The organism is Sporosarcina sp. Y352 (assembly GCF_056786535.1).
The window spans coordinates 346,029-403,699 of sequence record NZ_JBXCJE010000003.1 but is presented as its reverse complement, the minus strand read 5'-3'; the positions used below and the strand labels follow the sequence as shown (position 1 = coordinate 403,699).

The window sequence follows — 57,671 nt, the reverse complement described above, 5'->3', positions numbered from 1 at the left end:
TTTTGGATTATTCCCTATATTAGAGGAGAGGAAAGACCAATTAGGTGGAACGATGTCCGGCGGGCAGCAGCAGATGCTTGCTATTGCACGAGGTGTTATGTCGGAGCCTGAATTACTACTTCTTGATGAGCCTACGCTAGGATTGGCCCCGCTTATTGCGAAAGATGTGCTTGAACTCGTTCGGGATTTACGTGCTGAATTCGGCACGACCATATTATTAATAGAACAGAATGTTACGGCCTCTTTAAAAATTGCCGACCGTGGTTATGTAATTTCACACGGAGGGATTGTAAATAGCGGGAGCTCTAAAGAATTGTTAAATGACCCTGAAGTAAAAGAAGCATACCTAGGTCAAACAGTACACTAAAATGGGGGATAAAAAATGAGAAAGTTATTTTTAACATCGCTATTGACTATAATGACTGTATTGATCCTTGCGGCATGTAGCGAGGGGTCAGACAATGAAGAAAGCTCTGGCGAAGTCAGTGAGTATAAAATTGGAGCTATTTACTCGAAAACTGGACCGAATAGTCCACTTGGCGAGCCAGAATGGAATGCAACTAAATTAATTGAAGACAAGATTAATAGTGAAGGCGGTATCAATGGAGTACCGTTGAAAATTATTTTAGCTGACGATGAATCTAGCCAGGAGAAGGCAACACAGGAAGCGAATCGTTTGGTCAATGATGAAAAGGTTCTTGTGCTTCTAGGTTCATCTGGAAGCGGTGAAAGTCTGGCGATTAAAGGGATTGCGATGCAGCAACAAGTACCGATGATTTCAGCTGCAGCAAGTACACATATCGTTGAGCCAGTCGAAGAAGCAAAGTGGGTGTTCAAAACGCCACAATCTGACAGACATGCGGTTGAGCGCGTTTATATGTATTTAAAAGAGCAGGGAATCAGTAAGGTTGGAACTATTATTGACTCAAATGCATTTGGTTCAAGTGGACTCGAACAGATGGAAGCACTAGCAAAGGAATATGACGTTGATATTGTTGCAAAAGAAAGTTACAACACTCAAGATCCAGATATGAGTGCACAACTCACAAAAATTAACAGTGCGAAAGCAGAAGCAATTGTCGTATGGGGAACAAACCCAGGTCCGGCAGTTGTCGCTAAAAACACACGTGACTTAGGTATTGATTTACCGATTATAGGAAGTCATGGGATCGCCAACCAAAACTTTATCACACTAGCTGAAGACGCGGCTGAAGGGGTTGTTATTCCAACAGGTAAGTTACTCTTCCCGGATCAGATTGCGGAGGATGATATCCAATTTGACGTGATTTCTACTTTTTATAAAGATTACTTAGATAAGTTTAGCAGTGAGCCAACAAACTTCGGTTCTTACGGCTATGATAACTTAATGCTTGTCATCGAGGCGTTGAAAAATGGAGCTACGGATCGCGAATCGATTCGTGATTATTTGGAAAATGACGTTACGAAATGGATTGGTACAACTGGCATTTACAACCTAACTGCTAAAGATCATAACGGTTTAACAGCAGATAGCTTAGTTATGGCTGTTGTTAAGGATGGTAAGTGGACGCTACTTAACTAATAATTAGGATCTTAGAATCAAAATACACCTATATCTATGACATATCCTCTTAATAGAAAACACCCCCCGCATCGATTAAAACCGATGCGGGGGGTGTTTTGTCTTTGTCATATTTAATTAGTCTACTTTGAAAAACCAGCCTCTTTTTAACTTACTCTTCTATTTGAATGAAATACTCTTTTTTTCGATATACCATTGCTTGCATCGTTGCAACAAGTTCTTTTCCATTACTGATATCAATAGTATACCAGGCAAGGCGGTGGTTTCGTTTATCTTCGCGGGCGACAGCAGTAATTGTTTCGCCGGGAAGAGCAGCTGACATAAAATTCATTGTCGTTGTAACTCCGACTGCAGTTTTTCCATATGAGTTACTTGCAACAGCAAAAACGTAATCAGCTAATGAAAACAATACTGCACCGTGAACCGTATTGTGCGAGTTTAACATATTCTCGTTAGGAACTAGTTCCGCTGTAGCTGTACCGGGACCAAAATCTATCAGCTTCATGCCGATAAACTGTGCGTATGGCTCCTGCTCCATAATAGTGCGAATTTCATCATAGTGTTGTTCATGGACAGTGAAATCGTCAATGCGTGTTGTCATTTTGCCACACCTCTCATTATTCAATATGTTTTTTGGAGCTTACTGCATAATTTAGTACTTAAAAGATGCAAATTCCTACGGAAATACTCAATTATTATAAAACATAAACTAAACGGTATATAAAAAAATAGATATACAACTAGTCAAAATAGTACCATATATAATTTGGAAAGTGAATAAAATTCTGAAAGTTACGTGAAAAGGGAGCAAAACTAAGAGTTTTCAGAAATTATTGTTGACACTGAATTAATTATGTATTAAAGTACTTTGTATAACAAGAAATAATCGTAACGTTCAAATACAGTTATACTATTGAGCTGGTACACATCGTCGGAATGTTTGCCAACACGTTGGCAAGTGAAATCAGATAATCGGAAAAGAGGAGTTTAGTTATGAGTAACGAACAAAAAGTCTTTGATGTGACAATTATTGGTGGAGGCCCTGTAGGATTATTTACCGCATTTTACGCCGGTATGAGAAAAATGTCTGTGAACGTAATTGAAAGCCTGCCACAACTTGGTGGTCAGCTCTCTGCTTTATATCCCGAAAAGTATATTTATGATATTGCAGGATTTCCGAAAATTAGTGGTCAGGAACTCATTGATAATTTAGTAAATCAAATGTCTCAATTCGAGCCGACGATCACACTTGAACAGGACGTTCAGCAAGTAGAGAAACAAGTTGATGGAACTTTTAAACTGACAACGAATCGCGCAATTCATTTTTCAAAGACCATAATTATCACGGCGGGTAATGGCGCGTTTCAACCCAAAAAACTAAATCTGGATTCAGCAGAAAAGTTCGAAGGGAAGAACTTGCATTACTTCATAAAGGATTTACAACAGTTTGCAGGTAAGAATGTACAAATTTTTGGAGGTGGCGACTCAGCTGTTGACTGGTCATTAATGCTAGAGCCGATTGCAAAAAAAGTGACGCTTGTACACAGACGAGATAAATTCCGTGCTCATGAGGCAAGTGTAGAAAAGCTAATGAACTCATCCGTTGAAGTCAAGACTCCGTTCGTGCCTATAGAATTTATTGGTGCAAATAATATAGAACAGGTTGTCCTTGAAAAAGTGAAGGGCGATCAAGAAGAAGTAATTGATGTAGATGACGTTATCGTAAACTACGGGTTCGTTTCATCACTCGGTCCAATTAGCGAATGGGGCCTTGAAATCGTGAAAAATAGTATTGTCGTCAACTCAAAAATGGAAACGAATATAGAGGGCATTTATGCAGCCGGTGATATTTGCACGTATGAAGGGAAAGTAAAGTTGATTGCAAGTGGATTTGGCGAGGCTCCGACAGCAGTCAGTAATGCTAAGGTTTACATCGATCCAACAGCGAAAGTACAAGCAACTCACAGTACAACGCTTATGGAACAAACAGAAAACAAGAAAGTTAAAGTCGGTCAATAAATGATAGGCGTGTTGCGAACAGTATAAGGAGGGGACGAATGGAATGGCTAAATATACGATTGTTGATCAGGAAACTTGTATTGCCTGCGGAGCGTGTGGGGCGAGTGCGCCAGACATTTTTGATTATAACGATGAAGGACTTGCGTTTGTACATCTAGATGATAACGAAGGGTGTTCTGAAGTTGATGAAGATCTATACGATGATCTAGAAGATGCATTGGAAGGCTGCCCTACTGATTCAATTAAAGTATCGCAACACCCAATTGTACTAGAGGAAGCATAAGAGAGTTAATCTAATTTCATAACTAGTCTATTCGCATGTTAACGGACTACTTAAAATTCAAAATTTGACAGTCAAAAATAAAAATTAAATTTATCAGAATACATTTGCTTTTTGAATATCTATGCACTATACTGACCTTATATATAACAATATACACAGTCATCGTTAAAATCTTGTTATACGACGTAGTGAGATTATATAGCTCAAATAAAGGGGGATTTAAATTGACGACTTTACAGATTACGGCTGATGAGGAAAAGGTAGCACATTTTATGCAACGTATTGAGGCAGGGGATAAGATCGAAGCAGATGATTGGATGCCTGAAGAATACAGACAGACATTGATTAAACTGATTTCAATGCACGGTATTAGCGAAATAATGGGAGCGCTTCCTGAGAAAGAATGGGTACCGAAAGCCCCTTCTCTTAATAGAAAGCTTGGCATTATGGCAAAAGTACAGGACGAAATGGGCCATGGCCAGCTGCTACTTCGAGTTACGGAAGACTTACTAGTACCATATGGCAAAAATCGTGGAGATATAATGCAGGACTTATTCAATGAGGACTTGAAATTTCATAACGTATTCCACATGGAAACAAGAACGTGGGCAGATGCAGGCCTCGTAGGCTGGCTTGTTGATGGAGCAGCTATTATTACACAGACTGATATGCTTGGGGCTTCATATGGACCCTACGCAAGGGCGTTGCAACGCATTTGTGCTGAAGAAGTATTTCATGCGCAGCATGGAGAGTCAATCATCATGGCGTTAGCAGAAGGCACGGAAGATCAAAAGGCAATGATTCAAGACGCTCTTAATCGCTGGTGGGAGGCATTACTGATGTTCTTCGGACCGGCAAGTAAAGAAACAACGGGTTCATCGAAACAAGACTTAACCATCAAATATAAAATCCGTACGAAAACAAATGAGGATTTCAGGCAACTCTTTTTTGATAAATACATTCCGCGTATATTATCGCTTGGCTTAACAATTCCAGATCCGACTTTCCACTACGATAAAGAAAATGAGTTATGGTCGTACCAACAACCAGATTGGGAAGAGTTTAAGAGAATTATTAAAAATAAAGGGCCCCGTTCACAAGCACGCCTGAACTTGCGCCGGTCATCTTATGAACATAGTGCATGGGTTCGTGATGCACTAAGCGCGACAATCAAATAAAGATAGGAGTTGGGGAAAAATGGCACAAGAGAATACATTTTATCAAGAATATGAAGTGTTTAGTAAACGGACGCCGAGTTCGTCATTCCAGCACCAATTCAGCTTGCTGGCTCCAAACGAAGAAATGGCTATCATGTTGGCGCAAGAAAATTTCATGCGCCGCGAACCGGTTGCCGACATTTGGGTTGTGAATCGGAACCACGTTAGAAGGTTGAACGCTGAAGAGAAAATGACGCTCGGCAGACTTGACAATAAAGATTATCGTACGACAAAAGGATACGGCTACTTAAAGAAAAAGTGGCGTCACTACGAACAGGGAATGTTGGATGAAAAAGAAATCTTGTCATGGGGAGGAGATCAGAAATGAGCACTATCGAAAACGTATTGACCGTGGAAAACAAAGAAGCGATAACGAGTTTGTTATTCCAATTAGCGGATGATGATTTCTTGTACTCTTATCGTGGATCTGAGTGGCTCGGGCTAGCTCCTCACATTGAGGAAGACGTCGCTTCTTCTTCAATTAGCCAAGACAGTATGGGGCATGCAGCAATGTTCTACAAGCTTCTAGAAGATTTGGGAGTGGGAGAAGCGGATGATCTGGCTCATTTGCGACCGGCACATGAAAGAAGAAACAGCATTTTGACTGAGCGAGTAAACGGTGATGGCTATTATATGGATACGCCCCAGTATGATTGGGCATATCAAGTTGTAAGAAGTTATTTTTACACACAAGCAAAAAAAATGAAAGTCGATTCTTTATGCCAAAGCTCGTATAGACCACTTGCTGAAGCGGCAGTAAAAGTGAAAATGGAACTTTATTATCACAGGTTACATTGGGAAACTTGGTTTAAGCAATTATTGAGTTCTACCGATGTTGCAAAAAAGAAAATGAATGATGCAATTGCTCTCGTTATGAATGACTTTGGAGATGTATTCTCTTTTGGAAATCAAGAACAAGCAATTGAAAAATATAAATTGATAGACAATGAGGAAAAGTTGAAAGAAAACTGGATAGCAAGCATCGAACCAGTGTTTGTTGCTCTACAAATGGATCTACCGACGATTCCTGAAAAACCAACGAATAATGGACGGAATGGCGAGCATACAGAAGATTTGGATGAAGCACTGCTTACACTTTCAGAAGTTTACAAGTTAGATCCGGCGGCTACCTGGTAACTGAAAAAGGAAAGAGGCGATCTTAATGACTACAACTTTAGAATTAACAACGGAGCGTGTATTAGAAGTGCTCATGACAGTGAAAGATCCTGAAATTGACTCAGTTAGCATTATTGACCTTGGTATGGTTGAAGAAGTCACGACTGAAGGAAATAACGTAAAAGTAGTTCTACTTCCGACGTTTTTAGGATGCCCGGCTCTCGACATTATTAAAAAAAACACGGCAAATGCTATAAAACAACTTCCTGAAGTGGAAGAAGTCGAAGTAGAAATCGTCTTTCATCCACCTTGGACGTCAGACCGTATTACAGAAGAAGGGCATGTGAATCTGCGAGCGTTCGGAATAGCTCCACCACCCCGCCATTTTGAAGAAGATGGTTCATGGCATGTTGATTGCGCATATTGTGGATCTACATATGTGACAATGGAAAATATTTTTGGGCCGACTGCGTGCAGAAGTATTTTGTATTGTAAGAGCTGTAAAAACGTATTTGAGGCAATGAAACCTGTTTCGACACTAATGTAAAGTGAGGAGAATAATAAATGGCTAAACTAATTGCGTTATACAAACACCCTGAAAATAAAGAGGAATTTGATGATCATTACTTCAATGTTCATGCACCAATTACAGCGAAAATTCCTGGACTGCGTGAAATGAAGGTAACTAAAGTAACTGGATCTCCAATGGGTGGCGAAGGAAAATACTACCTAACATGCGAGATGTACTATGACAATTTAGAAGCATTACAGCAAGGCTTACGTTCACCTGAAGGGAAAGCATCTGGTAAGGACTTAATGGGGTTTGCAGGTAATCTTGTCACATTAATGATTGGTGAGGATGCATAATGACCAGTTTCGAATTCATTGAAACTTCAATAGAGGGAAACGACATTGCGGTCATTTGTCTGAATCGGCCCCGTCAGTTAAATTCATTGAATCGGAAACTGATTAGTGAAGTAGTCATTGCGATGGAAGAATTTGATCGTGACGATACTGTAAGAATCATCGTGTTGACTGGAAAAGGACGCGCATTTTCAGCTGGAGCTGACATTGATGAGATGGCTAATGATAATCCAATCAGCCTTGAGCTTTTGAATCAATTTGCCGACTGGGACCGATTAGCTCTCATTAAAAAGCCAATCATCGGTGCAGTAAAAGGCTTCGTAATGGGCGGTGGGTTCGAACTTGCCCTTTGCTGTGATCTATTAATCTCAGCAAGCGGCACAGAATTTTCATTTCCAGAGGTTGGCCTTGGCGTCATGCCAGGTGCAGGAGGTACACAGAGGTTGACGAAACTTGCTGGTCGTACGAAAGCACTGGAATGGCTATGGACAGGGGAGCGGATTTCTGCGGAAACGGCTCTGAAACACGGAGTCATCAACAAAATCGTTGCCCCTGAACTATTAATGGAAGAAACGTTGAAATTTGCAAGTCGGCTTGCTAAACAGCCGCCACTTTCGGTACGCCTCATTAAAGATTCGGTAAATAAAGCAGTGGACTCTCCTTTAAATGAAGGAATGCAATATGAACGGAAAAATTTCTATCTACTATTCGCTTCACAGGATCAAAAAGAAGGTATGAACGCATTTGTTGAAAAAAGAAAACCAGATTTTCAAGGTAAGTAAGGAGGTAGCTCAATGTTTGAGACAATTCGTTATGAAGTTGAAAATGGAATTGCATGGCTCTATTTAAATAGGCCAGACAAACTGAATGCATTTATCGCACAGATGAACCGAGAAGTGAAAGATGCAGTCAAAGCCGCTTCCAATGATGACGCAGTTCGTTGTATTGTCATAACGGGTGAAGGACGGGCATTTTGTTCCGGACAGGATTTATCAGAAGTCGATGAAAACATGGACCATGGTCAAGTACTAAGAGACCATTATGGTCCGATGGTTAATCAAATTAGACAATGTGAAAAACCGATTATTGCAGCTGTAAATGGAGTTGCAGCTGGAGCCGGATTTAGCCTCGCACTTGCGTGTGACTTCAGACTTATTTCGGAACGTGCAAGTTTTTTGAACGCTTTTGTACATGTCGGTCTTATTCCTGATTCTGGTAATCTCTATTATTTGACACAACTTGTAGGACATTCCAAAGCGTTGGAACTAGCCGTTTTAGGAGAAAAAGTACCAGCCGATAAGGCAGTAGAAATGGGTCTTGCGAATCGACTTATTTCATCTGAAACATGGGAAGAAGATATAACCACATTTGCAGCGCATCTTGCCGCTCTGCCAACAAAAGCAATAGGCTTGATAAAACGATCCTTGAAAGCAGTTACGGAATTATCTTTTGAAGATTATCTTGAACAAGAAGCACAAGGGCAGCGTATAGCTGGTTTAACAACTGATCATCGTGAAGGTGTTACTGCATTTATGGAAAAACGCAAACCTGTTTATACAGGACAATAGGAGGAATAAACCAATGACGACAATTCAAGAAGGAAAAATAGAGCAAGAATCCATGAAACGTGACTTTTACAAACTTTTTATTAACGGTGAACAAGTCGAAAGTAGCAATGGCGAACGCACAAAAATTTACAATCCTGCGACGGGTGAACTTCTTGCGGAAGTAGCAAAAGCAACACAAGAAGATGCTGAAAGAGCTGTTCAAGCTGCTAGAGATTCATTTGATAATGGAAAATGGAAAATAACGCCTGCAGGACGTCGTGCACGTGTACTCAACAAAATTGCAGCAATTATGGGCTCACGCTTTAATGAGCTGGTGGAACTTGAAATTTTAAATACAGGTAAATCACTTGCAGCTGCTAAAGGCCAGATTTCACAAGCAATTGAAGACTTTGAATTTTACGCAGGCGCAATTGTTGGCCACGGTGGATCTGTAAACAACGTACCTGGTCAATTCCATAACTACACAGAAAAAGAACCACTTGGTGTATGTGCGCAAATTATTCCGTGGAACTATCCACTTATGATGGCTGCTTGGAAAATTGCTCCGGCGATTGCAGCAGGTTGCTCGGTTGTAATTAAACCAGCGTCACTAACGCCGCTTACAGCTATTATTCTTGGGGAAATTTGTTTCGAAGCAGGCGTTCCAGCAGGCGTTGTTAACATTTTACCAGGATCTGGTTCTGAAATTGGTAACTACTTGGTAGAACATGATCTAGTGAATAAAGTTGCGTTCACGGGTTCTACACCAATCGGAAAAGACATTATGGCAAGAGCAGCAGGAACTGTAAAACGCGTAACACTAGAACTTGGTGGGAAATCTCCAAGCCTTGTTTTTGAAGATGCAGACATTGAGGCGGCCGTTGATGGTTCACTCTATGGTGCATTCAATAACACAGGTCAATCTTGTGATGCACGTACGCGTATCTATATTCATGAAAATGTTTACGATGAGTTCGTTGAGAAGTTTATTGCTAAAACAGAAAAACTAGCAATTGGAGATCCATTTGATAAAGGAACACATATGGGCGCGGTTATCGATCAAGGACAATTGGACACAGTGAAAATGTATGTTCAATCTGCGATTGATGAAGGTGCGGAAATCCTTACTGGCGGGAAAGAATTGAAACCAGAAGGCTTTGAAAACGGGTATTGGTATGCGCCGACAATTATTGGAAACGTAACACAAGAAATGAAGGTTGTGCGTGAAGAAATCTTCGGTCCAGTTGTTGTAGTATCGAAGTTTAAAACGGAAAAAGAGGCAATTGCATTAGCGAATGACTCAGAATTTGGTCTAGCTTCTTCTATTTGGTCAACAAATGATGCAACTACAACACGTGTTGCAAACCAAATTCAAGCGGGAATCGTTATGATTAATACGCCATTCTCTGCATTCCCAGGTACACCATTCGGTGGCTATAAACAATCCGGATTTGGCCGTGAACTATCAGTCGGATCGCTTGATCTTTACACTGAAACGAAAAGCATCATGTCGTACTTCGGCAGCCGTCCAGTAAACCCATTCGGACTATAATTGACCCGAGCGGCTTGCGCCTGGAGCTAGACATTGTTCCATATTGAAAACTTATAATGATCTATTAAAAAATGACGGACAGGGATGTGTTATCTCTTGTCCGTATTCTTTCATCATAAAAAGGAGGGTACTGATGATTAATCGTATAGTTGTTGTCGGTTCCGGCGTGATGGGTAGAGGGATTGCCTATGTTGGAGCACTTGGTGGGTATTCAGTTACGATTGTTGATATTAACGAGACTGCACTACAAAATGCAAAGAATGAAATTGAAGTTATTTTTGAAAAAGGACTTAAGTATGGAAAAATCTCAGCGGATACAGCTGAAAAGGCGCGCCAAAATTTAAACTATGAAAACAATCTTGCAAAAGTTGCAGGAAACGCGGATTTAATTATTGAAGCCGTACCTGAACTAGCATCGATTAAAAAACAAGTGTTTGAAGAAATAGAAGAACACGCTTCAAAAGAGTGTTATTTTGCAACGAATACATCGACGATGAGTCCGACAGAAATTGCTTCTTTCGGTAAACGTCCAGAAAAAACAATCGCTATGCACTTTTTCAATCCTGTACATAAAATGCCACTTGTTGAAATTGTTCGTGGTTTGGAAACAAGTGATGAAACGGCGGATGTAATTAGACAAGTAGCCGTGAATATGGGCAAAGAAACTGTTGTTATTAATGAATTTCCAGGATTCGTCACAAGCCGAATTAGTGCACTTGTTGGCAACGAAGCATTTTACATGCTACAAGAAGGGCTTGGAACACCAGAAGAAATTGATAAAGCAATTAAGCTTGGTTTAAATTACCCCATGGGACCATTTGAACTCGTGGATTTGGTTGGACTTGATGCGCGTCTGAATAACTTGAAATATTTACACGAAAAGCTTGGAGAGAAGTACCGTCCCGCGCCTCTATTGGAGCAATATGTAAAAGCGGGCCGCCTTGGTCGAAAAAGTGGTAAAGGCGTATACGACTATACAATTGTAGAAGAGGTGGTTACGAAATGAGAGAAGTAGTCATAGTAGATGCTGTCCGTACACCCATCGGTAGATATAATGGCGCGTTGAAAGACGTACGTCCGGATGATTTGGGAGCGGTTGTTATTAAGGCACTAGTCGAACGGAATCCCAACCTGCCGACAGAGAAAATTGAAGAAGTTATATTCGGAAACGCTAATCAAGCTGGGGAAGATAACCGTAATGTAGCTCGAATGTCCGGCTTGTTAGCGGGTCTTCCTGTCGAAGTGGCGGGCACGACGATTAACCGTCTTTGTGGTTCAGGGCTTGATGCTGTCATTTTCGCTGCAAGAGCAATCGCGATTGGAGATGGCGATATTTACATTGCCGGCGGAACAGAAAGCATGACGCGTGCACCCCTTGTCATGTCAAAACCTGATAAAGCATTTCCACGTGGCAATATGGAATTACAAGATACAACAATCGGTTGGCGCTTTACGAATAATAAGCTGAAAGAAATGTATGGCGTAGATTCAATGCCGCAGACAGCTGAAAACGTCGCACAACGATATGCGATAACGCGAGAAAATCAGGATTTATTTGCTTATGTAAGCCAACAACGTGCGAAAAGAGCAATGGAAGAAAATCGTTTCGCTGAAGAAATTGTACCGGTTGTCTATAAAGATCGGAAAGGTAACGAAATCACTGTGGATCGGGATGAACATCCAAGGGCGGACACGACGCTTGAAAAGCTTGGTAAACTGAAACCGATATTTGAAGGTGGTACCGTTACAGCAGGCAACGCTTCGGGTGTCAATGACGGTGCGTCTGCTTTGCTTCTTATGAGTGCTGAGAAAGCGAAAGAACTAAACCTTAAGCCGCTAGCTAAATATGTTATTGGAGCAACAGCGGGACTTGAACCTGCCGTAATGGGTCTTGGTCCGATATATGCTTCAAGAAAAGCATTGGAACGAGCAGGGCTGACAACAAATGATATTGGACTTGTTGAATTAAATGAGGCTTTTGCTTCTCAATCGCTTGAGTGTATACGCCAGTTAGAACTAGACGATAAAAAAGTAAACGTCAATGGTGGGGCAATCGCTTTTGGACATCCATTAGGTGCTAGTGGGGCCAGAATTCTTACTACACTTTTATATGAAATGAAAAAACAGGACGTTAAATATGGACTAGCAACGATGTGTATCGGGGTAGGCCAGGGAATTGCGGCAATTATTGAGAATGTAACGGAATAATTAGTTGAAAATAGCTGTCCTTCAAGGGCCGGTGCTCTTCTTGAAAAGGAAAGGATGAGCCACGGCAGGAGTTGGACAGTTTTTTTACACTAGGAAATGATAAAATCTCGTACTGTGGATAACCTGTGGAAGGTGATCTTTCACGTCTAGACTCCAGCGCCTAAGAGCTCGGATCATAAGTCATACCGGCTTGCGAGGCAAAGAAGGGCTCTTCGCCGGTCTGTCTTATGCCTGTCGCCCTTGACCAGGCGCTTGCGCTTTTGTTTATTATAAAGGAGATGGAAAAATGACAACTATTTTATATAAAAAAGAAAACAATATTGCATATGTGACTGTTAACCGTGAAGAAGCATTGAATTGCTTTAATTACGAAACACTACATCAACTTCAAGAGGTAACGGATTCTATTTCGTTAGATCAAGAGGTGAAAGTGGTCATTTTTACTGGAGCAGGTGAAAAATCATTTAGTGCAGGCGCTGATTTGAAAGAACGTAAGACACTAAATGAAACAGAGGTTAGGAGAAACGTCAAAGCAATTAGAGATGCGTTCAACAGCATTGCGAGTCTGCCACAGCCGACAATTGCTGCAGTGAACGGCTATGCACTTGGCGGCGGTTTTGAGTTGATGTTATCATGTGACTTTTCAATAGCGGTCGAGGGTGTGAAAATGGGGCTGACTGAAACGAGCTGGGCCATTATTCCAGGTGCTGGCGGGACGCAACGCCTTCCAAGACTTGTAGGAGAAATGAAAGCGAAAGAGTTAATCTTCACTGCAAGAAGAATCACTGCAGAAGAAGCTCTAGGGCTCGGTATTGTTTTGAAAGTTGTGAAAAAGGAAGAACTTCTTGCAGCTTGTGAACAACTAGCTTACGATATGATGAAAAATGGTCCGGTTGCAATTAGGCAAGCGAAGTATGCAATTACACAAGGGATGAACACGGATTTGCAGACGGGCCTTGCAATTGAATCGAAAGCCTACGAATTAATAATCCCGACCGAAGATCGAACGGAAGCTCTCCTTGCATTCAGTGAAAAAAGAAGTCCGCTATTTTTGGGTAAATAAGTTTTCTTTTATTGATAAAACGATATAATGGGAATAGGAAAAATCATGATACATTTTTATGTTCGAAAAAGAAAGAGTGAGGTTAATTGGCGAATGCACAATCAATGATTTTTACAATATATGGAGATTATATTCGTCATTACGGAAATAATATCTGGATTGGTAGCCTGATTAGATTACTGAAAGAGTTTGGACATAATGAACAATCCGTTCGTGTTGCCGTTTCCAGAATGATGAAGCAAGGGTGGCTTAATTCGGAAAAAAAGGGGAATAAAAGCTATTATTTCTTGACATCTCGTGGAGAAATACGAATTGAAGAGGCAGCTGCCCGAATATTTAAATTGATGCCACACGAGTGGGATGGGAAATGGCGTATATTGATGTACGCGATTCCGGAAGAAAAAAGACAGATTCGTGATGAACTGCGTAAGGAACTTTTATGGAGTGGACTAGGGAGCTTTTCAAATGGTTGCTGGATTACACCGAATGACCTTGGGGTAGAAGTAAGACTACTCATTGATAAATATAACATCCAAGCTTACGTGGATTTATTCCTATCCGAATATAAAGGACCGCAAGCAGACAGAGCGCTTGTTGAAAAAAGCTGGCCACTTTCAGAAATTGAAGGGAAGTATCAGGAATTCATTTCGACGTACAGCAATAAGTATATTGTTCATCAAAGCCTAATAAATAATGGGCAAATGACGAATGCAGAGTGCTTCGTAGAGAGAACAAACCTTGTCCATGAATATCGTAAGTTCCTTTTTATTGATCCTGGACTACCGAAAGAGTTGCTTCCAGAAATATGGAACGGAAATCATGCCGCTCATTTGTTTGAACAATATTATAAGCTATTGGCCCAATCGGCTAACCAATTTTTCGAAGATGTATTTCAAGAAGATAATGACATGCGCAGGAAAGATAAATCATATGATGCAGATGACCACCCGCTCATTATTGACTAATAACTATCGACAATTATCTTCATAAAAAAAAACTGGGTGCCTAAAGGCTACCCAGTTTTTTTACTCATTTTCACTGTTTTTGAAAATCTCTCGGTATTCATAGCCTTTTTGAACATATGAATCAATTGACAGTTGAATAATTTCGAAATCTTTTTCGTTCAATTCCCTTACTACTTTCCCGGGAGAACCGACAACCAGTGAGCGCGGAGGAATTATCTTTCCGGGTGGGATTAATGTGTTCGCGCCAATAATACACTCTTCACCAATTTCGGCATGGTCTAGAATTGTAGATCCCATGCCAATTATTGACCGTTTTCCAACTTTGCAGCCATGCAGGATTACATTATGTCCAACGGTCACTTCATCATCTATAATAACTGGAGCGCCCTCATATAAATGGATTGTTGAATTGTCCTGAATGCTACATCTATTGCCTATTGTAATAGACCCTTCATCCCCTCGTAGGACTGTATTAAACCAAATGGTAGATTCTAGCCCAACCTGAACTTCCCCGATAACTTTAGCACCTGGTGCGACGAAAACTGTTGGATCGAGAACTGGTTTTTTCCCTTTATACGTAATTATCATAAATATTACCCCCATTTTTTAAAGTATCATAATTGTTTTTTAACTCCATATACTATAACATATTTACATAGGAGTGGATGAAAAATGATATACGTTTGTGAAATGCTTCAGATTGATTTTCCGATTATTCAAGGTGGAATGGGCAACATTAGTAATGCCCAACTGACGGCAGCTGTTTCAGAGGCTGGGGGTCTAGGTACAATAGGATGCGGAACAATGACCCCGGAAGAAGTAGAAGAAATAATAGTTGAAACAAAAAAACTAACGGATAAAAACTTCGCAATCAATATCGCAATCAGTGTTTCACCATACGTAAAAGAACTTATTAACCTTGTTACCAAATATAATATTGCTGTTGTTTCGCTGTCGGCGGGAAATCCAGCGCCCTATATTTCAGAACTACATGAACGGGGTGTGATAGTCATTGCGCTCGTAGCTTCAGTGAAGCATGCCCAAAAAGCGGAAGCGGCCGGGGCAGATATATTAGTGGCAGAGGGGTTTGAAGCAGCTGGCATCAACTCAACTTTGGAGCTGACGACATTCACGCTAATACCGCAAATAGTGAAAAGTGTTAAAGTACCGGTAATTGCTGCGGGTGGAATCGGTGATGGCAGAGGATTGGCAGCTGCGCTAATGTTAGGCGCAAGTGGTGTGCAGATTGGTACGCGTTTAATCGCGACGAAGGAGGCGCCATTCCATGACACGTACAAGCAGAACCTTGTGAAAGCAAGTGATACAGAAACGTTACTTATTGGACGTAGTGTTGGAAGGTTGAGGCGGATTTTAAAGACACCTTATGCTATGAAACTTAATAGCTTGGAAAGAGCAGGAATGACAATTGAACAATATGGTGAAATGACATCGGAAAAACAACATGTTAAAGGTGCAATTGAAGGCGATATGGAAAATGGTTTTATCAATAGCGGTCAAATTGCCGGATTGATCGAAAACATTCCGACTGTTAAAGATTTACTAAATAGTATGATGGAAGAAGCGGAAAATAGAATGAATAAATCACTAGGTGAATTCGGAAAAATACAAAGAAATAAAAATGATTAGGCAAGTAATGCAATACCTAATCGACCGGGTTAATGCCACTAGTACTGTATTTTTCGTATAGATTCATCGATTAATTTAGTATGTCTAGCATTCGTAGCTGTCAAGCTCTTGCAGAAATCAGAAAAACGCTGTTGTAGATAGATATAAGGGATATCTGAAGTTGAATGAAGGTAAAAGATCTGAACCGATTAAACACCAACCCGCGTCATGGAGAAAAATGAATTTGTTTAGTTGAGGTTACGAACCAGGTAATCCTACTAGAATATCTGAAGCTTAGCAGCTATTAATGTGTAAGTACAACACGCACCGACGGGAATAGCTGTCGGTGTATTTATATTCATGAAATAGGGGAGAGGAGATGGACAAGACAATTAAAGCCCCGGGAACGGCTCACGGTAATTCGTAATAGTAAGTGGTTAGAGCAGTACTCTTTCTGAAAAGCCTATACACATATTATACATAGTGAATAGACGAAAGACTGGTGTATAAGGGTTTAAGGGCTCTTAAAAATGTCCACCTGGGACATGATAATTACACTTGTAAAGTCGCGTAGGTGAAACGGTCAAGATTCGAACAATACCGTTTTACACATGATACTAATAGTTGATCGAAAAGCCCCTAATTAATAATAATTTGGGTTTTTTGTGTCTAAAAGAACAGGAGTCTTTGATATTCAAATAGATTTAAAAGGTTTATATTTGAAAAGTGAGCCGTCAAAAAATAAAAAAGATAATACTTTAATGAAAATCTATATATAGATTATTTATTAGGAGGTAGTTCCACAAAAATGGTAGTTAGTTTGGATGAGACAGTATAGATGTGAAAAAATCAAAATTTTCAAATAAAGGTTTACATATAATTCTACTTTATGGTATTCTATTAGTAGTGATACCGTTAGTAGACTTTGTATATCGTCTATCGGTGTCTTGAAAGCGTTAACATTCGCAATCGAAATACCTGTCTAGGAAATAGAACCTTCCATTTGAATATTATTCAAAAATGTCATGACTCTAAAGCATCATAGTATGACATATTAATTTTCAGAGTGGGAGCAGATGTTGTCTTACTGGTACTTTTGATGAAGTTCAAAGGACAATAGAGGAATTTGGTTCCAGTGAATCGAATGTATATGCTTTGATAGGTAATTTATCTAATCGAAAAGATCGGCATAGTTATTTCAAGAATCTGTTTGGTTATCAGGAGGAAAATTGGATACTTTAGTCAATTATTCAGATCATCAGCGCAAGGAGGATGAACGAATGGAGAATGAAGGAATCATTCGAGGAGTACATCACACTTCGTTTACAACACAGAATTTTGAAGGAATGTTGAGTTTTTATCGTGATTTATTAGGTTTTAAAGAAGTAGCAAAGTCGGAAATTCAAAGTGAAATATTAGATAATATCACAAGTATTCAAAACACAAAATTAAAAAATGCATTGTTATCTGCAGGTAACGCAATCATCGAGATTTTTCAGTATGTTAGTCCAGAAGGTAAACCTGGTACCCCTAATCGCCCAGCTAATGACGTGGGTCTTACCCATATTTGCTTTGATGTCGTCAATATTTTTCCTGTTTATAATCGGCTTAAAGCAGCCGGTGTGGAATTCAACTGTGAACCTCAAAATTTTAATGATAGAGTTATAGCAACTTATGGTCGTGATCCAGATGGAAACTTATTTGAATTGCAAGAAATTATTTATGCAAATCACCCTGCTCGGTTGAACTGGGATTAACGGTAACAGTAACAGTAACAGTAACAGTACTTTTCGCTGGAGGGGAAAAATGGCAAAGATTGTCGTGTTTTATAAACAAACAAAATATAAAGATGAATTTGAAGATTATTATTTCAATTTTCATATACCTTTGGTCCGAAAAATTACGCAAATCAAAAATTTGAAGATTTCTCGAGTCGTTCACCATAATAATACGATTCCTGATTTATATTTACATGGAGAAATTGAATTTGAAAATATGGCTACATTAAATCTGGCAATTGAGTCTCCAGAGGGTAAAGCGATGTTTGACGACGCTGTAATACTTAGGAAATACTTTGACTCACCACCAATCACCGCTTTTGTTGATTCGGTAGAGTTAGAGTCATATATATAAGTAAAATAATAATAAAATTGTAGGAGGGAAATCATGGAGTACACTACGCTAAAAAAGACGGATATTAAGATTTCAAAGATTGGAATCGGAACAAACAAAATAGGTGGTCATAATATTTTCAAAGGTTTGGATGAGAATGAGGGAAAAGCCTTTCTTGCAGAGGCCATTAATTTAGGTATGAATTTTATTGATACGGCGGATATTTACGGTCCTGGACGTTCTGAAGAATTGATAGGAGAGGCTCTCCAAAGCATTTCTACAAAAAGGGAAGATCTTGTCATTGCCACCAAAGGTGGAGTGGAGTGGGATATACCAGGTGGAGGTACTAGAAAAAATAATAAACCTAGCTATTTTAGGTCTGCGGTTGAAGCAAGTTTGAAAAGGATGCGTACTGATTATATTGATTTATATTATCTCCATTGGCCAGACCATGAAACACCATTTTCAGAGTCGATTGGGGAATTAGTTCGACTTAAGGAAGAAGGAAAGATTAGATCCATCGGTGTATCTAACTTAACCGTAGATCAGTTAAGAGAAGCTGCACAAGTTACTGATATTGTGGCTGCCCAATCTGATTATAATATGTTTGATAGAGGGGTAGAAAGAGATGTTTTACCTTTTTGTGTTCAAAATGAAATATCTTTCATTCCTTGTTACCCATTAGCATCAGGTCTTCTAGGCGGGCATTATAAGATTGGGGATACAATCCCGAAGGGAATGACAGAGGAAGAATTTCATCAAAGATTAGAAACCGTAGAAAAATTAAAGGCTGTGGCTGAAAGGAAGGAAGCAACCTTGTCTAATTTAGCGCTAGCCTGGCTTTTAGCACAAGATGGTGTTGATTCCGTCATCCCTGGTGGAAGACATCCGGGGCATGCCCAAGGCACAGCGAAAGCTACAGATGTAAAATTATCTCAAGGTGACCTTGATCTAATTCAAAAGATTTTAGGAAAGAGCGTATTGGCCTAAATGAACATTAGAAAGGATTGAAAGGTGCCCATCTTTCAGTCCTTTTCTATAATTAAATAGAGAAATCTAGTTAATAATCATAATGTTTAAGTTATCAAATACGAGGAGGGAAATGATGGAGTTTACTACCATAAAAAAAACAGATATTCGGGTATCCAAGATTGGAATTGGTACGAATAAAGTTGGCGGTCATAATATCTTTAAAAATCTCGATGAAAACGACGGGAAAAACTTTATTAAAGAAGCACTCTATCAAGGGGTTAACTTTATAGATACGGCTGATTATTATGGTCTTGGGCGTTCTGAAGAACTTATAGGTGAGGTCATTCAAGACATTGATCTGAAAAGAGAGGAACTCGTTATATGCACAAAAGGTGGCATGCAATGGAATGATGTAGGTGAAATAAAATTTAATAATCATCCGACCTATCTCCGTGCTGCTCTTGAAGCGAGTTTAAAAAGACTTGGTACGGATTATATTGATATCTATTATTTGCATTTTCCTGATAACAAAACATCTTTCTTAGAGTCCATAGGTGAATTAGCTCGCCTAAAGGAAGAGGGGAAGATACGAGCTATTGCTGCTTCCAATCTGAATATTGAACAGCTAAGAGAGGTAGTAAAAATCACGGACATTTCGGCTTTTCAAACAGTTTATAATCTGTTTGAAAGGGGAGTAGAAGAGGATATCCTTCCATTTTGCTTGAAAAATGAAATTTCCTTCCTGCCTTATTATCCTTTGTCCTCAGGTCTTCTCGGTGGGAACTACAAGATTGGTGATCCGGCTCCAAAAAGATTTACTGAAGAGGAGTTCCGCAAGAAAGTTGAGATAGCAGATCAATTGAAGAGAGTAGCTGAAACAAAAGGTATTACGTTGCCGAATTTAGCTATATCTTGGCTTTTGGCACAAAAGGGTGTAGATGCCGTTACCCCAGGAGGAAGACATCCGGACCATGCTAGAGGTATTGTAAAAGCTACAGATACCACGTTGACCTCGGAGGATTTAGAAGCAGTAGAAGAGATATTTAAGCATACGATTCAGTCTTGAATACTATAGGAAATGTAAAAAAAAGATTTTTTAAACGAACAGTAAAGGAGGAGAAACTATGCCGTTAATACAAATTAACTTGACGAAAGGACGCTCTGAGGAAAAGTTAGAGACGTTGATTCATGAGGTAACTAAAACAGTTTCAGAATTTGCAGAGGCACCGCAAAGCGCCATACATGTTGTGATAAATGAAATTGAACCGCAACACTGGGGAATTGCTGGTGAATCGGTGAAAAAAAGAAGAGAGAGACAGGCGTAAACTTACTTTCATATTAATATAGCAAAAAGCTGATGGAATTCCATCAGCTTTTTTACCTGTTCTAAAATTTATTTAAGATCGTAAGCCCAGTTGTTTCGAAATTTGTCATTGCTTCTAAAACAGAACTCACTTCATGGACACTAATGGTACTTGTAATCAATTTCTTTGGTTGGAAGATACCTTTGGATACCATATCTAACATATCCCCATATCGATAAGCGGGTGATCCGTAAGAACCTAAAATATCAAGTTCTGTTGCCACAATTAAATCGCTTGGGAAGGAGATGAATCCCTGTTCTTTTTCAGTTGTCATTCCAAGCTGTAGATGACGACCTCTTTTTCTCAAACTTAGAATCGAGGATTGAGCAGTTGCAGAAATACCAAGAGCATCAATTGAAACGTGAGCGCCTCCCTTTGTTATTTCGCGAACGGCTTCCGGTGCATTCTGAGTTCTTGAATTTACAGTGGCAACAGCTCCACATTCTCTAGCGAACTCTAATTTTTTATCATCAATATCCACGGCAATGACGTTTGCACCTAGTGCTGCTGAGATTTGTATAGCAGAAAGTCCGACACCACCACAACCCGTAACAACCACCCATTCACCACCTTGAACTTTGGCGCGGTCGAGGACTCCGTGAAAAGCAGTAGCAAAGCGACAGCCAATCGCAGCTGCTTCCAAAAAGTCAACATTATCAGGCAAGAGAGCTAAATTGAAATCTGCAGATGGAACATGGACGTATTCTCCGAACCCACCCCAATATGCAATTCCAGGGGATTGGGGGTGATCACATATGTTTTGATGTCCTCTACGGCACATTTCACACACTCCGTCACCACCACTAACAGGTACAACAACACGGTCATTCTTTTTGAAGTTCTTCACATTTTTACCAACTTCAATTACAACTCCACTTAGTTCATGTCCAAAAACATGAGGAAGACTCAGCTGTAAACCTGCCCAATCAAAGTGCCCTTGCCAAAGGTGCCAATCGCTTCGGCAGATCCCGTTAGCCTCCGTTTTGACGATTACTCCATCCGGTGTAAGTTCAGGGTCCGGCACATTTTTTACTACTAGGGGTTTACCGATTTCCTCCATTACCGCTGCTAACATATTATCTACACCCTTTCAAATTTGATGTTTATTTAGTCTTAAAGAATAATTTTAGGTTATAGGACATTATATTTAAATAATTCCCTGATAAGAAATAAAATTAATCTAGATTAATCCAGACACTTATAATCTGCGTATACGTATCAATGGAAGCAGAACCATTTTCTCTGCCCAGGCCACTTTGCTTATAACCGCCAAAAGGAGAAGCGGGGTCCATTAGATTGTATGTGTTTACCCAAACGTTACCTGTTCGTAGAGAATGGGCTACCTTATGGGTCTTTTGTAAATCTGTAGTACAAATTCCTGCAGCAAGACCATACTCAGTGGCATTTGCAAGTATAGAGTATCTAAATGGGCCAATTCTACTACATTTTCCTCTACGAGATCAGCAAATTTTAATGAAATTTTTGCTCTTTCAGCTGGTTTCATATTTTGGCCATGGACCTTCATCAAATGCTTTGCGAGCTGCAGCTACTGCTCGATTTATATCTTCTTTATCTCCTCCAGCAATAGTCGTAATGACTTGACCAGTCGCTGGGTTAATCGTTTCAAATCTCTTTCCTGAAGCTGCTTCGACGAATTGTCCGTTAATGAATAGGTTTTTTGGTGAAAAAATAAACTTCGATGCTTTTGGGTTTATAGAAATCAAAGTTAGAGAATCATACATTACCTCTTTTCTCTTTTATTTTTTTGAAAACGTTTACAAGTATACTTATATCAGAGGATTTAGAATATTGTCAACTACTAATTTCCAATTTTTTTATATTCTTTGACTATAGTACAAACTTATAATATGTAACACATATAAAATTTATTATTAGACAATTTCGAATTGACTAAAAACGTTAGGTGATTTATAATATTAATTACCGATAATAGTTATTAATTACCGGTAAAATAACCGAAAGCAAATCGGTAACGAGGTGATTTCTCATGAAGGCTCTTCAGCTTCCTGTAGCAGTACTACCAGAAAAAACTGAAACTTTAAGAAAAGAAATTAGAGACTTTATCCATGAAGAATTAAAAAACGGTTCTTTTGTACCGAAAAGTGATTGTTGGTTAAGTGGTGAGTCCTTAGATTTTTCGCGAAAGCTCGGAGAACATGGTTGGATTGGAATGACATGGCCAACTGAATATGGTGGTAGAGGACTGACTGCTATAGATAGATATGTGGTCACGGAAGAATTGCTAGCAGCAGGTGCACCAGTAGCAAGACACTGGATTGCAGACAGACAGTCTGGTCCTCTTTTCTTAAAGTTTGGTACTGAAAAACAGAAGAAGTTTTTCTTACCTAGAGTAGCAAAAGGAGAATGTGCTTTTTCTATTGGTCTTAGTGAACCAAATGCAGGTTCCGATTTGGCAGCTATACAAACCAGGGCAACAAAAGTAGATAACGGATGGCTCTTAAATGGAAGTAAGACTTGGACAAGCGGAGCACATTATGCAGAGTATATGATTACGCTTTGTCGTACTTCTCCTCAAGATCCAAAGAATCGCCATGCCGGAATGAGCCAAATGGTTGTGGATTTGTCAACACCAGGTGTCATCGTACGTCCTATTCACTTAATGACAGGAGAGCACCATTTTAATGAAGTGTTCTTAGAAGATGTGTTTGTCTCAGACGAAATGGTCATTGGTGAAATTGGAAATGGGTGGAATCAAGGGATGACAGAATTAGCGTATGAAAGAAGTGGACCTGAGCGATTTTTAAGTACCTATCCGCTCCTTAACGAATTGACAAATATTTTAGTGGAAAAAGAGGATAGAGCGGGATTAAATAAAGTGAGCCGATTAGTTTCTAGACTGTGGACACTCCGCAGTATGTCACTCGGAGTTGCCCAATTGTTAGAACAAGGAGTACCGTCTAATATTATCGCTTCACTAGTGAAAGATATGGGAACAAAATTTGAACAAGAAATTGCAGAAATTGCTAGGTTACTAGTGGCTGTCGTTCCGAGTGCACAATCCGATAACCATTTTGAAAGACTTATGGCTGAGTCAATCTTACATTCACCAGGTTTTACATTACGTGGTGGTACAACTGAAATTCTTCGAGGAATTGTTGCAAAGGGGGTTACTCAAAAATGAGTGAAATGCAAGAAATGATTGTGGAGACAACATCCAAGTTGATGGAAAGGTATTCGACGAAAGAAGTTGTAAACGAAGCTGAAAAAGGAAAATGGGCAAGAGAGTTATGGGATTGTTTAGTGGATTATGGAATGATGACTGTTGCCATTCCCGAAGGATTAGGAGGAAATGGTGGAGATTATTCTGACGCATTCAGTATTCTCCGTTTAGCGGGTAAACATTCAGCACCAATACCCATTGCTGAAACTTATCTTGCTAATTGGCTATTAACTAGCTTAGGTGAACCTGTTTCGACGGACATTATTACAATCGCTTATGAAAAAGAAATGAACCCTTTTCAATTCGTGAAAAACGGAACAGGATGGATTGTTACAGGTAAAACTAAGAATGTTCCGTGGGCAAGGTTTGCAGATAAACTTCTTGTGCTAGCGGAAAAGTCAGATGGACCAATCCTTTCTCTTCTTAAGTTAGAAGATGCTCAGATTGTTCATGGTCAAAATCTCGCAGGGGAAGCACGAGATGAAGTGATATTTGATAAAGTCTTTATTGATGATTGTAAGGTAATTGAGGTTAATACCCATGAAATAAATAACAAAATTCTTTATGGGGGCGCACTTACAAGAATCATGATGATGACTGGCGCATTAGAAAACATATTTGATTTAACCGTAAATTATACCGCGGAGCGTTCACAATTCGGTAGACCAATCAATCGATTTCAGGCAGTGCAACATCAGGTAGCTTTAATGGCTGGTGAGACTGCGGCAGCCACTGTTGCTGCAAATTGTGCTGGTGATTTATATGGTGAAGAAGATTGTACAAAAGAAATAGCCATGGCAAAAATACGTGTGAATGAGGCTGCCGGAGAGGTTAGCCGAATGGCTCATCAAGTATTAGCAGCTATAGGTTTTACGTATGAACATACGTTACACCATAGTACAAGAAGACTTTGGTCTTGGAGAGATGAATTTGGGACCGAAACAGATTGGGAGAATGTTATAACGGAAGAATTATTAAAGTTAAAAGAAAATGGCCTCTGGTCGATGATTACTAGTGTTAACCATGAAAAGAAGGTGCACATATAATGAAGGATTTATTGTTTACAGTTGAAGATGACGTTGCGAAAATTACCTTAAATCGACCAGATAGATTAAATGCATTTAGCGTAGAAATGATTGACTTATGGATTGAAGCTTTAGAACAGGTTCGTGACTCTGAAAATATACGGGTTCTCGTGATTTCAGGTAAGGGACGTGGTTTTTGTTCGGGCGGAGACATAAAATCAATGCAAAGTGGTCAGGGATTTCTACATTCTGATGGCAAGATAGATTTAACGTCAACGGCATTAGCTCGAAAGAATGCGATATGGAAAAAGGTACAAAGAATACCACTTATTTTACAAGAAATCGATAAACCGGTTATAGCTGTTATCCATGGATTTGCCTTTGGTGCAGGATTTGACATGACCTTGGCGTGTGATATTCGAATTGCAGCGGAAAGTACCATTATATCTGAAAGTTATGTAAAAGCTGGCCTCGTACCGGGGGATGGCGGAGCTTATTTCCTTCCAAGATTAATTGGAGTAGACAAGGCTTTGGAGTTGCTTTGGACTGGAAAGGTTTTATCTGCTCAAGAGGCAAGAGAAATGGGTTTAGTTACCCATGTGGTTGAAGACGATAAGTTAGACGAATTTGTTGATCAATATGTACAAAAATTAGTAGAAGGGCCTCAGCAAGCGATTCGACTTACGAAAAGGGCTGTTTATCAAGGACTAGACATGAATTTACGATCTTCTTTAGACATGATTTCATCTACATTAGGTATTATTACAGAACTTGAAGATTATGAAGAAGGGATCAGGGCTATTACTGAAAAGAGAGCGCCTATTTTTCGTTGAGTAGCAAAGACGATAAAAATGTAATGGAAAGAGCAATCTTATAAGCCATAAGTTGCTCTTTTAGTTATTCATAAATCATTCTATAGTATAATAGAAGAAACAGGATTGGGGGATAAAAAACATATTATCCTTATAGATATATATATAGCTGTTTTTTTTAGTAGATTATGCCGGTATGAAAAATATGATTATGATTTATTTGGTTCGTCTTTATTAAATAAGGAAAGTTAAAAGGAGGGATATTAAATGGATGAAACTAATTTCAAGAAAAACTATTCCATGCAAACGCTCCATCGATCGGTCCAAATCCTAAGGTCCTTTTCGATTGAAAATAAAATGCTTACGTTAACGGATCTTCATAATAGAACTGGCCTCTCTAAATCCAGTTTACAAAGAATTCTATCTACACTCGTCTTTGAAGGACTTTTGCATAAAAATGAGGAAACCAAAAAGTATCAATTAGGATTAGAATTATTATTTTTGGGTAACTTAGTAGAAAAAAACTCTAGTTTATTGTCGATTGCACATCCTATAATGGAAGAAATTCAGCTAAAAATAGGTGAAAGTGTCAGTTTAAATGTTGTTGAGGATAATAACCGTAAATGTATAGGATATGTAAAAAGTAAACACGAATTGCAAACACTTACATTTGTTGGGCAAGAGTCACCTTTATATGCAGGAGCATCAGCAAAAGTACTGTTAGCTTACTCTTCTGGATTAGTAGTAGAGAAAATAGTCGCAGAAAGCAATCTCGAAAAATTAACAGAAAAAACGATTATAACGAAGGACTCGTTGTTTTCTGAGCTCATGAATATTAGAGAACAGGGATACGCGATTAGTTTTGGAGAAAGGATTAAAGGTGCAGTTTCTATAAGTGCACCTATTTTTAACCCGTTTAATGAAATATTAGCTGGACTATCCATTGTGGTTCCTTCACCTCGGTTTGAAGAATATGATGAAAAGTTGTTGATTGAAGTGTTAAAAGAAGGTACAAATAAAATTACACAGGCTATAAGTACTTTTAACTAGATAGCCTTTATGAAAAAATAAGCGAAAAACGATGTAGTGTCATTATACATCGTTTTTTTGTTGCGTTAAAAATCTTGAAACTGGTGAAGTGAAATAGTTAGGAATCATTAATTAAATTAGTATTCACCTAAGAAGAGACGGAAACATCTAAAGATTCAAAAAATGGTTTACTTTTAATTTATCCATGTGTTACAATATTATTAATATATCGGTTTTTGGTTTCCATAACCGTATAACGGTAAAGTTAAAAACGGAGCCTAGCAATTTAAAATATAGATACGAGGTGTAGTAATGAATAAAAAGGAAATAAATAAAATTTTCGCCTTAATGAGAGAGAGAAAAAGTTTGGCCATACCCGAGTCCTATTCTAAACAAATTTTTGAGAATATGGGTATGAGTATACCGAAACAAGGTCTGGCTAAATCTGAGGAAGAAGCGATTTATTTAGCCCAAGATATTGGATTTCCAGTTGTTTTAAAAGTGCATTCCTTTGAGATTACTCATAAAAGTGATGCAAAAGGTGTTTTAATAGATTTGAAAACTCCAAATGAGGTTAGAGAAGGATTTAGAGAGATAATTAAAAATGCACATGATTATCTTGGTGCGAATACAGAAGTTCAAGTATCCGTACAGCAAATGGTTGAAACTGGGACAGAGATTATTATAGGAATGAAACGGGATGAAGTTTTTGGACCTACCATTCTCTTTGGTCTTGGAGGGGTATGGGTTGAAGTGATGAAGGATGTCTCCTTAAGAGTCTCTCCGTTAAAAGAAAGGGATGTAGATGAAATGATTTCCGAGATAAAAGGTAAGCGCTTACTTGGAGATTTTCGTGGTGCAAAAGAACGTGATCGAAAAGCCATAAAAACTTTACTATTTCAAGTGGAAAAATTAGCATTGGAGTTCCCAGAAATTAGCGAGATAGACTTGAATCCTGTATTCCTTCATGAAGAAGGTAAAGGTGCAATGGTTGTCGACGCTAGAATCATCCTTTCGTCCAAGTGTTTAATATCAAAAGGAGCGGTATGATATGAATCAAAAAAGAATGATGGCGATACAGAAACTTTTATATCCAAAGTCGATTGCAGTGGTTGGAGCATCCAATAACATTAAAAAGACCGGTGGGAGGTTGATGTCCTATATCTTAAAGCACCAGTACCCCCATGAACTTTTTCCTGTAAACCCTAAAGAGGAAGAAATTCAAGGTAAGGTGTGTTATCGTTCAATCCTAGATCTCCCAAAGAATATTGATTTAGCATTAATCGTTCTCCCCGTTCATCTCATTTTTTCTGCGATGGAAGAATGTGCAGCGAGAGGAATAAAAATGATAACGATTTTCTCGTCCGGTTTTGCTGAATTAGGCGAGGAAGGAAAAGTGATACAAGAAAGGCTTCTGACAAAAGCGAAGGAACTCGATGTCCACATTTGTGGACCCAATGCAATCGGAGTGGTTAATACACATCAGAATTTTTTTGGAAGCTTTAGCATGTCGATGGAGACTCCTCAGATACCTCTAAATGGAAAAATAGCATTCGTTAGTCAAAGTGGAGCTATTGGGGGAGGTTTGTTAAGTAGAGAATGGTCAAATGGAACAGGTATTAGTCACTATATAAGCTCTGGTAATGAAGCTGATTTGGATTCAGCCGATTATATAGCTTTTCTAGCTGACGATGAGAATACTGAAGTTATATGCGTGTATTTGGAAGGGATAAAAGATGGTCAAAAGTTTATAGAAGCCCTAAAGATAGCTAATGATCGACAGAAACCAGTTGTTATATATAAAAATGGTCGAACTTCACTTGGGAAAAAGTCGGTGCAATCTCATACTGGGAGTTTAGCTGGGGATTATCAGGTTTACGAAGCGGTCTTTAAACAGTATGGAGTAATCTCTGTTCAATACTTGGAAGAACTGTTTGATGTCGCTAAGGCAATCGTATCATTGAAGGATATTAAAGGAAAAAATGTAGGTGTGGTTTCTACTTCTGGAGGTTGCTGTACGATTATTGCAGATTCCTGTATTAATCAGGGCCTAAATGTTCCTACCTTTTCCACTCAGACTCAACAAAAGTTAAATGAAATTATACCTAATTATGGAGTCGTTCAAAATCCCTTTGATACAACAGCTAATATCATAAATAATCCAAAAATGTTTCTTCAATCAATGGAAATCCTCATAGAGGATCCAGAAATTGATTCTATTGTATTAATGTTAACAACTGTTGGAGAGCCTATTGCTTCCATTGTAGCTCAAGACATTATTAACCTATCAAAAAAGAGTACAAAAAGCTTAATTATAACGTGGCTAATATCGGAATCACTAGCAACAAATGCCTTTCAATTATTAAGAAAAAATGAAATACCGATATTCTCAAGTCCTGAGAGGGCAGTAGATGTATTAAATTACATTACGAACTATCATTTAAATAAGAGGGAATCTTTAATAGAAAAAGAATATAGCAAGTAGTTCCTTTTTTAAAAATATAATACTATCTAAATATTTTGAATAAATAATTGAAATTTTAGCTTAACTAGATTATCATTTAATTATAAAATGTCGGTATTTATTACTGATAGTCGGTAATATATAATCCGATAAAAGTTACAATGTTAAATCAAGAGGAGGGGTTATAATGTCGAAACTCTCTAGACGGGCAGCTATTGTTGGGGTTGCAGAGTCGGAGTTGGGGATTGTTGATGATAAAAATCCACTTCAATTACAGGCACTTGCTGCTAGAGAAGCATTACGAGAGGCTGGGATTGAAAAGATAGAAGTAGAGGCAATCTTTTCCGCAGGCCCATACGCTTACCTACAGACTATGACAATTGCGGAATATCTCGGTATTACACCTAAATATTCAGACTCAACTAGTCTCGGAGGTTCTTCTTTTGAAGCTCATGTTGGACACGCTGTCGCAGGTATATATGCAGGGTTATTTGATGTAGCTTTAATCACATATGGAAGCAATCAACGGAGCAAACGAGTCCGCCCTGGTAGTAGTATCGCAGTTAATCCTTTCGAGGCCCCATACGGCATGCCTTTTCCTGTCGGCGCATATGCGTTAGCTGCACAAAGACACATGGGACTTTATGGAACCACATCTGAACAATTAGCGGAAGTTGCTGTTGCTGCAAGAAAATGGGCGAACTTAAATCCGAAAGCATTCTCAGAAGGTGATTTAACAGTGGAAGATGTCCTTAATTCTCCTATAATCAGTAGTCCTTTACATGTTTTAGATTGCTGCTTAGTGACAGATGGTGGTGGTGCCATCGTCATTGTTTCAGAAAGAAAAGCTAGAGAATGCCGCACCAAGCCAGTATGGGTACTCGGTACTGGCGAAACCCATACACATTTAAATATAAGTGCTATGCCAGACTTGACCATCACAGGAGCAAAAGAGTCCGGAGAACGTGCATTTGAAATGGCGGGATTAAGGCCTGAAGAAATTGATGTCGTCCAGCTGTACGATTCGTTTACCATAACCGTACTTCTCCAATTAGAGGACTTAGGCTTCTGTGAAAAAGGAGAAGGCGGGGCATTTGTTGAAAATCAGCGGATTGCACCAGGGGGCACGTTTCCTTTGAATACCAGTGGTGGTGGACTTTCATATTGTCATCCCGGATTATTCGGAATTTTTCTCCTGATTGAAGCCGTACGTCAACTCCGAGATGAGTGTGGAGAACGACAAGTGCCAAATGCAAGAACAGCATTATGTAATGGAATGGGAGGCGTACTTTCCTCTTCATCTACAGTAATTCTAGGGAGGGATTAAGGTGTTATTAGATGATGTCTTGTATACGATCGATAGTGATACTCGCCCTTATTGGGAAGCGACGAAGAGAAGCGAATTATTAATACAATATTGTCCTCATTGTGATACATACCAATTTTATCCCCGAATTGTATGTAAAAACTGTTTTTCAGATGTAGAGTGGGTTGTTTCAAAAGGTAGGGGTACTTTATACAGCTTCACTGTAGTACGTAAGGCTTTTAACCCGGAATTTAAAGATAAGGTACCATATATAGTGGCGCTAATTTCACTAGATGAAGGACCAAGAATGATGACAAATCTATTAAATGTAGATATAGAAGAAGTGAAAATTGGCATGTCTGTTGAAGCAGATTTTAGTAAGAGCTTTGGGGAGTACAATTTGGTTCAATTTATACCAGTCTAAGAGGGCTCATGGGGAGGGAAATTGGATGATTAATAAAATTTTTAATTCAGTTGATGATGCAGTAAAAGACATAACGGATGGCAGTACGATTTTATTTGGAGGCTTTGGAGGCGCAGGTGTCGCCAATAAATTAATTTCTGGATTATCTAGACAAGGATCCAAAAATATTACGGCTGTTAGTAATAATTGTGGATATCATGAAGAAGGTCTAGCGAAGTTAATTAAAGATGATAGAGTTACTAAGGTTATCTGTTCCTTTCCTTTGATGAAAGAAAGTTATATTTTTGTTAAAAAGTTCAAAGAAGGAAAAATAGGTTTAGAATTAGTCCCACAAGGAACTTTAGCTGAGAGAATAAGAGCAGGTGGATCAGGAATTGAGGCTTTTTACACGCCTACTGGTGCAGGAACAGAAGTAGCTATTGGTAAAGAGGTAGTGGAATTTGATGGAGTACCATGCATAATGGAAAAGGCAATTAAGGCTGATTTTGCTTTAATAAAAGCAAAAAAGGCAGATCGTTGGGGAAACCTTGTTTTCAATAAATCTGGACGAAATTTCAACCCTATTATGGCTATGGCAGCAAAGGTTACGATTGCAGAGGTCGATGAAATTGTAGAAATCGGCGAACTAGATCCCGAAAGTATAGTTACCCCAGGAATTTTTGTTCAGCGTGTGGTATTAAAGGGGGGATTATAATGGAAAAAAGATTGTTATCTAGAGAACAAATAGCTGAGCGGATTGCACAAGATCTTCACGAGGGGGATATAGTCAATTTAGGAATTGGTATTCCAGTTTTGGTCAGCAATTATGTTTCCAATGATTCGGAAATTATTTATCAGAGTGAGCAAGGGGTTCTTGGTATGGGTTCATTGGCTGCACCTGGGGAAGAAGACCCGGATTTGGTAAACGCCTCAAAGCTCCCCGTTACACTCGTTCCTGGAGGGAGCTTTTCTCACCATGCTGATTCCTTTGCCATGCTTCGAGGCAAACATATTGATGTTGCAGTTATGGGTGGGATGCAAGTATCTGAAAAGGGAGATTTGGCTAATTGGAAAGTAAAGGGATCTCAGCTTGGAAGTATCGGTGGAGCAATGGACATCGCTTTAGGCAGTAAAAAGCTTTATATTGCAATGACTCATACGAATAAGAATAGTGAATTTAAATTAGTGAAAGAACTAGACTACCCAGTGACCGCACTACGTTGCGTAGACCGTATCTATACGGATATGGCAATCATTGATGTAACTGCCGAGGGTTTAATTCTCAGAGAGATTGCACCTGGATTTACAGTGGAGGAAGTACAAGATGTAACTGAACCTAGATTAATAATCCCTGAGGTTTTAAAGGCAATCACTATCTAATATTGGTAGTCAATCTTGCTCTAGTAAGAAATTATTTGCACGGGTACTTATGGTTTAAATAGTCTGAATTATACCACTATTGGAAAAGGCGAGGTGAAATTAGTGAAAATGAAAAAAAATACTCTTTTATTCAGTTTTATTTTAGCTTTACTCTTCATTATTGCAGGGTGTGGTTCCGACACGGAAAAAGAAGGTAGTGTAAAAGCTGACAACAATGATGAGGGGGAAAAAACTTATAAATTCAAAGTTGCCACTGCTAGTTCAGAACCTGACCAAGACTCTCAATTAATTTATAAAGGGTTTCAGGATAAAGTAACGGAATTATCGGATGGTAGAGTTCAATTTGAATGGTATCCAGCCCAACAACTAGGAAGTATTACTGACTACCTGAATATGGCTTCGGATGGTGCAGTAGATATTGCCATGTTTGCTGTCAGCGTATTCCCAAATGAAATGCCTCTAGGAAATTCTGTAACTGGTGTACCTGGAATCTATGAAAATGCTCGTGAAGGATCCATTGCCTATCATAATTTAACCCAACAAAGTCCAATGCTTGAAACAGACTTTTTGAAACACGGAGTCAGACCATTAGTGGCGATTACAACAGCCCCATATAATGTATATACAAAAAATGTTGAAATTAAAACACCGGAAGATTTAAAAGGCGTTAAGCTCCGTACAAGTGGAGGCTTACATGCTGAAATGGTTGAATTTATTGGAGGGATTCCAGTAGCCATCCCTTCTGCGGATATGTATGAAGCTTATGATAAGGGGGCAGTAGATGGCCTTCATGGATTTGCTTCCTCCGACACTTCGGGGGGCTACAGAGAAGTAAGTAACTATGGTACTCGTAATCTTAGTTTCTCTGGGGGAACTACTGGTTTAATGATGAATGCAAAGTTATATGACGAACTTCCTGAAGATATTAAGAAAGTATTTAAGGAAGCTGGTGATTATATTGCTGCAAACGGTTCACATGCATATGAAGAGGATGCAAAGGCAAGAGAAGAACGTTGGATTAAAGATGGCGATGTTGACCTCTATGAGCCTACAAAAAGTGAAAAAGAGCAATGGCAAAAGTATTATGATGAATTTACTGAATACTTCTTGGAAAAGAAGAACAACAAGGATCTAAATAAGGTGATTGAAATGTTTAGAGAGGAAGTAGAAAATGTACGAAGCAACTAAAGGGTCACTCTAAAAAGATTGAATTACTAGAGTCTAAAATAGTGAAAAACTCAAAACGGAAAGGATTGATTAAAAATGGGTAGTAACACTAAAGAAAAGGCTGCAAATACCAAATTCGAGGAAATGATTGAGGAATTGCGTAAAACCAATCGTCAAATTAACCCTGTTTTAGAAGATCCAGAAGATTTTCTCATTGAACCGAATGCAGCACCAGGTTCTTTAGATGCAAAGCAGCCAAAACGATTAAAGGAACTATATCCAGATATTGAACACTATCGTAAGGTCCGAACTGAACTTTACTATAGTAAAGAAGTAATGGAGTTAGAGTGGGATAAACTTTGGGATAAAACTTGGATTATGGCTGGTCGTGCTTCTGATTGTGCTGAGGTTGGGGACTGGTTTAAGTTTGACATTGGCAAAGAGTCTATTTTGATTGTCCGTAGTGACAAGGATAACATCAATGCATTCTACAATGTTTGTAAGCATAGAGGAAATCAACTTGTTCATGAAGAGTCTGGTAAAGGATATAGGAGTTTCACCTGCAGTTATCACTCCTGGATGTGGAAAACGAATGGAGATATTGCCCGTGTTACGGATCGAAACACATTCGCACCTGAATTGTTGTGTGACAATCTCGATTTAGCCAAAGTTCATTGTCATGTATGGGGCGGCTTTATCTTTATTAATATGGCTAAAGATCCAATGCCATTTGAAGAGTATATGGATCCAGATTTGATGCGTAGCTTGGATGCTTATCAGTTTGAAGATTGGCATATCGTTAAGGATGTTAAGGTGAGTGTTCCAGCAAACTGGAAAACCAATCTAGATGCCTTCGCAGAAATGTACCATCTACATCAAACGCATCCTCAAGGTGTATTAGCAACAGACGACCACTTTGGCCAATATGATTTTTACAGGAATGGTCATAGTAGAATGATTGTCCCTAGAGGAATGGTAAGTAAACGACAAGATGACCATGAAACCATTAATGATGCGCTTATGAATTTGATGATGGACTCTGGTGTAGATCCAACAACCTTCCATGGAAAAGCTGATGATGTTAGAGATGCATGTAAAAAAGCAAAACGTCAAGGCTTAAGCCCTTTTGAAAGAGATTACACTCTTCTTTCCGATAGTCAAATTATCGATACGTGGAGTGTTTCATTGTATCCAAATACAAACTTAAATATTAATTCAGAGGTAGCACTTATTCAACGATTTATTCCTCATGAATCAGATCCGGATCAATCTGTTTATCACATTACGATTTTAAGTGCAAAAATCAACACGGAGAAGAAACGACCATTCTGGTTAGAGTTTACGTACGGTGTTGACCCATCACAAGATATAAGTGGAAAAGTTCGTCCGGAAACAAGACATACAACGATTGAAAACTCTGAAGTAGGAGTTTTACTGGATCAGGACCTACAACAAATCGGACAAGTTCACAAAGGGATAAAATCAAGTGGACTTAAAGGTATACTCCGTTTAAGTGAACAGGAACGACGGATACAGCAATTCCACGCAGAATACGATTTATACTTAAAAGACCAAAAGTGATGAGTACTTCTTATCCGACTTATCAATAATAAATGAAAAATGATGCTAGGAGGAAGAGAAAATGGTAAATGTTAAAAGCGAAGAAACCATCCTGACACAAGAAAAGGCCAAATGGATGTTTCAAAAAATGGTCGAAATTCGTAAATTTGAAGAAACGGTTACAAGAGGAACTAGGGAAGGATCTTTGGGTACGTTTGCCCATACATCAGATGGTCAGGAAGCCGTTGCCGTTGGAACTTGCGCCCATTTAAACGATTCAGATTATGTTACCTCTACACACCGAGGACATGGTCATTGTATTGCCAAGGGAAGTAGTTTGAAAGAATTAATGGCCGAAATGGGAGGAAAAGCAACAGGTTGTGACAAAGGAAAAGGTGGATCTCTCCACTTTGCAGATTTCGACAAAGGCATCATTGGAGCCAATGGGGTTGTAGCCGCCGGACTTCCAATTGCCGTTGGTGCCGCATTAACCGCTCAAATTACTAAAAGTAAGGCTGTGACTGTTACTTTCTTCGGAGACGGTGCTACCAATAATGGGGCATTCCATGAATCTCTTAATCTGGCTTCCATTTGGAAGTTGCCTATAGTTTTTGTCTGTGAAAATAATAAATATGGTGAGTACACTGCCCATAAATATGCCAGTGCCGTGGAGAAAATTTCAGATAGAGCAGCTAGCTACAATATGCCCGGAATTACTATAAACGGAAATGATGTTATTGAAGTTTATGATACTGTGGGAGAAGCGATTGAAAGAGCGCGAAACGGGGAAGGTCCTACCTTAATTGAATGTGATACTTACCGAATTCAAGGCCACGGGATTTCAGATCCTCAGACTTATAAAACCGAAGAAGAAAAAAATCTTCATTTGACCGAAGACGAGTGTATTAAAAAATTTAAAACTTATCTTCAAAAGCACGAGCTTTTAACGGAAGAGGATTTAGTTAAGATTGAACAAAGCGTGACTGATGAAGTAGAAGCGGCACTACAGTTTGCGATTGACAGCCCCTTCCCAGATCCGGATGAACTTTATACTGATGTCTATGTATCTTACAAATAAAAAATGATGTAGAAGGAGTTGAAGAGATGTCTAGACAAATTACTACTACTCTAGCATTAAATGAAGCGATTAAGTTGGCAATGAGAGCCGATGAAAAAGTTATCATAATCGGGGAAGATGTGGCTGGAGGTGCCAAAGTTCCCCATCTAGAGGAACAAAACCTAGAAGCTATTGGCGGACCATTTCGTGTAACTAAAGGATGTGTGAGTGAATTTGGAAGGGAACGTGTAAGGGACACTCCAATTTCAGAAAATGGTTTCATCGGAGCAGCTGTTGGGGCTGCAGTAACGGGTTTGCGTCCAATCGCGGAACTCATGTTTAACGATTTTCTAGGATATGCTTTAGACGCAGTGATGAACCAAGCAGCCAAAATCAATTATATGTATGGTGGACAAATGCAGGTACCTCTGGTAATTCGTATGCCTTATGGTGCAGGCTACGGTCTTGGTTCACAGCATTCGCAAACATTGTATTCGATGGTCACAAGCATTCCAGGACTTAAAGTAGTTGTTCCATCGAACCCATATGATGCGAAAGGATTGCTACTTGCTGCTATTGAAGACAACGATCCAGTCGTATTTTTCGAAAGCCTGCCTGTTTACGGGATGAAAGGTGAAGTTCCGGAAGAATACTATACGATTCCTCTAGGAAAAGCAGACATCAAACGAGTTGGCAGTGATGTGACGATTGTTGCCATTGGAAACATGGTAAACAAGGCTCTTGAGGCAGCTGAGCAGTTGTCTAAATTGGGAATTGAAGTAGAGGTAGTTGACCCACGGAGCCTTTCTCCATTGGATGAAGATACAATTCTAGCATCTGTGGAGAAAACCAGTCGATTGGTTGTTGTAGATGAATCGAATCCGCGTTGTAGTGCAGCGGCAGACATTGCCGCTATCGTACAGTATAAAGCGTTCGACTACCTAGATGCACCAATTATCTGTGTAAATGCACCACATACACCCGTTCCTTTTTCTAAGCCGCTTGAGAATTTATATGTACCTAGTCCTGAACGAATTATCGCTGCCGTTGCTGAGGTTGTTGGAGATAAGACGATTGTTTCCGTGTAATAAGAAAGGTGGTTTTTCCACCTTTCTTATTACATACAAATAGTTTTTTGAAAACCTTGTAAGCGCTTACCGTTGGCTATGTGAACTTAATGAAAGGTGGATTAGATATGGATGCGATAAACAGATGGCTCGATAGAGTTGATAACATTTTTGGTTATATATCAGCAGCATTCCTATTTTTAATGATGGCATGGATCTTTGTAGATGTTGTACTTAGGACAGTATTTAACGCCCCAATAACAGGAACGCTGGAGATAACTGGGGAATACCTATTGCCAATTATTGTGTACTTTGCTATTAGCTATACCCAAAAACATAAAGATCATGTGAATGTTGATTTATTGTTAAATAAATTTTCAAAAGGCCTAAAAAAAATTATCATTATACTTTCTAATTGCTGTGCTCTAATAATTTATCTTCTATTAGGGATTAACAATTTTCAGCAAGCATTAGAAAATTTTGCAACGGATACTAGAAGTTCTAGTCTTCTGCAATATCCATTAGGTCCAGCTTTAATAATTATCTCAATAGGTATACTATTGTTTTGCATTAGGCTCTTCGTTGAATCAATTAATCTCATTATGGACAAAGGTGAATCAGAGGAAGAAGAATTACTTCAAGACTCCGGTAACTTGGCAAATTAATGGAAGAGGTGATGAATAATGGTTGCACTATGCGTTACTATTTTAATAGTACTTATATTACTAGGAATGCCGATAGGATTTGTGTTACTAATTACAGGGTCAATTGGATTATTTTTTATCTCTGGATTTGACACCCTGCAGAGTTATCTTTCAACAACCGCTTATCGAAGTGTGAATAACTTTACTTTTAGTGCAATCCCATTATTTATTTTAATGGCCCATTTTATTTCAAAAAGTAAAATTGCAGACGACCTGTTCGACACTGTCTTAAAATGGTTTGGACATTTACCTGGAGGAGCTGGAGTTACAACTATATTTGCAAGTGCTGGCTTTGGAGCAATATCTGGTTCTAGCCTTGCTGCTACTTCAGTCATGTCCCAAATTGCTGTACCCAAAATGATACAGGCGCGATATTCAGATTCTTTTGCTTCCGGATTAGTAGCAACTGCAACAGGAACATTGGCCGTGATGATTCCGCCTAGTATTCCGTTGGTTTTATACGGCATTCAAACGGAAACTTCGATCGGGAAACTACTAATGGCTGGTATTGGACCTGGTATATTAATCGCAATACTGTTATGTATTACGGTTGTCCTAGTGGGGATTAAACAAAAAAGTATGACTGAAAAATATCCTTGGATAGAAAGGTTTAGATCCTTAAAATCCATTTGGCCAATAGTCATTTTAGTGTTTTTCGTTGTAGGAATTATTTATTTTGGTATTGCAACACCAACGGAATCTGCTGCCTTCGGTGCAACAGGTGCCCTTGCTATTGGTTTTTTTACAAGAAGACTTAATTTTAAAGATATTGTTGAATCCTTAATGACTACAATCAGACAAACAGGTATGATCTTCTTGATAATAATAGGATCAGTTATTTTTTCTTACTTTATTACTCTATCTAGAATTGGGAATGATTTATTGCTTCTTATTGATGAAAGTGGATTACCTGCATTGGCAGTCTTAATGCTTGTAATTCTATTCTATCTAATTCTCGGTTTGTTTATGGACTTGTTAGCTTCCATGCTAATTACGCTGCCGCTCGTATTCCCTTTAATAACAGGACTTGGATATGATGCTGTGTGGTTTGGAATTATAGTTGTTTTAGTTCTCGAAATTGGTTTGGTCACACCCCCTGTTGGTATGAACTTATTTATCACTAGCCAACATACAGGAATACCGGTACAAACCGTGTTTAAGGGGTCCATTCCCTTTATAGCTGTATTATTATTGAGTATTTTGCTTTTAATTATATTCCCACAAATCTCTTTATTCTTACCATCGCTTATGTGAGAATTATGTTACCCAGTTTTGAAAAACTGGGTAACATAATGCGAAAAATCAAATCACTATTTTCATATGAATGTTGAAAGATTAGCGTGGTAAAATACACGTTAAATTACCTGGATTTTATGGTAATGGTGGTGTTTTAAATAAGGGAAATTCATAAGAAGAGGTGTTTTTTATAGCAGTTGTAAGCAGTCCTTTTTCGTACAAGGTAAATAGCGATTTATGTCTCTTAGAAAATGTTGCACACTTAGTCATGATCAAAGCTATTTATTGCATGGATGATTGAACTAAATAAGGGGGGGTTTGAAAATGGGAGGAAAAAAATTTTCATTTCTAATTTGTTGTTCCATCGCTTTTCTTTTACTCATCTCAGGTTGTAGTTCTTCGAGTGCTAACGAGACAGGAAGTCAAACAAATGAAAGCAAAAAAGGAAGTACTGATTCGGAGTATACATTTAAAGTTGCCACTCCAACTGCACCAGAAGATCCAGATTCAAAATTTATCTATAAATTATATATGGATAAGGCAACAGAGTTATCAAATGGTAGAGTTCAGTTTGAATGGTATCCTTCGCAACAGTTGGGACAAATGGGGGATTATATACAAATGACAGCAGACGGAGTGGCGGAAATTGGAATGTTTTCTGCCAGCGTATTTCCAAGTGAATTATCATTGGCAAATAAAGTAACTGCAATGCCTGGATTATATTCCAATGCCTATGAAGGATCAATGGCTTTTCATGCAGTGAGTCAAAAAAGTCCAATGATAGATGAGTTTTTAAAGCATGGTGTAAGACCTTTAGTAGCGACTACTACACCAACCTTTAATTTTTATTCAAAAGGAGTAGAAGTGAAGGTTCCATCAGATCTAAAGGGGTTAAGAGTAAGGACAAGTGCGGGTACCCTCTCTGAGATTATTCAAATGGCAGGAGGAACTCCAGTGGGTATACCAGCATCAGATATTTATGAAGCGTATGACAAGGGAGCTGTTGATGCACTACACCAGTATGCTGCTTCTGATACATCCTATGGTATTAGAGAATTAAGTGAATGGGGAAGTATGAATCTAGGTTTTTCTGCAGGAACAACAGGTTTAATGATAAGTGAAAAGTTATGGAAATCTTTGCCGGAAGATATTCAAAAAGCTTTGAAGGAAGCAGGGGACTATGTAGCAGCAAATGGCTCAGCAAAAAGTGACAAGGACGTTGAGGACAGAGAACAAAGATGGATTAAAGATGGGGACGTAGCATTACATGAGGTGACTGATGAAGAACGTGAAAAGTGGCAAAAATTCTTTAGAGATTTTGAAAAGTCTTTCTTGGATAAGAGTAACAAAGAGTTTAAAACCGTTTTAGAACAATTTAAAGAAGAAATAGAAAAAGTGAAAGAGTAATTTATTAATCATATGTTAACAGGTTTCATTTGCTATTCTGGACTAAGCTACCCCTAAGTAGAGAGAAGTCTTTTTAATAAGTGTGAGTAGTGTCTATAACAACTTGATTGATCCTTTAAGTAGGTGATGAGTGCAATTAACCAAGCGCACTTACTATTGAAGATTATTAGGAATATACTCGAAATTCCTATTCACCTCCATAATAGTACTTAGAATCTACCTCTTAATAGATAATCTATAGATGAGGCTAATATTTTGGTTACATCTACGCGTTATCATAATAGGGAACCTTATAGTTAAAAAAACGAAATTAAAAATAAGGAGATGTTATAAAATGCTAATGACGACAACAAAATATCCAAAACTTTTTGAGGAAGCTTCTATTAATGGATTAAAATTAAGAAATAGAATGACGATGTCTCCTATGGGAAGTTTTTTGGACAACCCGGACGCATCACTAAATGATATCCAACTTGAATATTACGAAGCCCGTGCAAGAGGTGGAGTTGGAATGGTAACCATCGAAGCACAGTATATTACAAATAAAACCGATCCATGGCTTAAGGGGAAAACGATTGCCGACACCGATGCACAAGGGGAAGGTTGGGCTACGCTGGCGGAAAGGATCCATGCTCATGGTGCCAAAATGGGGATGCAATTAAGCATTGGTTTAGGCAAAAATGGGTTCCTCTTTGGTGATGAAGGCCAGATGGTTTCTGCATCAGCTATACCTTCACACCGTGACCCCGATCATATTTGCCGAGCGTTAACCGTAGAAGATATACATGAGCTAGTCGACTGTTTTGAACGAGCTGCCAAACGTGCAGTAAAAGCAAACGTGGATCTGCTGCAAATTCATGCTCATGGTGGATATTTGCTAGATCAATTTATGACACCTTTATGGAACAAACGGACAGATGAGTATGGAGGAAGCTTTGAAAATAGAATGCGTTTTGTGAAAGAAGCCTATCAAGCGATTCGTAATGTAGTTGGTCCTGATTTCCCTATTACCATTCGTTTAGCTGCTTACCATGACTTTCCAGGTGGAAGGGAAATGGAAGAAACCCTTGAAATCGCAAAATACTTTGAAGAAATTGGATTTGACGCATTGGATATTGACTTGGGCGCATATGAGCGGAAACAATGGATTGTTCCTACACCGGTTCATGGAATGTCTAGTATGGCTCATGCCGCTGCAGAAATTAAAAAAGTGGTCAATATCCCTGTCATTAATGCCGGAACCCACACACCTGAGACAGCCGAGAAACTATTGCAGGAAGGGAAAATTGACTTTGCTCAGTTTGGTCGTCCATTAATTGCCGATCCAGATTTACCAAATAAGCTTCTAAACAATCAAGAAGAGGATATTAAACCATGCTTATTCTGTAATGAATACTGTGATGGATATGTTCAGCTTGGAAAAGGAATTACCTGCTCGATTAATCCGGTAACGAACTTTAAATTACATTACCCAGATATTGATGTGGACGTAAATAATCTCGAAAATTCAGTGGATACACCTAAGAATGTAGTCGTCATAGGCGGAGGACCAGCAGGTATGGAAGCGGCTAGGGTTGCTGCTTTAAGAGGTCATAATGTGACGATTTACGAGAGAAGCGGGACCCTTGGGGGGCAAATTAATATTGCTTCTGGCGTTTCATTTAAAGACAGATTAAAGAAATTTTCTACTCATCAACAAATTCAACTTAATAAATTAGGTGTGAATGTTATTTTGAACACGGAAATCAATGAAAACTCTATAGAGTTAACTACAGCAGATCATATCATTGTTGGATTAGGTGCGAAACCAGTGATTCCTGAAATTAAAGGAATTCAAAGGGCGAATGTGATTGAGGTGACGCAGGCACATATTCACCCTGAATTGGTTCACGGAGACAAGATTGTGATTGCTGGTGGAGGTAGAATTGGTTCTGAATTCGCATTAGAAATGGGTAGAAAAGGTAAAGAAGTGGTGATTGTGGAAAGAGGCGATAGGATTGCCCATGATCTTATCATAGAAAACCGTAACCCATTAATTTTTAAACTAGAAGAAGTTGATGTAAAAGTATTAACGAATCACGAGATTACAGAGTTTACGGAGGCTGGAGTAAAAGTACTTCTAGGTTCAGGCGAAGAGATTGAAATCCTAGCAGATACAGTTGTAGCTGCATTCGGAAGAAAAGGTGAGACTGAGCTTGCTAGTCAAATTTGTGCACGCTACAGCAATGCTGTGAATGTGGGGGATTCTGTAAAGAAAGGTCTCACTGGCAATGCAGTGCATGACGGATTTATTGCTGGTCTAACTATTAATTAAATTGATTATGCCGTAGCTTAGAATAGTTAAATGTCTTTGTTGATCAACGCTTCTACTTTTAGGGAAAGAGGATGTCCCTTTTAATTCAGGGATAATCCCACTAAAACCTAAGCCTCTTGAGTTGAAAACTGGTATTGGAAAGCGATAAAACTCATTTGTTGGCTAATTTCATCGAATCTCCTTGTATTTACTAAAATATAAGAAATATTTTTTGTATTCACGACATGGAATTATTATGAAAGGTGTGAGGAAATGAGTATGTTGTTTTCGCCTTACCAAATTAAAGATTTAACGTTAAAAAACTGGATTGTCATGTCCCCTATGTGTATGTTTTCAACAATGAATGAGGATGGCGTGGCTACGGTATGGCACAAGATGCATTATACAAGCCGAGCAGTAGGTCAAGTCGGTCTGATTTTAACCGAAACAGTTGCTGTACATTCGGATGGCCGGATTGCGGCTGCCGACTTGGGAATTTGGGATGATGCCCATGTAGAAGGTTTACGAGAAATTGTTCACTCTGTTCATAAAAATGGTTCAAAAATGGGTATACAGTTAGGGCATGCAGGTAAAAAAGCCAACCTTGATGTAGAAGTTATCTCGCCGTCTCCAATTCCGTTCAAGGATGGCGCTGTAATTCCTAAGGAAATGAGCACCGAAGATATTAAGTCTGTTATAGAGAACTTCCGGGTTGCGGCCCAAAGATCAAAAGAAGCTGAATTTGATGTGATCGAACTGCATGGCGCACATGGATATTTAATTAGCACCTTCTTATCACCATTAACTAACCATAGATCGGATGAGTATGGTGGATCCAGGGTAAATCGCTATCGGTTCTTAAAAGAATTGGTTGAGGCGATTACTAGTGTCTGGAAAGGACCTTTGTTTGTTCGTTTATCGGTCGATGAGTACCATCCGGAAGGAAACACCATGGATGATTTTATCTATTATAGCGACCAATTAAGGCAGCAGGGTGTAGATTTAATTGATTGCAGTTCAGGTGCAGTTGTTCCCGCAAAAATTGATGGTTTTCCAGGCTACCAGGTTCCATTAGCTGACAAAATAAAGAACAGCGTAGGCATCAGTACAGGAGCTGTCGGTTTAATTACGCAGGCTGTCCAAGCGGAGGAAATATTAAAAAACAACAGGGCAGACCTAATTTTCATCGGAAGGGAATTGCTGCGTGACCCTTATTGGGCTTTAAGGGCCGCTTCGCAGTTAGGGGTTATGCTTGAAGTACCATTCCAGTACGATAGGGCTTGGAATGAGGTTTTGCATGCCGGTAATAGGTCAATCCAACAGATATGGGTTCCGGGTAAGGAATCGTTGGTGCCAAAGGAACTTCAAAAATTATAGCAAATCCCATACGATCTGCAGTTTTACTGCCTAATTGTTTCCAACGACAATAGCAAAGAGTATCTAGCTGATAAATACCTAAATAATTGGGAATAAGATTTACTTTAGTATGGACGGTGTTTCGAAATAGGGAACATCGAAAGTGTCTTGTTAATCGAATACATTGAATACTTGACTTATAATTTGCGGATTTGGATAAAATAAAATTGAATTTTAGGATTGTATAGAAGACACCTCTTCTTTTAGGTAGAGATTTTTCGACAATCTCACAGTACCAAAGAATGAGGTGTTTTTTGTATTTATGCAGCATTTGTCAAGGAACATTTTTATAAACCAAAAGAGCATACAGACACTAGTGATACTCTAGTTATTTAAGGCGGAGTTTTATTTTTTAAATAGTTACAATTGATTTCGGTTGGTTGTATCGCTGGCTATCTACTAGCAAAGGAACAGTTTTTAACTTAATAATTGTTAAGTAATAAAATGGATTTTATATAGCTTAGCTCCGTGTCAAATTTGAAGGGGGTTGGTCTAGTAATGAGCAAAAAAATCTTTACAAAGGTATTGCAGGTTGGAATTGTGGTAGATGATGTTGAAGCATTTATTAAAAAATATGAAGAAGATTACGGTATCGGTCCATGGGAAGTAAAGTATTATAATAAAGAAAATACTAAGGTACACCAAGAAGAGAAACAATTTTCTATTAAAGTAGGATTTGCTGATCTTGATAATATTCAGTTCGAATTAATTGAACCACAAGATGAAACAAGCGTTTACGCTCAGTTTTTACGAGAGAATGGCCCTGGACTGCATCACATTGCGCTTGATACGAATGGTCATGATGAAGTATGTCAAGAAATGGAGAAAAGGGGAGTTCCGGTCATTCACAGTGGAGAAAGCCAGAGGGGTACATTCACCTACCTGGATCTAAGAAAAGAGTTAGGGTTTATTGGCGAAATTTATAAGTAAATCTTATGAATCTATCCATATAGCTCCTTTATTTAACTAGTTATTTAATTATATCAGTTCACAACTTTACTTTCATCGGATTCAAAGCGACTGATTCATGCGGACTCCAGTTTCTAGTTGACTTTGACCAGTATTCTGGCTGTTTTTGTATGGCAGTTGATAGACTTCATGTCTTTTATTAAGTACATCAATATGGTCATCCATGTGCCGTTGTTCTGGAGTAACGAAATTTATTACGCTATGTTCATGCGTGTACCAATGAATGAACCTTTAGACCCGTAATCGAACGTCCTCAATTGGTTCGAATCCATCATAGGGGAACTCTGGTCGATATTTAAGTGTCCGAAAGAGAGCACAGAATACGGATTATCATTACTCACCCGAGTTCTAGAATCAGAGCTTTGGGTACCTAATTTTTCAAGTAACACTTGAAGTGTTGCTGCTTTCAGTGGGCTTCCGTTATCGGATAGTAAGACAAGGGGAGCCCCGTTTGTTTTTTCTAATAATAGTTTTTAATTTTATACTTCAACAGCATGAGCTGCATCTTCTATTTCTCAAACTTCTCAACTAACAATCTTTCGGCTAAACAAATTAATAATTAAGTTAAGCTTAGTATAGATACCTCTATTAGCTCCTTTCAACCCAGTAATATCCCAGTCTATACTTGATTAGGAGTAGTTGCTAAATAACTATCGGGTAATTTCATCTCTGGTCTTTTACTTCGTCCGTAATGCTGTTACATTTCTCTTCACGTACTATCTGATAAAACGTTGATTCAGAGGCGATATAAATCGAATCATCTGCTAGTATCGGCACGGTCTGTGAAGGGGTAAATTAACAAACTCCTCTTTGAACACTACTAGAAACTTATTTTCGCCACTCCAGCGAACTGAAGTTTATCCAATTCCGAGTGTTGCATTTCTTCAATACGCATTTTTCTCTATTGATATTTTCGCAATGCTGACTTTAGCGCGTTTTCTGAAGAAGAAAAACGAGGATGTGGTACAGACAAATCCAAGGTTTTAAAAAATATCTTACTCCAAGTAGAAAACTCCAAAGCTCGGAGGATATCGAACAACCAAAAACTCTGTCACGATGATTTACGCAACAGCTAACAAGCTAATGATTTAGGTAGGACCCCATGAGCAAAGGTGGTCCACTCCAAAGATAGTCTGTATTTACTACACTAATTAGATAGAGATATTTTGGGTTATGGGGAATAGGACCTCAATAACCTGAATATTTCAAACTACATTTGTTCCAATTAGAAATCGACCCCTTGAAAAGGTAATTAATTTTCTCTTTTAGAGTCTATCGTTTTTATTTTGAAACAGTGTATTTATTTTCTTATTTAAAAATTAAATGATCAGGAGGAGATTAACATAGGAAGATTAGCAGGGAAGGTTGCTTTGATTACTGGGGCAGGAAATGGTCAAGGCTCTATGGAAGCCTATTTATTTGCAAGGGAAGGTGCAAAAGTCATTGCAACAGATATTGCTTATGAAAACGTAAAAATAGTTGTAAACAAGATTAATAGAGAATTTGGTGAAGTAGCTATGGCGATGAAGCATGATGTCTCTTCAGAGGACGATTGGAAACGAGTGGTGGTGGAAGGTGTAAATAGATTCGGTACTATTACTGTGCTGATTAATAATGCTGGTGTTTTAAGCATGGACACCTACGAGGAAGTAACACATGAAAATTGGACAAGGGTAATGGACATAAACGCCTGGGGACAATTTGTAGGTATGAGATCAGTTGTTCCTTTTATGAAGGAAGCGGGAGTAGGCTCCATTGTTAATATTTCTTCACTAGCTAGTCTGGTTTCTGTTCGCCAATTTAATGCCTATACGGCATCGAAAGGAGCAATCGAATCACTAACAAAAACGGCTGCGACCGAATTAGGAGGATTTAATATTAGAGTAAACTCCGTTCATCCGGGTTCTGTTAAAACGGACATGTTCACGGCCGTTTATGATGATGAGGCGGCAATGGAAAAAAGAAAAAATAACTATCCACTTAAAAGGATAGGAACACCCGAGGATATAGCATATGGAGTTTTATATTTAGCAAGTGATGAATCCTCCTATGTAACCGGAATTGCTCATGTGATTGACGGCGGTATCTTGGCTCAATAGAAACAACTCAAATTACATCTAAATAGAGGAGAAAGAAACAAAAATGTGCTTTTGATTATTTAGGACGTAAAAAAAAATATATAATTAATCCACATGTTCTGTGCAAAATACTATTTTTATATGATTGTTGAATGCTTAGCGTGGTAGAATACACGCAAAATTATTTGAATATTTGGTCGATAGTAAAATTTTAAATATAGGAAGTTTATAGGAAAGGAATTTATAGAAAGCAATTTTCACCAGTCCGTTTTCTTCAAGGTAAACAAAGATTATGCCACTTAGAAAATGTTGCACGCTTAGTAATGATTAAAGCTAATTATTGCATGGATGATTGAACTAAATAAGGAGGTTTTTTTATGGGAGGAAAAAAATGTTCATTTCTAATTTGTGGTTTCATCGCTTTTCTTTTGCTAATAGCAGGTTGTAGTTCTTCCAATGCAGAAGATACAGGAAGTCAAACTAATGAAAGCAGTGAGGAGAAGTATACATTTAAAGTGGCCACTGTATCTGTGCCAGATGATCCAGATTCTGTATATATCTATAAAGCATTTATGGATAAAGCTACAGAGTTAACAGATGGAAGACTGCAATTTGAATGGTACCCTTCTCAACAATTAGGGCAAATGGCAGATTATTTAACTTTAACAGCGGATGGGGTAGCAGATATTGGGATGTTTTCAGCTAGTGTATTTCCTAGCGAATTATCACTAGCAAATAAGATAACAGCTTTACCTGGGCTATATGCAAATGCATATGAAGGAACCATGGCGTTTCATGCAGTAAGTCAACAAAGTCCAATGATTGATGAGTTCTTAAGTCATGGTGTAAGACCTTTGCTAGCAGTTACTACTCCAACCTTTAATTTTTATTCTAAAGAAGTAGAAATTAATGTTCCATCCGATTTAAAGGGCAAAAGAGTCAGAACAAGTGCGGGTACTTTATCAGAAATTATCCAACATGCTGGAGGAACTCCTGTGGGTATACCATCTACAGAAACCTATGAAGCATATGACAAAGGCGCCGTTGATGTGCTGCACCATTACGCTGCATCTGATGTAGCACATGGAATAAGGGAATTAAGTAACTGGGGTAGTATGAACCTAGGTTTCTCAGCGGGAACAACTGGTTTTATCATTAGTGAAAAATTATGGGGAACTTTACCTAAAGATATTCAGGAAGCCTTGTTAGAAGCGGGAGACTATGTAGCAGAAAATGGTTCAAAGTCATGGGACAAAGACACTGTGGATAGAGAACAAAGATGGATTGAAGATGGGGATGTGCCATTACATGACGTAACTGATGCTGAAAGAAAAGAATGGCAAAAATTCTTTGGAGAATTTGAAAAACAATTTCTAGCAAAACAAGATAGTGATTTTGAAAAGGTTCTAGAACAGTTTAAGGAAGAAGTAGCCAAATTAAAAGAGTGATTTTATTATACTAAGGAGTTGTTTTATGATGCAAACGACAAAAACAAAGTATACCAGTCTTTTCGAGATTGCTAAAATTAATGGCTTAAATCTGAAAAACAGAATTACTATGTCGCCGATGTGAATAATTTTAGATAATTCTGATGTGTCTCTAAATGATATGATGAGAAATTTAGGGAATTAGCGAGGAAAAAATACGATAACAAATAACTTTATATTTTGATAAATGAGGGGTGATAAAGAGATGACAAGACAATTTTCACTGTCGTACCTTACTGCACTCAACTGTTCTCCTCCTGAGATGGTATATATTGCTGAGCGGTCAGGATATGATTTTGTTGGTTTTAGATCGATAACTCCTAATAATCCTAAATTTTCTGTTTCAGGTCTTGAATTATCTATGTCCAAAGATAAGGAGATGTTCCGTAAAACGAAAACTGCACTTGATGAAACGGGACTAAAAGTTCTCGATCTTGAGGTGGTAGTTATTTATGATGATTTCGAACCAAAAGAATATCTTCCCGACTTTGAAGCTGCAGCGGAATTGGGTGGGCGGCATGTTCTTACTATTGTAAGGACAAGTAATCGTAATCATGCAATCGAATGCTTTAAGGAGCTTTGTGATTTAGCAAAACCATTTGGTCTAACAATAGATTTAGAATTTGTTCCTTGGTTTAATGTCTCAACACTTAAGGAATCCATTGACATTGTCGGCTCCGCAGGATGTGATAATGGAGGAATCTTAATTGATCCTCTTCACTTTCATCGTTCGAAAATTGGACTTGAGGAGTTGGACGAGGTACCACGTGAATGGTTTCATTATGCCCAAATTTGCGATGCACCTATGAATATCCCAACTAAAGAAGAAGAGTTAATCTATACTGCAACCAAAGAACGTTTGTATGTAGGTGAAGGCGGTATTGACGTCTCAGCTATTTTAAAAAAATTGCCAAATATCCCATATGCCATTGAGATACCACATGTAAAACGGATCAAGGAATTTGGTGTTGAAAAGTATGCAAGAAACTGTTTGCAAACTGCAAAAGAGTATCTTAATCAGGAAATTGGAACCTACTAAAATTGATTATTAGAGACACAAAAGAAATTAAGAAATGGAGTGAATGATATAAAAGCAATGGTTTTTTATGGTCCGAAGGATGTAAGGGTTGAAGATGTAGCAGAACCTGAAGTAAAACCGGGTACAGTAAAAATCAAGGTCAAATATGCAGGTATTTGTGGAACAGATTTACATGTTTATCGTGGAGAAAAAAAAGATCGGTGCAAAAACACCTAATATATTAGGTCATGAATTTACTGGGGAAATAGCAGAAGTTGGCGAAGGTGTTACTCATTATAATGTTGGAGATAGAGTTGTTGTGGAAAACTTTTGGGGGTGCGGTGAATGTATCTATTGTAAAGAAGGTGAATATTATGCTTGCCAACATCTCGAAGCATACGGTCTCCAACATCCGGGAGGCTTTGCGGAATATGTTGTTGTAAGAGAAGATAAGTTATTCTTACTTCCTGATCATTTGAGCTATGAAATAGCTGCTGTCATCGAACCAGCATCAGTTGCCATGCAAGCAGTAAAATCAAGCCCTTTAAAAATCGGTGACAAAGTCGCAATATTTGGGGCAGGACCTCTTGGCTCACTTATCGCTCAATGTGCAAAAGCTGCAGGTGCTAGCCAAATTATCGTGGTAGAAATACAAGAAAAACGCCGACGGATTGCATTGGAAATGGGCGCTGATTATGTAATTAATCCAAATGAAGAAGATCCAGTTAAAAAGATTCGAGAATTAACAAAGGACGGTGTCGACGTCGCCTTTGATGCCGCAGGTGTTCAAGATACCTTTGTTGCTGCTCTAGATAGTGTCAAACCTAAAGGAGAACTAATGGTAGCTGCAGTTTTTGCTAAATCAGTATCTTATATGCCATTTTTACAGCAAAAAGGGGTAAAGAAAATCAATACTACTAGGGGGAACTATAACATGTTTCCTAAGGTAATTGATTTATTGTCTAAAGGATCTATTTCAGTGAATCCCATTATTACGAGTAAAATTAGCCTAGAAAATATAGACGAGTTGGGCTTCAGTAAACTGGTTTCTGAAGAAGGAGAATGCAAAATTATCGTTTCACCAGAAAAATAACCTTTTATATAACTATAGTTTAATTATCTTCTTATATTTATATATCTCAATGGAGTAGTCAATGGAAATGGACAATTTTTATATTTTGGGAGGAGATTGTTTGAGAGCAATGCTTTATTATGGTTCAGAAGACGTAAAGATTGAAGAAATTCCTGAACCAAAAGTAATACCTGGTACAGTTAAAGTTAAAGTTAAATATGCAGGTATTTGTGGAACAGACACACATGAATATCATGAACAAATGTATGTGACGCAAATACCTATGATTTTAGGTCATGAATTTACTGGTGAAGTTGTTGTAGAACCTATTTGGGGATGCGGTGAATGTGTGAGTTGTGAAGATGGTTACTACAATACATGCGAACGCCTTCAAGCTTACGGTCTTCACCATCCAGGAGGTTTTGCAGAATACGTTGTTGTAAATGAAAAGAATTTATTATTGCTTCCTGATCAATTGAGCTATGAATTAGCTGCTCTTGTAGAACCAACAGCAGTTGCCCTGCAAGCCGTAAAAACAAGCACATTAAAAATCGGTGACAAAGTGGTTGTTTTTGGTGCAGGACCAATTGGTATGCTAATTACTCAATGTGCAAAAGCATCAGGTGCGAGTCAAATTATCGTTGTAGAAATTGAGGAGAAAAGACAACAATTAGCACTAGAAATGGGGGCTGATTTTGTAATAGATCCTACAAAAGAGGATGCTGCCCAAAAAATCAAAGAACTTACAACTAAAGGTGCTGATGTTGCTTTTGAAGCTTCCGGAGCAGAACCTGCTTTTCGTACAGGACTTGATTGCCTTAGGCCAAACGGGGAGCTAATGATTGTTAGTGTATTTAAGAAACCAGTAACTTATAGCCCTCTTTTACAACAAAAAGGGGTGAAAAAAATTCATACTTCCAGAGGCTACAATAATCTTTTTCCTGAAGTTATAGCCTTATTAGTAAAAGGGCTTATTAATGTAAAGCCCATCATTACTAGCAAAATCAAATTAGAAGATGTCGTAGAATTAGGATTTAATAAATTAACAATTAGTAAAGACGAATGCAAGATATTGATTTCTCCTGAAATGAAATGATATAGTGCAGCGGAAATGGAGGCGTTTGATTTATGAGAAATGATGGACCCTTTCCAAATCCATTTAATAATGGCTCTATTCAACAGTTATGTTACACGGTCAGCAACTTAGAAGAAGCTGCAAAACAGTGGTCAGCTCTCTTCGGGGCTGGCCCGTTTTTTGAACGTCTTCACCGTCCAGTCGGTGAATTGAGTTACAATGGCGAGAAAGTTACCCTAGACCATTCGCATGCGCTAGGACAGTGGGGACCTATCCAGATCGAGTTGTGGCAACAACACTGCGATAGTCCGGCAGGCTTGAAAGCGATGAGTACAATTAAAGAAGGTTTTGGACAGCTTCAGCATATTTGCTATACAGCAAGAGATTTTGACAAAGAGATTATGCGAATGGAAAGACTTGGATTTCCTGCCGTCTGGAAGTGTACTGCTCAAAGTGGTATGAGGGTAGTCATGATTGATACAAGAGAAGTAACAGGTGCAATGACTGAAATATATGAAGAAAATGAACAGGTGAAAAAGTTATATGACATGGTTGCAATGGCAGCAGAGGGATGGGACGGAACGAGACCCTATCGGAAAGAGGAAGAACTTCCTGAATTATAGTAGTAGTCTCTAATTCAGGTTACACTTGCAATGTTTTATTAGAGTTATAAGAATTAGAAATTCGTTGGATTTGGTAGGAGAGGAGTAATCTAATGTTTGGACTTGAAGGAAAGAAGGCAATAGTAACGGGTGCAGCTCGTGGTCTAGGCAGGGGAATGGCTTATGCCTTGCACAAAGCCGGAGCCGATGTTGTTTTGGTTGATATTCTTGATGAAGTCGAAAATACGAAGCAGAAATTTATATCTAACGCATCAAATGTATATGCACTAAAAGGAGATTTATCTAATAGTGAAGGACGACAGTTATTATTTCAAGAAGCTGTCCAGCTGTTAGGAGGAGAACTGGATATTCTAGTTAATGCAGCTGGGGTAAATATAAAAGGTCCTAGTACTGAATTCCCAATGGACTCTTGGTATAAAACACTGGAAATTAATGTAACTGCAGTCTTTGAGCTAAGTAAATTAGCGGGTCAGATTATGGTGGAGAAAAAGAAAGGGAAAATCATTAATATTGGTTCAATTACAAGTTTCACCGGTCATATTAATGGAACTGCATATTCTGCTAGTAAAGGTGCCATTTCGCAAATCACCAAATCATTGTCAAATGAATGGGCAAAATATGGGATTCAAGTGAATGCTATAGCTCCTGGATGTATAGAAACAGAGATGACCAAGTCATTGTCTAATGACCAAGTTCGATATTCTGAACTAACTTCAAGGATTCCTGCAGGCAGATGGGGTACCCCAGAGGATTTTGAAGGGATAACAGTCTTTTTAGCTTCTGACGCTTCAAACTATATTACGGGCACTATTATTCCAGTGGATGGTGGCTATCTGGCTAGATAAATTCCTAAAGTTATATAAATAATAGAATTGAAGTTATAGTAGAAAAATTTATTAATCTATAATAATTCAATATGATGTTAACAACCTCGTTATTTTTGCCGAGGTTGTTTGTATGTCTGATACTAAATAATTGAAAAGAATTTAAGGTTATTTTGTAAGTTTTTAATTCATAATTGCTCCTTTTTTATCGGTAATTGGTAGGAAAACATGAGGATAAAGCAATCCATAGACATGTTCACGGCTATCGAATCTCTATAGCTAAGAAAATTTAATACGCAATCAAATGGATAACAAAATTGGTAGAGAGTTTCTTGGAATAGATATTTGAATATTCATATTAGTGTGATAGTATTGTTTTAGATAGTTATTTTTCGATAACTATTATCGTATATCGGTAATTATGATACTTCCAATAGGTTAGTAGAGGTTTAATAATTAGGAGGGGAAAAAGGGATGGAATATGTACAAAACAAGGGTTCAATGGCAGAGAGCAATTATGCAAACCTATTAGAGCCTGGATACATTGGAAAAATGAAATTAAAAAACCGAATGATCTTATCACCAATGGGTACCTTCTTAGATAATCCAGATGGCACTTTCTCTCAAGCACAAATCGACTATTATGAGGCTCGCGCAAAGGGAGGCGTAGGCATGGTCACTGTCGAGGCTCAATATATTACAAACAAAACGGACCCATGGCTTCGCAAAAAAACAGCAGTTGATTCTGAGAAGCAGCTTAATGACTGGATGAAGCTTGCAGAAGTTGTTCATGCTCATGAAGCCAAAATCAGTTTGGAGTTAAGTATTGGTTTAGGAAGTAATTCATTTGGATTTGAAGATGGTGAAATGGTGTCAGCATCTGCTATTCCTGCAGGTAGAGTTCCAAATGTAATCTGTCGACCATTAACAGTCGAGGAGATTCAAGAGCTTGTAGCATCCTATGGAAGAGCTGCTAAAAGGGCAGCACAAGCGGGAATCGATTGCCTTCTTATCCATGCACATGCTGGGTATCTGCAAGATCAATTTTTGACACCTATTTGGAATAAACGAGAAGACCAATATGGTGGCAGTTTTGAAAATCGGATGCGTTTTCTCACAGAAACGTATTACGCCATTCGAAATGAAGTAGGTCATGATTTTCCTATTGCGGTTCGACTTGGGGCTTACCACGATTTTTCTGGTGGAAGAACGTTAGAAGAAGGGGTTGAAATTATTAAGTATTTGGAGAATTTGGGAGTGGATGCATTTGATATCGATATCGGATGCTTGGAGCGCAAGCAATGGATTACTCCCACGATTTATCATGGTCTTTCTAGCATGGCACACGCTGCAGCTGCAGTTAAAAAAGAGATAAAGGTACCGGTCATAAATGCTGGAACACATTCTCCGGAATCCGCGGAACAGCTACTAAGAGAGGGACTAATCGATTTCGCCCAATTTGGACGTCCATTGATTGCCGATCCAGAGCTGCCTAATAAACTTTATAACTCCCAACCTGAAGAAATCAGACCTTGTATTTTTTGTAACGAATTTTGTATTGGAAATACCCAAAAAGGGAAGGCAATTTCTTGTGCCGTTCACCCTCAAGTAAACTATGAATCCCATTATCCTAAGGAAGCAGCAAAAGGAATACATCCTGATCAAAAAGTAGAAATACCCCAAAAAATATTTGTTATAGGTGGAGGCCCAGGAGGGATGGAAGCAGCAAGAACAGCCGCTACTAGGGGTCACGAGGTAACCATTTTTGAAAAAGGTGATAGACTTGGTGGTTTGCTCAATGTAGCTTCTCAACTTTCATATAAGGGGAGATTGAAGAAGTTCATCACTTGGCAAGAGCGCGAACTCCAAAAATTAGGTGTAAAGATAATATTGAATGAAGCTATCAATGAAGATTCTCCGGAACTAATGGACGCGGATCATATAATTGTTGCTCTTGGGGAGGAACAGGTTACTCCAGAAATGAAAGGAATAGAACTAGAACATGTCGTTCATGTGACTCAAGCTTATCTCTATCCTGAATTAATTAAAGGAGAAAAGATTTTGATTGCTGGGGTAAATATTGATGGCTGTGACCTAGCCCTAGAACTGGTTATGAAAGGGAAGGATGTAACCATCGTGGAAAAGGACGATAAACTTGTGCCAGAGGCTTTAGCAGATAATCGCGATCCATTAATGTATAAATTCGAGGACTATAATGTAAGCGTTTTAACAAACCACGAGGTGGTCGAATTTACTGCAAAAGGTCTTATTGCACGGGTTTCCTCTGGAGAAATTATTGAAATAGCAGCAGATACCATTATCACTGCATTCGGAAGAAAAGCTGAAAGTAGACTTGCAAATAAGATTTGTGAGAAATTCAGCAATGCCATTCCATTAGTCATTGATCATCCTGTAAGTGTTACTGGCAGGGCTGTCCACGCTGGATTTAAGGCTGCGCTATCTATATAGGAATGTCTGTTGTTCACTTAAACCCCAATTAAAAACCAATAATACTAAAAAAATTAAGGAGTGTTTAAATGTTAGGGAAAAAATTACTTTTAATCAGTTGTTTAATAGCTTTCTTTTTACTAATTACAGGTTGTAGTGCTTCCAATGCAAAAGAGATAGGAAGTCAACCAAATGAAAGCAAAAACGGAAGTACTGAGCCGGAGTATGAATTTAAAGTTGCGACTCCATCAATACCAGAAGATCCTGATTCTGTATTTATCTATAAAGCGTTTATGGATAAGGCAACGGAGTTATCAAATGGAAAAATTCAATTCGAGTGGTATCCTTCCCAACAGTTAGGGGCATCTGCAGACTATATAACTTTAACAGAAGGTGGAGTAACAGACATAGCGATGTTTACTACGAGTGTATATCCTAGTGAACTTTCTCTTGGGAATAAAGTAACTGCGTTGCCTGGAATATATGAAAACTCTTATGAAGGTTCAATGGCTTTTCATGCTGTAAGCCAACAAAGTCCAATGATTGATGAGTTCCTAAGTCATGGTGTAAGACCTTTGGTAGCGACTACTACACCAACCTGGAATTTTTATTCAAAAGGAGTAGAAGTGAAGGTTCCATCAGATTTAAAAGGATTAAGAGTTAGGACAAGTGCAGGCACACTATCTGAGATTATGAAAATGGCAGGAGGAACTCCAGTGGGCATACCATCATCGGATATTTATGAAGCCTATGACAAAGGAGCCGTGGATGTCCTTCACCAGAATCCGCAATCAGATACAGCATATGGGATTAGAGAATTGAGTGAATGGGGAACCAGGGGCCTTGGTTTTTCGGCAGGAACAACGGGTCTTATAATTAGAGAAGAGTTATGGCAGTCTTTACCGGAAGATATTCAAAAAGTGTTGATGGAAGCAGGTAACGATGTAGTAGCAAATGGTTCAAAGGGATGGGATAAGGACAATAAGGATAGAGAAAAAAGATGGATTAAAGATGGAGATGTACCTTTACATGATATGACTGATAAAGAAAAAGAAGAGTGGGGTAAATTCTTTGAAAAATTTGAACAACAATTCATAGAAAAACAAGATGGGGAGTTTAAAACAGTTTTAGAACAGTTTAAAGCAGAGGTAGCTAAAGCAAGAGAGTAGTCTGTTTAATTATCCGTATTTTATGAACAATTAAACACTAAAGGTAATAGTTATTGTGTATTGCCATAATCGTCTTTTGGGACAAAAAATTATTATATTACTGATGATACTTAAGTTTATATGGAATTTTATGGATTGTAAAAGGTTTAATTAGGAGGGGCTGTTGAGAGTGATCATTAAGAGCAGGGGGAAGTATTTTGAAGAATTGAGTATTGGCGACATTTATGAGCACGCGATTACCAGGACAGTAACCGAAACAGATAATTTGTTGTTTACCACTCTTACACATAATCCGCAGCCATTGCACCTAGTTGTTGAATTTGGGAAGTCTTCGATAAATGGAACGACGATTATCAATAATTTTTTTACTATGGCTTTTGTTGTCGGTGTTTCGGTTTCTGACTTAACTTTGTTTACCACTTTAGCCCATCTAAATTATGAAGATATCAACTGCCCTATTCCTGTACGAATTGGAGATACTCTTAGAGGGGAAACTGAAGTAATCGATAAAAAGGAATCTGAAACAGAAAATGATAGAGGGATGGTATGTTTTGAACACCGCGGCTTCAATCAAAAAGGGGAATTGGTCTGTAAGATTAGACGTGTGGCTTTAATGTTGCGAGAAAGATAGAAAAGGAGGTCTTATAAATGTTTTGATTTTAATTTTATCCTAGAATCTAATAAATAGTTTAAGGCAATGAAAATATTATTCCCCCGGTTTACATTCATCCTGAAGTAAACTGAGGGAATGATATTTAAATGAATGTTTGCTCAGGGTTGAGCTTTATTTGTAAAAAAAAGGGATTGGAGAATTGTCTATGGATATCTCTAAACCACGATTGTGGACAAAAGATTTTATTTTGATTACACTGACATCTTTTTTTATTAGTGTAATGTATTTTTTACTACTG

Annotated in this window: 57 protein-coding genes and 2 pseudogenes (2 of these 59 cut by a window edge); 54 read left to right on the top strand and 5 right to left on the bottom strand. The window is 38.5% G+C overall.

The window, feature by feature from the left end; all coding sequences use genetic code 11:
* Positions 1–367, top strand: partial view of an ABC transporter ATP-binding protein gene (locus AC1TO6_RS07440; RefSeq protein ID WP_482100966.1) — the 3' end only. Its footprint begins 374 nt before the window's first position; only the last 367 of its 741 coding nucleotides appear in the window; the start codon falls outside the window, past its left edge; the stop codon is at positions 365–367.
* A gap of 15 nt (positions 368–382) precedes the next feature.
* Positions 383–1,561, top strand: coding sequence for an ABC transporter substrate-binding protein (locus tag AC1TO6_RS07435; protein ID WP_482100965.1), 1,179 nt, complete (start codon positions 383–385; stop codon positions 1,559–1,561).
* Positions 1,562–1,712: 151 nt separating this feature from the next.
* On the opposite strand, the gene AC1TO6_RS07430 is transcribed toward AC1TO6_RS07435, so the two are convergent.
* Complete coding sequence (locus tag AC1TO6_RS07430; RefSeq protein WP_482100964.1) at positions 1,713–2,162, bottom strand: PaaI family thioesterase; 450 nt, start codon at positions 2,160–2,162, stop codon at positions 1,713–1,715.
* Positions 2,163–2,554: 392 nt separating this feature from the next.
* On the opposite strand from AC1TO6_RS07430, the gene AC1TO6_RS07425 reads away from it, so the two are divergent.
* The 14 genes from AC1TO6_RS07425 (at position 2,555) to paaX (ending at position 14,395) form a co-directional block, all read left to right on the top strand.
* Positions 2,555–3,580: an NAD(P)/FAD-dependent oxidoreductase gene (locus AC1TO6_RS07425; RefSeq protein ID WP_482100963.1), complete on the top strand. Its 1,026-nt coding sequence runs from the start codon at positions 2,555–2,557 to the stop codon at positions 3,578–3,580.
* Positions 3,581–3,623: 43 nt separating this feature from the next.
* A complete protein-coding gene (locus tag AC1TO6_RS07420) occupies positions 3,624–3,863 on the top strand; it encodes a ferredoxin (protein WP_482100962.1) in 240 nt (79 codons plus the stop codon).
* A gap of 272 nt (positions 3,864–4,135) precedes the next feature.
* Complete coding sequence (paaA, locus tag AC1TO6_RS07415; protein ID WP_482101016.1) at positions 4,136–5,041, top strand: 1,2-phenylacetyl-CoA epoxidase subunit PaaA; 906 nt, start codon at positions 4,136–4,138, stop codon at positions 5,039–5,041.
* A gap of 19 nt (positions 5,042–5,060) precedes the next feature.
* Positions 5,061–5,408, top strand: a complete 348-nt coding sequence (gene paaB, locus AC1TO6_RS07410) for a 1,2-phenylacetyl-CoA epoxidase subunit PaaB (protein WP_482100961.1) — start codon at positions 5,061–5,063, stop codon at positions 5,406–5,408.
* On the top strand, positions 5,405–6,217 hold the full coding sequence (gene paaC / locus AC1TO6_RS07405; protein ID WP_482100960.1) for a 1,2-phenylacetyl-CoA epoxidase subunit PaaC: 813 nt from the start codon (positions 5,405–5,407) through the stop codon (positions 6,215–6,217). The genes paaB and paaC overlap by 4 nt, the downstream gene beginning before the upstream one ends.
* 25 nt (positions 6,218–6,242) lie before the next feature.
* Entirely contained in the window at positions 6,243–6,743 is a 501-nt protein-coding gene (gene paaD / locus AC1TO6_RS07400) for a 1,2-phenylacetyl-CoA epoxidase subunit PaaD (RefSeq protein WP_482100959.1), read from the top strand.
* Between the two features lie 17 nt (positions 6,744–6,760).
* Positions 6,761–7,063: an EthD family reductase gene (locus AC1TO6_RS07395; protein WP_482100958.1), complete on the top strand. Its 303-nt coding sequence runs from the start codon at positions 6,761–6,763 to the stop codon at positions 7,061–7,063.
* Positions 7,063–7,842 (top strand): enoyl-CoA hydratase/isomerase family protein, encoded by a 780-nt coding sequence (locus AC1TO6_RS07390; protein WP_482100957.1) that lies wholly within the window; start codon positions 7,063–7,065, stop codon positions 7,840–7,842. Before AC1TO6_RS07395 ends, AC1TO6_RS07390 begins: the two co-directional genes overlap by 1 nt.
* Positions 7,843–7,854: 12 nt before the next feature.
* Positions 7,855–8,628 carry an enoyl-CoA hydratase-related protein gene (locus AC1TO6_RS07385; RefSeq protein ID WP_482100956.1) on the top strand — a complete coding sequence of 258 codons (774 nt, stop codon included), beginning with the start codon at positions 7,855–7,857 and terminating at the stop codon, positions 8,626–8,628.
* Positions 8,629–8,641: 13 nt separating this feature from the next.
* Entirely contained in the window at positions 8,642–10,159 is a 1,518-nt protein-coding gene (locus tag AC1TO6_RS07380) for an aldehyde dehydrogenase family protein (RefSeq protein WP_482100955.1), read from the top strand.
* Between the two features lie 133 nt (positions 10,160–10,292).
* A complete protein-coding gene (locus AC1TO6_RS07375; RefSeq protein WP_482100954.1) occupies positions 10,293–11,165 on the top strand; it encodes a 3-hydroxyacyl-CoA dehydrogenase in 873 nt (290 codons plus the stop codon).
* Positions 11,162–12,367, top strand: coding sequence for a 3-oxoadipyl-CoA thiolase (locus AC1TO6_RS07370; RefSeq protein ID WP_482100953.1), 1,206 nt, complete (start codon positions 11,162–11,164; stop codon positions 12,365–12,367). The genes AC1TO6_RS07375 and AC1TO6_RS07370 overlap by 4 nt, the downstream gene beginning before the upstream one ends.
* Positions 12,368–12,653: 286 nt before the next feature.
* Complete coding sequence (locus tag AC1TO6_RS07365) at positions 12,654–13,430, top strand: enoyl-CoA hydratase-related protein (RefSeq protein WP_482100952.1); 777 nt, start codon at positions 12,654–12,656, stop codon at positions 13,428–13,430.
* Between the two features lie 86 nt (positions 13,431–13,516).
* Entirely contained in the window at positions 13,517–14,395 is an 879-nt protein-coding gene (paaX, locus tag AC1TO6_RS07360) for a phenylacetic acid degradation operon negative regulatory protein PaaX (RefSeq protein ID WP_482100951.1), read from the top strand.
* 60 nt (positions 14,396–14,455) lie between these two features.
* Here paaX and AC1TO6_RS07355 read toward each other — a convergent pair whose 3' ends face one another.
* Positions 14,456–14,983 (bottom strand): gamma carbonic anhydrase family protein, encoded by a 528-nt coding sequence (locus tag AC1TO6_RS07355; protein WP_482100950.1) that lies wholly within the window; start codon positions 14,981–14,983, stop codon positions 14,456–14,458.
* An 84-nt stretch (positions 14,984–15,067) separates the two neighbouring features.
* Here AC1TO6_RS07355 and AC1TO6_RS07350 point away from each other — a divergent pair, with 84 nt between their 5' ends.
* The 6 genes from AC1TO6_RS07350 (at position 15,068) to AC1TO6_RS07325 (ending at position 20,430) form a co-directional block, all read left to right on the top strand.
* Positions 15,068–16,042 (top strand): NAD(P)H-dependent flavin oxidoreductase, encoded by a 975-nt coding sequence (locus tag AC1TO6_RS07350; RefSeq protein WP_482100949.1) that lies wholly within the window; start codon positions 15,068–15,070, stop codon positions 16,040–16,042.
* Between the two features lie 1,259 nt (positions 16,043–17,301).
* Positions 17,302–17,778, top strand: coding sequence for a VOC family protein (locus AC1TO6_RS07345; protein ID WP_482100948.1), 477 nt, complete (start codon positions 17,302–17,304; stop codon positions 17,776–17,778).
* A 49-nt stretch (positions 17,779–17,827) separates the two neighbouring features.
* Complete coding sequence (locus tag AC1TO6_RS07340; RefSeq protein WP_482100947.1) at positions 17,828–18,154, top strand: EthD family reductase; 327 nt, start codon at positions 17,828–17,830, stop codon at positions 18,152–18,154.
* 33 nt (positions 18,155–18,187) lie between these two features.
* The gene (locus tag AC1TO6_RS07335; RefSeq protein ID WP_482100946.1) at positions 18,188–19,123 is read left to right on the top strand and encodes an aldo/keto reductase; all 936 of its coding nucleotides are present in this window, start codon (positions 18,188–18,190) and stop codon (positions 19,121–19,123) included.
* 115 nt (positions 19,124–19,238) lie between these two features.
* Positions 19,239–20,171, top strand: coding sequence for an aldo/keto reductase (locus AC1TO6_RS07330; protein ID WP_482100945.1), 933 nt, complete (start codon positions 19,239–19,241; stop codon positions 20,169–20,171).
* 58 nt (positions 20,172–20,229) lie between these two features.
* Positions 20,230–20,430 (top strand): 2-hydroxymuconate tautomerase, encoded by a 201-nt coding sequence (locus tag AC1TO6_RS07325; protein WP_482100944.1) that lies wholly within the window; start codon positions 20,230–20,232, stop codon positions 20,428–20,430.
* A gap of 61 nt (positions 20,431–20,491) precedes the next feature.
* Here AC1TO6_RS07325 and AC1TO6_RS07320 read toward each other — a convergent pair whose 3' ends face one another.
* The 3 genes and pseudogenes from AC1TO6_RS07320 to AC1TO6_RS07310 form a co-directional block, all read right to left on the bottom strand.
* Positions 20,492–21,544, bottom strand: a complete 1,053-nt coding sequence (locus AC1TO6_RS07320) for a zinc-dependent alcohol dehydrogenase family protein (RefSeq protein WP_482100943.1) — start codon at positions 21,542–21,544, stop codon at positions 20,492–20,494.
* Between the two features lie 100 nt (positions 21,545–21,644).
* Positions 21,645–21,878, bottom strand: a pseudogene (locus AC1TO6_RS07315) (aldehyde dehydrogenase family protein); the annotation flags it as partial.
* 81 nt (positions 21,879–21,959) lie between these two features.
* Positions 21,960–22,211 (bottom strand): aldehyde dehydrogenase family protein, encoded by a 252-nt coding sequence (locus tag AC1TO6_RS07310; RefSeq protein ID WP_482100942.1) that lies wholly within the window; start codon positions 22,209–22,211, stop codon positions 21,960–21,962.
* Positions 22,212–22,477: 266 nt separating this feature from the next.
* Here AC1TO6_RS07310 and AC1TO6_RS07305 point away from each other — a divergent pair, with 266 nt between their 5' ends.
* From AC1TO6_RS07305 to AC1TO6_RS07150, 32 genes and pseudogenes are all read left to right on the top strand, one after another.
* Positions 22,478–23,632 carry an acyl-CoA dehydrogenase family protein gene (locus AC1TO6_RS07305; protein ID WP_482100941.1) on the top strand — a complete coding sequence of 385 codons (1,155 nt, stop codon included), beginning with the start codon at positions 22,478–22,480 and terminating at the stop codon, positions 23,630–23,632.
* A complete protein-coding gene (locus AC1TO6_RS07300; RefSeq protein ID WP_482100940.1) occupies positions 23,629–24,717 on the top strand; it encodes an acyl-CoA dehydrogenase family protein in 1,089 nt (362 codons plus the stop codon). Before AC1TO6_RS07305 ends, AC1TO6_RS07300 begins: the two co-directional genes overlap by 4 nt.
* Positions 24,717–25,529, top strand: a complete 813-nt coding sequence (locus tag AC1TO6_RS07295) for an enoyl-CoA hydratase/isomerase family protein (RefSeq protein WP_482100939.1) — start codon at positions 24,717–24,719, stop codon at positions 25,527–25,529. Before AC1TO6_RS07300 ends, AC1TO6_RS07295 begins: the two co-directional genes overlap by 1 nt.
* Before the next feature lie 246 nt (positions 25,530–25,775).
* A complete protein-coding gene (locus AC1TO6_RS07290; RefSeq protein WP_482100938.1) occupies positions 25,776–26,558 on the top strand; it encodes an IclR family transcriptional regulator in 783 nt (260 codons plus the stop codon).
* 291 nt (positions 26,559–26,849) lie between these two features.
* Positions 26,850–27,587: an acetate--CoA ligase family protein gene (locus tag AC1TO6_RS07285; protein WP_482100937.1), complete on the top strand. Its 738-nt coding sequence runs from the start codon at positions 26,850–26,852 to the stop codon at positions 27,585–27,587.
* A gap of 1 nt (position 27,588) precedes the next feature.
* On the top strand, positions 27,589–29,022 hold the full coding sequence (locus tag AC1TO6_RS07280) for an acetate--CoA ligase family protein (protein WP_482100936.1): 1,434 nt from the start codon (positions 27,589–27,591) through the stop codon (positions 29,020–29,022).
* A gap of 166 nt (positions 29,023–29,188) precedes the next feature.
* Complete coding sequence (locus AC1TO6_RS07275; RefSeq protein ID WP_482100935.1) at positions 29,189–30,328, top strand: acetyl-CoA acetyltransferase; 1,140 nt, start codon at positions 29,189–29,191, stop codon at positions 30,326–30,328.
* Between the two features lies 1 nt (position 30,329).
* Entirely contained in the window at positions 30,330–30,731 is a 402-nt protein-coding gene (locus AC1TO6_RS07270; protein WP_482100934.1) for a Zn-ribbon domain-containing OB-fold protein, read from the top strand.
* 25 nt (positions 30,732–30,756) lie between these two features.
* A complete protein-coding gene (locus tag AC1TO6_RS07265; RefSeq protein WP_482100933.1) occupies positions 30,757–31,425 on the top strand; it encodes a 3-oxoacid CoA-transferase subunit A in 669 nt (222 codons plus the stop codon).
* Positions 31,425–32,090, top strand: coding sequence for a 3-oxoacid CoA-transferase subunit B (locus AC1TO6_RS07260; RefSeq protein ID WP_482100932.1), 666 nt, complete (start codon positions 31,425–31,427; stop codon positions 32,088–32,090). The genes AC1TO6_RS07265 and AC1TO6_RS07260 overlap by 1 nt, the downstream gene beginning before the upstream one ends.
* 108 nt (positions 32,091–32,198) lie before the next feature.
* The gene (gene dctP, locus AC1TO6_RS07255) at positions 32,199–33,278 is read left to right on the top strand and encodes a TRAP transporter substrate-binding protein DctP (protein WP_482100931.1); all 1,080 of its coding nucleotides are present in this window, start codon (positions 32,199–32,201) and stop codon (positions 33,276–33,278) included.
* A 75-nt stretch (positions 33,279–33,353) separates the two neighbouring features.
* A complete protein-coding gene (locus tag AC1TO6_RS07250) occupies positions 33,354–34,838 on the top strand; it encodes an aromatic ring-hydroxylating oxygenase subunit alpha (RefSeq protein ID WP_482100930.1) in 1,485 nt (494 codons plus the stop codon).
* A 61-nt stretch (positions 34,839–34,899) separates the two neighbouring features.
* Entirely contained in the window at positions 34,900–35,895 is a 996-nt protein-coding gene (locus tag AC1TO6_RS07245) for a thiamine pyrophosphate-dependent dehydrogenase E1 component subunit alpha (protein WP_482100929.1), read from the top strand.
* A gap of 26 nt (positions 35,896–35,921) precedes the next feature.
* The gene (locus AC1TO6_RS07240) at positions 35,922–36,962 is read left to right on the top strand and encodes an alpha-ketoacid dehydrogenase subunit beta (RefSeq protein ID WP_482100928.1); all 1,041 of its coding nucleotides are present in this window, start codon (positions 35,922–35,924) and stop codon (positions 36,960–36,962) included.
* Between the two features lie 107 nt (positions 36,963–37,069).
* Positions 37,070–37,606, top strand: coding sequence for a TRAP transporter small permease (locus AC1TO6_RS07235; protein WP_482100927.1), 537 nt, complete (start codon positions 37,070–37,072; stop codon positions 37,604–37,606).
* Positions 37,607–37,624: 18 nt separating this feature from the next.
* Entirely contained in the window at positions 37,625–38,899 is a 1,275-nt protein-coding gene (locus tag AC1TO6_RS07230; RefSeq protein WP_482100926.1) for a TRAP transporter large permease, read from the top strand.
* Positions 38,900–39,205: 306 nt separating this feature from the next.
* Positions 39,206–40,288, top strand: a complete 1,083-nt coding sequence (gene dctP / locus AC1TO6_RS07225) for a TRAP transporter substrate-binding protein DctP (protein ID WP_482100925.1) — start codon at positions 39,206–39,208, stop codon at positions 40,286–40,288.
* Positions 40,289–40,622: 334 nt separating this feature from the next.
* Positions 40,623–42,602: an oxidoreductase gene (locus AC1TO6_RS07220; protein WP_482100924.1), complete on the top strand. Its 1,980-nt coding sequence runs from the start codon at positions 40,623–40,625 to the stop codon at positions 42,600–42,602.
* Between the two features lie 252 nt (positions 42,603–42,854).
* A pseudogene (gene namA / locus AC1TO6_RS07215) lies at positions 42,855–43,865 on the top strand (NADPH dehydrogenase NamA); the annotation flags it as partial.
* Positions 43,866–44,495: 630 nt separating this feature from the next.
* Entirely contained in the window at positions 44,496–44,927 is a 432-nt protein-coding gene (locus tag AC1TO6_RS07210; protein ID WP_482100923.1) for a VOC family protein, read from the top strand.
* Positions 44,928–46,303: 1,376 nt separating this feature from the next.
* A complete protein-coding gene (locus AC1TO6_RS07205; RefSeq protein WP_482101015.1) occupies positions 46,304–47,065 on the top strand; it encodes an SDR family NAD(P)-dependent oxidoreductase in 762 nt (253 codons plus the stop codon).
* A 356-nt stretch (positions 47,066–47,421) separates the two neighbouring features.
* Positions 47,422–48,492, top strand: a complete 1,071-nt coding sequence (gene dctP, locus AC1TO6_RS07200) for a TRAP transporter substrate-binding protein DctP (protein WP_482100922.1) — start codon at positions 47,422–47,424, stop codon at positions 48,490–48,492.
* Between the two features lie 244 nt (positions 48,493–48,736).
* The gene (locus tag AC1TO6_RS07195) at positions 48,737–49,570 is read left to right on the top strand and encodes a sugar phosphate isomerase/epimerase family protein (protein WP_482100921.1); all 834 of its coding nucleotides are present in this window, start codon (positions 48,737–48,739) and stop codon (positions 49,568–49,570) included.
* Between the two features lie 57 nt (positions 49,571–49,627).
* The gene (locus AC1TO6_RS07190; protein ID WP_482101014.1) at positions 49,628–49,786 is read left to right on the top strand and encodes an alcohol dehydrogenase catalytic domain-containing protein; all 159 of its coding nucleotides are present in this window, start codon (positions 49,628–49,630) and stop codon (positions 49,784–49,786) included.
* On the top strand, positions 49,743–50,642 hold the full coding sequence (locus tag AC1TO6_RS07185) for a zinc-binding dehydrogenase (protein WP_482100920.1): 900 nt from the start codon (positions 49,743–49,745) through the stop codon (positions 50,640–50,642). The genes AC1TO6_RS07190 and AC1TO6_RS07185 overlap by 44 nt, the downstream gene beginning before the upstream one ends.
* 109 nt (positions 50,643–50,751) lie before the next feature.
* Positions 50,752–51,717, top strand: a complete 966-nt coding sequence (locus AC1TO6_RS07180; protein ID WP_482101013.1) for a 2,3-butanediol dehydrogenase — start codon at positions 50,752–50,754, stop codon at positions 51,715–51,717.
* Positions 51,718–51,749: 32 nt separating this feature from the next.
* The gene (locus tag AC1TO6_RS07175) at positions 51,750–52,319 is read left to right on the top strand and encodes a VOC family protein (protein WP_482100919.1); all 570 of its coding nucleotides are present in this window, start codon (positions 51,750–51,752) and stop codon (positions 52,317–52,319) included.
* Between the two features lie 92 nt (positions 52,320–52,411).
* Positions 52,412–53,164, top strand: coding sequence for an SDR family NAD(P)-dependent oxidoreductase (locus AC1TO6_RS07170; protein ID WP_482100918.1), 753 nt, complete (start codon positions 52,412–52,414; stop codon positions 53,162–53,164).
* 453 nt (positions 53,165–53,617) lie between these two features.
* Entirely contained in the window at positions 53,618–55,612 is a 1,995-nt protein-coding gene (locus tag AC1TO6_RS07165) for an NAD(P)/FAD-dependent oxidoreductase (RefSeq protein ID WP_482100917.1), read from the top strand.
* Positions 55,613–55,680: 68 nt separating this feature from the next.
* A complete protein-coding gene (dctP, locus tag AC1TO6_RS07160; RefSeq protein WP_482100916.1) occupies positions 55,681–56,760 on the top strand; it encodes a TRAP transporter substrate-binding protein DctP in 1,080 nt (359 codons plus the stop codon).
* A gap of 169 nt (positions 56,761–56,929) precedes the next feature.
* Complete coding sequence (locus AC1TO6_RS07155; protein ID WP_482101012.1) at positions 56,930–57,391, top strand: MaoC family dehydratase; 462 nt, start codon at positions 56,930–56,932, stop codon at positions 57,389–57,391.
* A 187-nt stretch (positions 57,392–57,578) separates the two neighbouring features.
* Positions 57,579–57,671 carry the 5' portion of an MFS transporter gene (locus tag AC1TO6_RS07150; protein ID WP_482100915.1) on the top strand. The gene runs 1,110 nt beyond the window's last position, so 93 of the gene's 1,203 nt are visible here — the first part of the coding sequence; it begins with the start codon at positions 57,579–57,581; its stop codon lies off the right edge, out of view.

Bases quoted from the DNA above. Each gene is read 5' to 3' on its own strand.
- AC1TO6_RS07310 (WP_482100942.1), bottom strand. From the start codon at position 22,211: ATGTATGATTCTCTAACTTTGATTTCTATAAACCCAAAAGCATCGAAG.
- AC1TO6_RS07245 (WP_482100929.1), top strand. From the start codon at position 34,900: ATGGTAAATGTTAAAAGCGAAGAAACCATCCTGACACAAGAAAAGGCC.
- AC1TO6_RS07175 (WP_482100919.1), top strand. From the start codon at position 51,750: ATGAGAAATGATGGACCCTTTCCAAATCCATTTAATAATGGCTCTATT.
- AC1TO6_RS07335 (WP_482100946.1), top strand. From the start codon at position 18,188: ATGGAGTACACTACGCTAAAAAAGACGGATATTAAGATTTCAAAGATT.
- AC1TO6_RS07435 (WP_482100965.1), top strand. From the start codon at position 383: ATGAGAAAGTTATTTTTAACATCGCTATTGACTATAATGACTGTATTG.
- AC1TO6_RS07355 (WP_482100950.1), bottom strand. From the start codon at position 14,983: ATGATAATTACGTATAAAGGGAAAAAACCAGTTCTCGATCCAACAGTT.
- AC1TO6_RS07210 (WP_482100923.1), top strand. From the start codon at position 44,496: ATGAGCAAAAAAATCTTTACAAAGGTATTGCAGGTTGGAATTGTGGTA.
- AC1TO6_RS07220 (WP_482100924.1), top strand. From the start codon at position 40,623: ATGCTAATGACGACAACAAAATATCCAAAACTTTTTGAGGAAGCTTCT.
- AC1TO6_RS07240 (WP_482100928.1), top strand. From the start codon at position 35,922: ATGTCTAGACAAATTACTACTACTCTAGCATTAAATGAAGCGATTAAG.
- AC1TO6_RS07250 (WP_482100930.1), top strand. From the start codon at position 33,354: ATGGGTAGTAACACTAAAGAAAAGGCTGCAAATACCAAATTCGAGGAA.
- AC1TO6_RS07290 (WP_482100938.1), top strand. From the start codon at position 25,776: ATGGATGAAACTAATTTCAAGAAAAACTATTCCATGCAAACGCTCCAT.
- AC1TO6_RS07185 (WP_482100920.1), top strand. From the start codon at position 49,743: ATGTTTATCGTGGAGAAAAAAAAGATCGGTGCAAAAACACCTAATATA.
- AC1TO6_RS07345 (WP_482100948.1), top strand. From the start codon at position 17,302: ATGGAGAATGAAGGAATCATTCGAGGAGTACATCACACTTCGTTTACA.
- AC1TO6_RS07195 (WP_482100921.1), top strand. From the start codon at position 48,737: ATGACAAGACAATTTTCACTGTCGTACCTTACTGCACTCAACTGTTCT.
- paaC (WP_482100960.1), top strand. From the start codon at position 5,405: ATGAGCACTATCGAAAACGTATTGACCGTGGAAAACAAAGAAGCGATA.
- AC1TO6_RS07320 (WP_482100943.1), bottom strand. From the start codon at position 21,544: ATGTTAGCAGCGGTAATGGAGGAAATCGGTAAACCCCTAGTAGTAAAA.
- AC1TO6_RS07370 (WP_482100953.1), top strand. From the start codon at position 11,162: ATGAGAGAAGTAGTCATAGTAGATGCTGTCCGTACACCCATCGGTAGA.
- AC1TO6_RS07425 (WP_482100963.1), top strand. From the start codon at position 2,555: ATGAGTAACGAACAAAAAGTCTTTGATGTGACAATTATTGGTGGAGGC.
- AC1TO6_RS07350 (WP_482100949.1), top strand. From the start codon at position 15,068: ATGATATACGTTTGTGAAATGCTTCAGATTGATTTTCCGATTATTCAA.
- dctP (WP_482100931.1), top strand. From the start codon at position 32,199: ATGAAAAAAAATACTCTTTTATTCAGTTTTATTTTAGCTTTACTCTTC.
- dctP (WP_482100916.1), top strand. From the start codon at position 55,681: ATGTTAGGGAAAAAATTACTTTTAATCAGTTGTTTAATAGCTTTCTTT.
- AC1TO6_RS07305 (WP_482100941.1), top strand. From the start codon at position 22,478: ATGAAGGCTCTTCAGCTTCCTGTAGCAGTACTACCAGAAAAAACTGAA.
- dctP (WP_482100922.1), top strand. From the start codon at position 47,422: ATGGGAGGAAAAAAATGTTCATTTCTAATTTGTGGTTTCATCGCTTTT.
- AC1TO6_RS07420 (WP_482100962.1), top strand. From the start codon at position 3,624: ATGGCTAAATATACGATTGTTGATCAGGAAACTTGTATTGCCTGCGGA.
- AC1TO6_RS07260 (WP_482100932.1), top strand. From the start codon at position 31,425: ATGGAAAAAAGATTGTTATCTAGAGAACAAATAGCTGAGCGGATTGCA.
- paaA (WP_482101016.1), top strand. From the start codon at position 4,136: ATGCAACGTATTGAGGCAGGGGATAAGATCGAAGCAGATGATTGGATG.
- AC1TO6_RS07395 (WP_482100958.1), top strand. From the start codon at position 6,761: ATGGCTAAACTAATTGCGTTATACAAACACCCTGAAAATAAAGAGGAA.
- AC1TO6_RS07275 (WP_482100935.1), top strand. From the start codon at position 29,189: ATGTCGAAACTCTCTAGACGGGCAGCTATTGTTGGGGTTGCAGAGTCG.
- AC1TO6_RS07170 (WP_482100918.1), top strand. From the start codon at position 52,412: ATGTTTGGACTTGAAGGAAAGAAGGCAATAGTAACGGGTGCAGCTCGT.
- dctP (WP_482100925.1), top strand. From the start codon at position 39,206: ATGGGAGGAAAAAAATTTTCATTTCTAATTTGTTGTTCCATCGCTTTT.
- AC1TO6_RS07325 (WP_482100944.1), top strand. From the start codon at position 20,230: ATGCCGTTAATACAAATTAACTTGACGAAAGGACGCTCTGAGGAAAAG.
- AC1TO6_RS07280 (WP_482100936.1), top strand. From the start codon at position 27,589: ATGAATCAAAAAAGAATGATGGCGATACAGAAACTTTTATATCCAAAG.
- AC1TO6_RS07300 (WP_482100940.1), top strand. From the start codon at position 23,629: ATGAGTGAAATGCAAGAAATGATTGTGGAGACAACATCCAAGTTGATG.
- AC1TO6_RS07430 (WP_482100964.1), bottom strand. From the start codon at position 2,162: ATGACAACACGCATTGACGATTTCACTGTCCATGAACAACACTATGAT.
- AC1TO6_RS07340 (WP_482100947.1), top strand. From the start codon at position 17,828: ATGGCAAAGATTGTCGTGTTTTATAAACAAACAAAATATAAAGATGAA.
- paaB (WP_482100961.1), top strand. From the start codon at position 5,061: ATGGCACAAGAGAATACATTTTATCAAGAATATGAAGTGTTTAGTAAA.
- AC1TO6_RS07190 (WP_482101014.1), top strand. From the start codon at position 49,628: ATGGTTTTTTATGGTCCGAAGGATGTAAGGGTTGAAGATGTAGCAGAA.
- paaD (WP_482100959.1), top strand. From the start codon at position 6,243: ATGACTACAACTTTAGAATTAACAACGGAGCGTGTATTAGAAGTGCTC.
- AC1TO6_RS07165 (WP_482100917.1), top strand. From the start codon at position 53,618: ATGGAATATGTACAAAACAAGGGTTCAATGGCAGAGAGCAATTATGCA.
- AC1TO6_RS07180 (WP_482101013.1), top strand. From the start codon at position 50,752: ATGCTTTATTATGGTTCAGAAGACGTAAAGATTGAAGAAATTCCTGAA.
- AC1TO6_RS07380 (WP_482100955.1), top strand. From the start codon at position 8,642: ATGACGACAATTCAAGAAGGAAAAATAGAGCAAGAATCCATGAAACGT.
- AC1TO6_RS07390 (WP_482100957.1), top strand. From the start codon at position 7,063: ATGACCAGTTTCGAATTCATTGAAACTTCAATAGAGGGAAACGACATT.
- AC1TO6_RS07230 (WP_482100926.1), top strand. From the start codon at position 37,625: ATGGTTGCACTATGCGTTACTATTTTAATAGTACTTATATTACTAGGA.
- AC1TO6_RS07295 (WP_482100939.1), top strand. From the start codon at position 24,717: ATGAAGGATTTATTGTTTACAGTTGAAGATGACGTTGCGAAAATTACC.
- AC1TO6_RS07330 (WP_482100945.1), top strand. From the start codon at position 19,239: ATGGAGTTTACTACCATAAAAAAAACAGATATTCGGGTATCCAAGATT.
- AC1TO6_RS07235 (WP_482100927.1), top strand. From the start codon at position 37,070: ATGGATGCGATAAACAGATGGCTCGATAGAGTTGATAACATTTTTGGT.
- AC1TO6_RS07265 (WP_482100933.1), top strand. From the start codon at position 30,757: ATGATTAATAAAATTTTTAATTCAGTTGATGATGCAGTAAAAGACATA.
- AC1TO6_RS07365 (WP_482100952.1), top strand. From the start codon at position 12,654: ATGACAACTATTTTATATAAAAAAGAAAACAATATTGCATATGTGACT.
- AC1TO6_RS07375 (WP_482100954.1), top strand. From the start codon at position 10,293: ATGATTAATCGTATAGTTGTTGTCGGTTCCGGCGTGATGGGTAGAGGG.
- AC1TO6_RS07285 (WP_482100937.1), top strand. From the start codon at position 26,850: ATGAATAAAAAGGAAATAAATAAAATTTTCGCCTTAATGAGAGAGAGA.
- AC1TO6_RS07385 (WP_482100956.1), top strand. From the start codon at position 7,855: ATGTTTGAGACAATTCGTTATGAAGTTGAAAATGGAATTGCATGGCTC.